General features: G+C 28.4%; 58 protein-coding genes and 2 tRNA genes (1 of these 60 running past the window's edge). 36 read left to right on the plus strand and 24 right to left on the minus strand.

The window, feature by feature from the left end:
* From CQA44_RS05995 to trpA, 11 genes are all read left to right on the plus strand, one after another.
* Positions 1-1,107 (plus strand): type I restriction-modification system subunit M (locus tag CQA44_RS05995; RefSeq protein WP_115546382.1); only part of this gene is annotated, 1,107 nt, incomplete at its 5' end.
* Entirely contained in the window at positions 1,104-2,252 is a 1,149-nt protein-coding gene (locus CQA44_RS06000) for a restriction endonuclease subunit S (protein WP_115546383.1), read from the plus strand. The genes CQA44_RS05995 and CQA44_RS06000, both read left to right, overlap by 4 nt.
* Before the next feature lie 93 nt (positions 2,253-2,345).
* On the plus strand, positions 2,346-2,489 hold the full coding sequence (locus tag CQA44_RS12525) for a hypothetical protein (protein ID WP_181881803.1): 144 nt from the start codon (positions 2,346-2,348) through the stop codon (positions 2,487-2,489).
* 211 nt (positions 2,490-2,700) lie between these two features.
* Entirely contained in the window at positions 2,701-5,730 is a 3,030-nt protein-coding gene (locus tag CQA44_RS06005) for a type I restriction endonuclease subunit R (RefSeq protein WP_115546384.1), read from the plus strand.
* A gap of 169 nt (positions 5,731-5,899) precedes the next feature.
* On the plus strand, positions 5,900-7,360 hold the full coding sequence (locus tag CQA44_RS06010; protein ID WP_115546385.1) for an anthranilate synthase component I family protein: 1,461 nt from the start codon (positions 5,900-5,902) through the stop codon (positions 7,358-7,360).
* Positions 7,357-7,929: an aminodeoxychorismate/anthranilate synthase component II gene (locus tag CQA44_RS06015; RefSeq protein ID WP_115546386.1), complete on the plus strand. Its 573-nt coding sequence runs from the start codon at positions 7,357-7,359 to the stop codon at positions 7,927-7,929. Before CQA44_RS06010 ends, CQA44_RS06015 begins: the two co-directional genes overlap by 4 nt.
* The gene (trpD, locus tag CQA44_RS06020; protein WP_115546387.1) at positions 7,926-8,939 is read left to right on the plus strand and encodes an anthranilate phosphoribosyltransferase; all 1,014 of its coding nucleotides are present in this window, start codon (positions 7,926-7,928) and stop codon (positions 8,937-8,939) included. The genes CQA44_RS06015 and trpD overlap by 4 nt, the downstream gene beginning before the upstream one ends.
* Positions 8,936-9,718, plus strand: coding sequence for an indole-3-glycerol phosphate synthase TrpC (gene trpC, locus CQA44_RS06025; protein WP_115546388.1), 783 nt, complete (start codon positions 8,936-8,938; stop codon positions 9,716-9,718). Before trpD ends, trpC begins: the two co-directional genes overlap by 4 nt.
* On the plus strand, positions 9,715-10,332 hold the full coding sequence (locus tag CQA44_RS06030; RefSeq protein ID WP_115546389.1) for a phosphoribosylanthranilate isomerase: 618 nt from the start codon (positions 9,715-9,717) through the stop codon (positions 10,330-10,332). The genes trpC and CQA44_RS06030 overlap by 4 nt, the downstream gene beginning before the upstream one ends.
* On the plus strand, positions 10,325-11,509 hold the full coding sequence (gene trpB, locus CQA44_RS06035; protein WP_115546390.1) for a tryptophan synthase subunit beta: 1,185 nt from the start codon (positions 10,325-10,327) through the stop codon (positions 11,507-11,509). Before CQA44_RS06030 ends, trpB begins: the two co-directional genes overlap by 8 nt.
* Positions 11,502-12,272: a tryptophan synthase subunit alpha gene (trpA, locus tag CQA44_RS06040; RefSeq protein ID WP_181881804.1), complete on the plus strand. Its 771-nt coding sequence runs from the start codon at positions 11,502-11,504 to the stop codon at positions 12,270-12,272. The genes trpB and trpA overlap by 8 nt, the downstream gene beginning before the upstream one ends.
* Positions 12,273-12,326: 54 nt before the next feature.
* Here trpA and CQA44_RS06045 read toward each other — a convergent pair.
* A tRNA-Ser gene (locus tag CQA44_RS06045) sits at positions 12,327-12,414 on the minus strand.
* A 34-nt stretch (positions 12,415-12,448) separates the two neighbouring features.
* Positions 12,449-12,823, minus strand: coding sequence for a hypothetical protein (locus tag CQA44_RS06050; protein WP_115546392.1), 375 nt, complete (start codon positions 12,821-12,823; stop codon positions 12,449-12,451).
* Positions 12,824-12,921: 98 nt separating this feature from the next.
* Between CQA44_RS06050 and CQA44_RS06055 the strand changes: the two genes are divergently transcribed.
* The 10 genes from CQA44_RS06055 to CQA44_RS06100 are packed head-to-tail and all read left to right on the plus strand — an operon-like array spanning position 12,922 to position 22,145.
* Positions 12,922-13,713, plus strand: a complete 792-nt coding sequence (locus CQA44_RS06055) for a 3'-5' exonuclease (protein ID WP_115546393.1) — start codon at positions 12,922-12,924, stop codon at positions 13,711-13,713.
* On the plus strand, positions 13,713-14,648 hold the full coding sequence (locus CQA44_RS06060; protein ID WP_115546394.1) for a PDC sensor domain-containing protein: 936 nt from the start codon (positions 13,713-13,715) through the stop codon (positions 14,646-14,648). Before CQA44_RS06055 ends, CQA44_RS06060 begins: the two co-directional genes overlap by 1 nt.
* Complete coding sequence (gene hisH / locus CQA44_RS06065; protein WP_115546395.1) at positions 14,638-15,258, plus strand: imidazole glycerol phosphate synthase subunit HisH; 621 nt, start codon at positions 14,638-14,640, stop codon at positions 15,256-15,258. Before CQA44_RS06060 ends, hisH begins: the two co-directional genes overlap by 11 nt.
* The gene (hisA, locus tag CQA44_RS06070; RefSeq protein ID WP_115546396.1) at positions 15,255-15,962 is read left to right on the plus strand and encodes a 1-(5-phosphoribosyl)-5-[(5-phosphoribosylamino)methylideneamino]imidazole-4-carboxamide isomerase; all 708 of its coding nucleotides are present in this window, start codon (positions 15,255-15,257) and stop codon (positions 15,960-15,962) included. Before hisH ends, hisA begins: the two co-directional genes overlap by 4 nt.
* 56 nt (positions 15,963-16,018) lie before the next feature.
* Positions 16,019-16,396 (plus strand): chemotaxis response regulator CheY, encoded by a 378-nt coding sequence (locus tag CQA44_RS06075; RefSeq protein ID WP_115546397.1) that lies wholly within the window; start codon positions 16,019-16,021, stop codon positions 16,394-16,396.
* A gap of 9 nt (positions 16,397-16,405) precedes the next feature.
* Complete coding sequence (locus tag CQA44_RS06080; protein ID WP_181881805.1) at positions 16,406-17,299, plus strand: 50S ribosomal protein L11 methyltransferase; 894 nt, start codon at positions 16,406-16,408, stop codon at positions 17,297-17,299.
* A 9-nt stretch (positions 17,300-17,308) separates the two neighbouring features.
* Complete coding sequence (gene ftsH, locus CQA44_RS06085; RefSeq protein WP_115546399.1) at positions 17,309-19,216, plus strand: ATP-dependent zinc metalloprotease FtsH; 1,908 nt, start codon at positions 17,309-17,311, stop codon at positions 19,214-19,216.
* 18 nt (positions 19,217-19,234) lie between these two features.
* Complete coding sequence (locus tag CQA44_RS06090) at positions 19,235-19,870, plus strand: phosphatidylserine decarboxylase (RefSeq protein ID WP_115546400.1); 636 nt, start codon at positions 19,235-19,237, stop codon at positions 19,868-19,870.
* The gene (gene pssA / locus CQA44_RS06095) at positions 19,867-20,568 is read left to right on the plus strand and encodes a CDP-diacylglycerol--serine O-phosphatidyltransferase (RefSeq protein WP_115546401.1); all 702 of its coding nucleotides are present in this window, start codon (positions 19,867-19,869) and stop codon (positions 20,566-20,568) included. Before CQA44_RS06090 ends, pssA begins: the two co-directional genes overlap by 4 nt.
* A 17-nt stretch (positions 20,569-20,585) precedes the next feature.
* Positions 20,586-22,145 (plus strand): 2-isopropylmalate synthase, encoded by a 1,560-nt coding sequence (locus CQA44_RS06100; RefSeq protein ID WP_115546402.1) that lies wholly within the window; start codon positions 20,586-20,588, stop codon positions 22,143-22,145.
* On the opposite strand, the gene CQA44_RS06105 is transcribed toward CQA44_RS06100, so the two are convergent.
* From CQA44_RS06105 to tatB, 5 genes are read right to left on the minus strand one after another with little or no spacing between them, the layout of a single operon-like run.
* The gene (locus CQA44_RS06105; protein ID WP_115546403.1) at positions 22,146-22,346 is read right to left on the minus strand and encodes a PP0621 family protein; all 201 of its coding nucleotides are present in this window, start codon (positions 22,344-22,346) and stop codon (positions 22,146-22,148) included.
* Between the two features lies 1 nt (position 22,347).
* Positions 22,348-22,881: a 16S rRNA (guanine(527)-N(7))-methyltransferase RsmG gene (gene rsmG, locus CQA44_RS06110; protein ID WP_115546404.1), complete on the minus strand. Its 534-nt coding sequence runs from the start codon at positions 22,879-22,881 to the stop codon at positions 22,348-22,350.
* The gene (queA, locus tag CQA44_RS06115) at positions 22,878-23,897 is read right to left on the minus strand and encodes a tRNA preQ1(34) S-adenosylmethionine ribosyltransferase-isomerase QueA (protein WP_115546405.1); all 1,020 of its coding nucleotides are present in this window, start codon (positions 23,895-23,897) and stop codon (positions 22,878-22,880) included. Before queA ends, rsmG begins: the two co-directional genes overlap by 4 nt.
* Complete coding sequence (tatC, locus tag CQA44_RS06120; protein WP_115546406.1) at positions 23,894-24,616, minus strand: twin-arginine translocase subunit TatC; 723 nt, start codon at positions 24,614-24,616, stop codon at positions 23,894-23,896. Before tatC ends, queA begins: the two co-directional genes overlap by 4 nt.
* Before the next feature lie 14 nt (positions 24,617-24,630).
* Positions 24,631-25,248, minus strand: a complete 618-nt coding sequence (gene tatB, locus CQA44_RS06125) for a Sec-independent protein translocase protein TatB (protein WP_115546407.1) — start codon at positions 25,246-25,248, stop codon at positions 24,631-24,633.
* Positions 25,249-25,374: 126 nt separating this feature from the next.
* On the opposite strand from tatB, the gene serS reads away from it, so the two are divergent.
* Genes serS through CQA44_RS06165 form a run of 8 tightly spaced genes read left to right on the plus strand, consistent with a single transcriptional unit; the run spans position 25,375 to position 34,135 of the window.
* Positions 25,375-26,679: a serine--tRNA ligase gene (serS, locus tag CQA44_RS06130; protein ID WP_115546408.1), complete on the plus strand. Its 1,305-nt coding sequence runs from the start codon at positions 25,375-25,377 to the stop codon at positions 26,677-26,679.
* A gap of 1 nt (position 26,680) precedes the next feature.
* Positions 26,681-29,146: a tetratricopeptide repeat protein gene (locus CQA44_RS06135; protein WP_115546409.1), complete on the plus strand. Its 2,466-nt coding sequence runs from the start codon at positions 26,681-26,683 to the stop codon at positions 29,144-29,146.
* A gap of 14 nt (positions 29,147-29,160) precedes the next feature.
* Positions 29,161-31,203: an ATP-dependent helicase gene (locus tag CQA44_RS06140; RefSeq protein WP_115546410.1), complete on the plus strand. Its 2,043-nt coding sequence runs from the start codon at positions 29,161-29,163 to the stop codon at positions 31,201-31,203.
* 4 nt (positions 31,204-31,207) lie between these two features.
* Entirely contained in the window at positions 31,208-31,897 is a 690-nt protein-coding gene (gene flgA / locus CQA44_RS06145) for a flagellar basal body P-ring formation chaperone FlgA (RefSeq protein ID WP_115546411.1), read from the plus strand.
* Positions 31,898-31,906: 9 nt separating this feature from the next.
* Positions 31,907-32,524, plus strand: coding sequence for a UbiX family flavin prenyltransferase (locus CQA44_RS06150; RefSeq protein ID WP_115546412.1), 618 nt, complete (start codon positions 31,907-31,909; stop codon positions 32,522-32,524).
* Positions 32,521-32,994 (plus strand): pantetheine-phosphate adenylyltransferase, encoded by a 474-nt coding sequence (coaD, locus tag CQA44_RS06155; protein ID WP_115546413.1) that lies wholly within the window; start codon positions 32,521-32,523, stop codon positions 32,992-32,994. Before CQA44_RS06150 ends, coaD begins: the two co-directional genes overlap by 4 nt.
* A 2-nt stretch (positions 32,995-32,996) precedes the next feature.
* Positions 32,997-33,557 carry a dTMP kinase gene (tmk, locus tag CQA44_RS06160; RefSeq protein ID WP_115546414.1) on the plus strand — a complete coding sequence of 187 codons (561 nt, stop codon included), beginning with the start codon at positions 32,997-32,999 and terminating at the stop codon, positions 33,555-33,557.
* 59 nt (positions 33,558-33,616) lie between these two features.
* Positions 33,617-34,135, plus strand: a complete 519-nt coding sequence (locus CQA44_RS06165; RefSeq protein WP_115546415.1) for a ComF family protein — start codon at positions 33,617-33,619, stop codon at positions 34,133-34,135.
* A 1-nt stretch (position 34,136) separates the two neighbouring features.
* Here CQA44_RS06165 and CQA44_RS06170 read toward each other — a convergent pair whose 3' ends face one another.
* The 13 genes from CQA44_RS06170 to CQA44_RS06230 all read right to left on the minus strand — a co-directional run bounded on the left by CQA44_RS06170 (position 34,137) and on the right by CQA44_RS06230 (position 45,493).
* Complete coding sequence (locus tag CQA44_RS06170; RefSeq protein ID WP_115546416.1) at positions 34,137-34,862, minus strand: TerC family protein; 726 nt, start codon at positions 34,860-34,862, stop codon at positions 34,137-34,139.
* Positions 34,863-35,813: a magnesium/cobalt transporter CorA gene (gene corA / locus CQA44_RS06175; protein WP_115546417.1), complete on the minus strand. Its 951-nt coding sequence runs from the start codon at positions 35,811-35,813 to the stop codon at positions 34,863-34,865. It abuts the gene before it with no gap.
* 11 nt (positions 35,814-35,824) lie between these two features.
* The gene (locus tag CQA44_RS06180) at positions 35,825-37,030 is read right to left on the minus strand and encodes a phosphoglycerate kinase (RefSeq protein ID WP_115546418.1); all 1,206 of its coding nucleotides are present in this window, start codon (positions 37,028-37,030) and stop codon (positions 35,825-35,827) included.
* A 153-nt stretch (positions 37,031-37,183) separates the two neighbouring features.
* Entirely contained in the window at positions 37,184-38,641 is a 1,458-nt protein-coding gene (locus tag CQA44_RS06185) for a DASS family sodium-coupled anion symporter (RefSeq protein WP_115546419.1), read from the minus strand.
* A gap of 121 nt (positions 38,642-38,762) precedes the next feature.
* Positions 38,763-39,569 carry an isoprenylcysteine carboxylmethyltransferase family protein gene (locus tag CQA44_RS06190; RefSeq protein WP_115546420.1) on the minus strand — a complete coding sequence of 269 codons (807 nt, stop codon included), beginning with the start codon at positions 39,567-39,569 and terminating at the stop codon, positions 38,763-38,765.
* Between the two features lie 9 nt (positions 39,570-39,578).
* Complete coding sequence (locus CQA44_RS06195; RefSeq protein ID WP_115546421.1) at positions 39,579-40,778, minus strand: Opr family porin; 1,200 nt, start codon at positions 40,776-40,778, stop codon at positions 39,579-39,581.
* Between the two features lie 21 nt (positions 40,779-40,799).
* On the minus strand, positions 40,800-41,624 hold the full coding sequence (gene panC / locus CQA44_RS06200; protein ID WP_115546422.1) for a pantoate--beta-alanine ligase: 825 nt from the start codon (positions 41,622-41,624) through the stop codon (positions 40,800-40,802).
* Entirely contained in the window at positions 41,621-42,352 is a 732-nt protein-coding gene (gene pyrF / locus CQA44_RS06205; protein WP_220272146.1) for an orotidine-5'-phosphate decarboxylase, read from the minus strand. The genes panC and pyrF overlap by 4 nt, the downstream gene beginning before the upstream one ends.
* The gene (nusB, locus tag CQA44_RS06210; protein WP_115546424.1) at positions 42,339-42,764 is read right to left on the minus strand and encodes a transcription antitermination factor NusB; all 426 of its coding nucleotides are present in this window, start codon (positions 42,762-42,764) and stop codon (positions 42,339-42,341) included. The genes pyrF and nusB overlap by 14 nt, the downstream gene beginning before the upstream one ends.
* A complete protein-coding gene (gene ribH / locus CQA44_RS06215) occupies positions 42,764-43,228 on the minus strand; it encodes a 6,7-dimethyl-8-ribityllumazine synthase (protein WP_115546425.1) in 465 nt (154 codons plus the stop codon). The genes nusB and ribH overlap by 1 nt, the downstream gene beginning before the upstream one ends.
* Positions 43,225-44,028, minus strand: coding sequence for a 3-deoxy-8-phosphooctulonate synthase (kdsA, locus tag CQA44_RS06220; RefSeq protein ID WP_115546426.1), 804 nt, complete (start codon positions 44,026-44,028; stop codon positions 43,225-43,227). Before kdsA ends, ribH begins: the two co-directional genes overlap by 4 nt.
* 29 nt (positions 44,029-44,057) lie before the next feature.
* Positions 44,058-44,705, minus strand: coding sequence for a carbonic anhydrase (locus CQA44_RS06225; RefSeq protein WP_115546427.1), 648 nt, complete (start codon positions 44,703-44,705; stop codon positions 44,058-44,060).
* The gene (locus CQA44_RS06230) at positions 44,702-45,493 is read right to left on the minus strand and encodes a flagellar motor protein MotB (RefSeq protein WP_115546428.1); all 792 of its coding nucleotides are present in this window, start codon (positions 45,491-45,493) and stop codon (positions 44,702-44,704) included. The genes CQA44_RS06225 and CQA44_RS06230 overlap by 4 nt, the downstream gene beginning before the upstream one ends.
* 57 nt (positions 45,494-45,550) lie before the next feature.
* On the opposite strand from CQA44_RS06230, the gene CQA44_RS06235 reads away from it, so the two are divergent.
* Entirely contained in the window at positions 45,551-46,210 is a 660-nt protein-coding gene (locus tag CQA44_RS06235) for a DedA family protein (protein WP_115546429.1), read from the plus strand.
* A 508-nt stretch (positions 46,211-46,718) separates the two neighbouring features.
* Positions 46,719-46,794: transfer RNA gene (locus CQA44_RS06240), tRNA-Ala, on the plus strand.
* Positions 46,795-46,816: 22 nt separating this feature from the next.
* On the opposite strand, the gene CQA44_RS06245 is transcribed toward CQA44_RS06240, so the two are convergent.
* Genes CQA44_RS06245 through pheS form a run of 4 tightly spaced genes read right to left on the minus strand, consistent with a single transcriptional unit; the run spans position 46,817 to position 52,337 of the window.
* On the minus strand, positions 46,817-47,641 hold the full coding sequence (locus tag CQA44_RS06245; RefSeq protein ID WP_115546430.1) for a 4-hydroxy-3-methylbut-2-enyl diphosphate reductase: 825 nt from the start codon (positions 47,639-47,641) through the stop codon (positions 46,817-46,819).
* Positions 47,631-49,001: a 3-phosphoshikimate 1-carboxyvinyltransferase gene (gene aroA, locus CQA44_RS06250; RefSeq protein ID WP_115546431.1), complete on the minus strand. Its 1,371-nt coding sequence runs from the start codon at positions 48,999-49,001 to the stop codon at positions 47,631-47,633. Before aroA ends, CQA44_RS06245 begins: the two co-directional genes overlap by 11 nt.
* Complete coding sequence (pheT, locus tag CQA44_RS06255) at positions 48,998-51,337, minus strand: phenylalanine--tRNA ligase subunit beta (protein ID WP_115546432.1); 2,340 nt, start codon at positions 51,335-51,337, stop codon at positions 48,998-49,000. The genes aroA and pheT overlap by 4 nt, the downstream gene beginning before the upstream one ends.
* Position 51,338: 1 nt before the next feature.
* Positions 51,339-52,337, minus strand: coding sequence for a phenylalanine--tRNA ligase subunit alpha (gene pheS / locus CQA44_RS06260; RefSeq protein WP_181881806.1), 999 nt, complete (start codon positions 52,335-52,337; stop codon positions 51,339-51,341).
* A gap of 149 nt (positions 52,338-52,486) precedes the next feature.
* Between pheS and CQA44_RS06265 the strand changes: the two genes are divergently transcribed.
* From CQA44_RS06265 to CQA44_RS06285, 5 genes are all read left to right on the plus strand, one after another.
* Entirely contained in the window at positions 52,487-53,080 is a 594-nt protein-coding gene (locus CQA44_RS06265; RefSeq protein WP_115546433.1) for a hypothetical protein, read from the plus strand.
* A 9-nt stretch (positions 53,081-53,089) separates the two neighbouring features.
* The gene (locus CQA44_RS06270) at positions 53,090-54,589 is read left to right on the plus strand and encodes an outer membrane family protein (RefSeq protein ID WP_115546434.1); all 1,500 of its coding nucleotides are present in this window, start codon (positions 53,090-53,092) and stop codon (positions 54,587-54,589) included.
* A complete protein-coding gene (locus CQA44_RS06275) occupies positions 54,586-55,293 on the plus strand; it encodes a polyphenol oxidase family protein (protein WP_115546435.1) in 708 nt (235 codons plus the stop codon). The genes CQA44_RS06270 and CQA44_RS06275 overlap by 4 nt, the downstream gene beginning before the upstream one ends.
* 162 nt (positions 55,294-55,455) lie before the next feature.
* Positions 55,456-56,643 carry a hypothetical protein gene (locus tag CQA44_RS06280; RefSeq protein WP_115546436.1) on the plus strand — a complete coding sequence of 396 codons (1,188 nt, stop codon included), beginning with the start codon at positions 55,456-55,458 and terminating at the stop codon, positions 56,641-56,643.
* Positions 56,644-56,716: 73 nt separating this feature from the next.
* Positions 56,717-57,671, plus strand: partial view of a glutamate-5-semialdehyde dehydrogenase gene (locus CQA44_RS06285; protein WP_115546437.1) — the 5' portion only. It continues 299 nt past the right edge of the window; the window shows 955 of its 1,254 coding nt (coding positions 1-955); the start codon lies at positions 56,717-56,719; its stop codon lies off the right edge, out of view.

Consider the following 57,671-nt stretch of genomic DNA (forward strand, 5'->3'; position numbering starts at 1 on the left):
CTTAATATTATGAAAAGCATTAGTTCCCTATCTTTAAGCTATGCAAATAATGCGATTGATGCCTTTGGCGATGCCTATGAATTCCTAATGACTATGTATGCTAGTAATGCAGGGAAAAGTGGGGGAGAGTTTTTTACACCCCAAGAAGTAAGCAATCTTCTTGTTAGACTAACCCTTCATAATAATCCTAAGCCAAATAAGGTTTATGACCCCGCTTGTGGCTCTGGCTCACTTCTATTACAATATAAGATTTGCATTCAAAAAGACCCAAGATTAGGCTATTTTGGACAAGAGATTAATCACACTACTTATAATCTAGCAAGAATGAATATGTTTTTACACGATGTGGGCTATGAAAAGTTTGATATTTCACTTGGCGATACCTTGATTAACCCCTGTGAAGAGATTAAGAAAGAAGAGCCCTTTGATGCTATCGTCTCTAATCCGCCCTATTCTAAGAATTGGGAGGGTAGTGATAACCCCCTTTTAATAAATGATGATAGGTTTTCTAAAGCAGGCGTCCTAGCCCCAAAGTCTAAGTCTGATTTTGCTTTTATTATGCACTCTCTTTCTTATTTAAGCCAAAAGGGCTGTGCTGCAATAGTAATATTTCCGGGTATTTTATATAGAAGTGGGGCAGAGAAAAAGATTAGACAATATTTAGTTAATAGCAATGTAATAGATTGTATTATCTCTCTTAGTGATAATCTCTTTTTTGGCACAAATATCTCTACTTGTGTGATGGTTTTAAAGAAAAATAAGCCAAATACTTCAATACTATTTATTGATGCAGTCAATGAGCATATAAAAGTTACTAATAAAAATAAGCTAAGCAAAGATAATGTAAATAGAATCTTAGAGTTATATTTAAAGAGAGATAATATCCCTCATATTAGCCAAAATGCCACTTTAGAGCAAATAAAAGCACAGGATTATAACCTAAGTGTAAGTAGCTATGTAGAGCTAGAAGATAAAAGAGAAAATATAGATATATCAGCCCTAAATAATGAGCTAAAAGATATAGTTAAAAATCAAGCAATACTAAGAGAGCAAATAGATTCTATTATCTTAGAGCTAGAGGGGGAAAATAAGGAGGAGAGTAAATGAATAGCATAGAAAAACTACTTGCTAAATTATGCCCCAATGGAGTAGAGTATAAAGAAATAGGAAAGTTATTTCAAATTGCCCCTAAGTCAAAATTAGGACTAAATAAAATTAAAAATTTAGATTCTGGAGAAATAATATGTTTTACAAGCGGGGAGCAAAATTACTTTGTGAATGATTTTTTAGTTAACGGTGAATATTTATTTATGAATGATGGTGGTAGTGCTGACATAAAATATAACAATGGAAAAGCTTATTATACTGACCATGTTTTTGCATTTACTACAAGAGAGTGTAGTGTCAAATTTTTATATTATTTTTTAAAAAGCAAACAAAATATTATTGAAAAAGTTTATTTTGAAGGTGTAGGTCTAAAAAATCTTCAAAAAATAAAGTTTAAAAATTTTAAAATCCCACTACCGCCAATAGAAATACAAAATGAGATTGTAAGGATTCTAGATACTTTTACAGAGTTAGAGAAAGAGTTAGAGAAAGAGTTAGAGAAAGAGTTAGAGAAACGCAAAAAGCAGTATGAATATTATAGGGAGAGCTTACTTAGCTTTGAAAATCTATCCAAACTAAGTAGGGGGGGGGTAGTTAGAACAATGAGCCTAGGTGAAGTATGTAATACTCTAAAAAAAGCTACTTTAAAAACAGATGAATTGAAACAAAAAGGTAAATATCCTGTGATTAATTCAGGTAGAGATTATTACGGATTTTATGATAACTTTAATAATGAAGCAAATGCTTTTACTATTGCTGCTCGTGGTGAATATGCTGGATTTATAAATTTTATGTCAAGCAAATTTTGGGCTGGTGGGCTTTGCTACCCTTATCGTTCAATAGATGAAAATATTTTAAAAACAAAATTTATTTTTTATTATTTAAAGACATTCCAATCTAAAATTATGGATACTTTAGTGGCAAGAGGCTCAATTCCAGCAATTAATAAAAGTGATATTGATAAAAAAATCAAAATCCCACTACCGCCCTTAGAGGTGCAAAATAAAGTTGTAGAGATTTTAGATAAATTTGATGCTTTAGTTAATGACTTAAGCAGTGGAATTCCCGCAGAAATTAAGGCTAGAAAAAAGCAGTATGAATATTATAGAGAAAGCTTACTTAGCTTTGAAAAATTAGAAAATTAAGGATTATTATGCAAACTATAAAAGAAAATTTATTGATTATTTTTAAATTCATCTTTTTTTCATTAAATTCATCTTTTTTTATTGGGTAGATTTTTGGGTAGGCTTTCCCTTCAAAATAAAATCATCGGCTATGAAAATATTAACTCTAGTAGAATCTCACCCACTTCGTGGTGTGGAAAATCAGAAAAAAAGGAAGCAGCTGCTTCCGCTGATTTGAAGCTAGAAGCGGATAAGTGAGGAGGGGGAGGGTAAACCCTTTTGCTAGAAAAAATATAAATTTTAAATTTGTGTTTTACTCAATGAAGTGCATTTATTTTATACCTAAGGCAAAAACTTAAGAGGTTAAAAATAAGAGAATTAAGAGGATAAAAGTTTAAGGGAATAAGAAAAAAGCTATTTATAAGCCAAAATCCCTCTTAAAAAATATAAAAATAAATTAAGGATTAATATGCAAGAACAACAAGATTTAATAGCATTAAATAAATACAATACTATTGTTGCAAACTTTACCCCTAGAAAGATGCAAAGAAAAGGCTTTCAAAGTGAGGCAGAATTAGAAGATAATCTTATAAAAGACTTAAGAGATATGGGCTATGAGTATTTAGACATTAATTCTACAATAGAGCTAGAATCTAATCTAAAAGATAAATTAGAGAGATTAAATAATATTACTTTTAGTAATAGTGAATGGAGTAGATTTTATAAAGAAATCACAACAAAAACTAAGAGTGATAAGATAGAAATGATACAAGTTGATGGATACTCATCCCTCTTAAGTAGAGATGATGGAAGCATTAAAAATATAAAATTTATAGATAAGGAAAATATTAATAATAATTTTTTGCAAGTTATCTCACAGATAAATAATAAAGAGGGGTCTTATAAAAATCGCTATGATGTTAGTTTGCTAGTTAATGGACTGCCATTAGTGCATATTGAGCTTAAAAAAAGAGGGGTTGATTTAAAAGAGGCTTTTAATCAAATAGCAAGATATAATAAAGAGAGTTTTAGCTCTGGGAATGCTCTTTTTGAATTTGTGCATATTTTTGTTATAAGTAATGGCACACAGACTAAATATTATAGTAATACTTTGCGTGATTTATTAAACAAAACTAGTAATGAAAGTAATCATTTTAGCTTTTGCATTACCTTTAGCGATGCTAATAATAAGGCTATATTGGATTTAGAGGATTTTACTCAAACATTTTTTGCAAAGAGAACTTTGCTTAATATCTTATTTAAATATTGTGTTTTTAAAACAGATAGAGAGCTTTTAGTTATGCGTCCCTATCAAATCGCAGCTTGTGAGAGAATCCTAGATAAAATAATAATATCACATAATTATAAGCTCTATGGCACTAGAGATTCTTGTGGGTATATTTGGCACTCCACAGGTAGCGGCAAAACGCTAACTAGTTTTAAAACATCAATCCTTGCAACAAAATTAGGCTATATAAAAAAAGTATTTTTTGTAGTAGATAGGAAAGATTTAGACCATCAAACAATGAAAGAATATAATAAATATCAAGATAAAGCAGCAAACTCTACAAAAAATACAGAGCAGCTTAAAAAATCAATACAAGATATTAATAGTAAGATTATTATTACAACTATTCAAAAACTCTCAATCTTTATCGATAAAAATCCACAATCAAGCATATATAATGAAGAAGTAGTATTGATATTTGATGAATGCCATCGTAGTCAATTTGGAAAAATGCACCAAAATATAATTAAGAGATTTAAGAAATACTATATTTTTGGCTTCACTGGAACGCCAATTTTTGAAGAAAATGCACAAGCTAATAACTATACTACAATAAAAGTTAAAAATGATCAAGGAATTAATGAGGAGAGAGCAGTTCAAGCAACAACAGAGCGTTTATTTGGTAAAGAATTACACTCATATACTATACTAAATGCGATAATGGATAAAAATGTCTTACCCTTTAATTTAGAATATTACTCTACTATGAAAGAAAAAGAAAATATAACAGATGAGGAAGTAAGGGGCATAGATAAAGAAAGTGCTTTAATGAATGAAAAACGTATTGAAAAGATAGTTAGATATATTTTAGAGCATTTTAATCAAAAGACAAAAAGAAATGTTTCAAATATAGGCTTTAATTCTATATTTGCTACCTCTAGCGTGGAGGCAGCAAAGCTATATTACAAGGAGTTTAAAAAGCAGTTAGAAAAAGAAACTAACCCTTTGAATGCTAGAAAAGTTGGCATTATTTATAGTTATGTTGCTAACGATGATAGAGATGAGATAGATGATGGTGCTGATAGCTTGGATTCTAAGCGATTTTTAGAAGACGCTTTGAGGGATTATAATAAAATGTTTAAGAGTAATTATAGTTTATCAGATTTTGATGCGTATTATAAAAATGTTTCAGAGAGGGTAAAAAATAGAGAGCTTGATATATTAATCGTAGTAAATATGTTTCTTACAGGCTTTGATTCAAAATATATTAATACGCTTTGGGTTGATAAAAATCTTTATTTTCACGGGCTTTTACAAAGCTTTTCAAGAACTAATAGAATCTTAAATGATGTTAAAAAATTTGGCAATATTGTATGTTTTAGAAATCTGCAAGAAGCAACAAATGAGAGTTTAAAGCTCTTTGGTGATAAGGAAGCAAGAAATATTGTCTTACTTAGAACTTTTAGAGAGTATTTAGAGGGTTATAGTGATAGTGATGGCAATTATAATAAAGGCTATAATGAGCTAGTAGAAGAGCTAAAAGATAGATTTGATTTAGCTAAATTCCCACTTAATACAAATAATGATAAAAAAGAATTTATAAGTTTATTTAATGAGATTTTGAAACTAGAAAATATTTTAAATGTATTTGATGAATTTAGTGATAATAATATCTTAGATGAGGCACTAAAGCAAGATTATCAAAGCCATTATATTAGCCTTTATAATGAACTAAGAGGGGATAATGAAAAAACTCCAATTAATGATGATTTAGTATTTGAAATAGAGCTTATTAAGCAAGTAGAAGTCAATGTAGAATATATTTTAATGCTATTAGAAAAATATTACAAAGACCAAAACCAAGAATATAGAAATAAGATTCTAAAAAGCATTGAATCAAGTCTAACTTTGCGTAATAAGATTGATTTATTAAGAGAATTTTTAGAATTAATAGAATCTACAAAGAGTAATGAAGATTTTAATAATTTATTTAAAGATTTTATAAAAGAAAAGTATTATTATGAATTTAATAAAATTATAAAAGAAGAGAATTTATCTAGTGAAACTACTAGCGAATTTATGCAGCACTCTTTTGAAAATAATAAATTCCAAGATAAAGGAGGAGATATAGATAGGATAATCAAACTTCCACTTTTTGCTCAAAATCAATTAGAAATTGAAAATAAAAGACAAAACATTATTTATAGACTTAAGAGTTTTTTTGAGAGATTTATAGACCTTGGAATCTTAAATATCATTAATAATAATTAAAATATTTTTATTTTAAAAAGCTTGACAATAAAATATTTTTGCTGGTATGATTTTGCCTATGAAAACTAAAATTACTCTATCTTATACTATATTTTGGCGTTTCTAACGCCTACTACATAAACTACTAATAATACACAATCAAAATATATTAATTATCAAGGAAAAAATAATGTATCCTAGTATTGAAATAATAAAGAATATGAATCTTAGAGGTTATAAACGTTTTCCTCTAATAAAGGAAATTTATGCAGATTTTATTACGCCAATTGAGGCTATGAGAATACTTAAAATAAATAGCACCCATTGCTTTTTATTAGAGAGTGTGGAGCAAAAAAAACATTGGGGGAGATATACTTTTTTAGGCTTTAATCCAACTCTTCAAATTACTGCAATAAAGGGTAAGGTAAGCATACAAGAGGGTAGTAGCATAAAAGAAAGCAATGATATTAAATTAGCTATAAGAGAAATTTTATCTAAATATAAAACGCCAAAAATACAAGATTTGCCAATTTTTACAGGTGGGTTAGTTGGCTTTTTTTCTTATGATTATATTAGATATAATGAAACTAGGCTTGATTTTGATTTATATGATAGTGATTTTTTAGATGTTGATTTAATGTTATTTAATGATTTAATTGTATTTGATAATTTTAAACAAAAAATAATGCTTATTGCAGGAGTGATACTTGAGGATTTGGAGAATTCATACAAAAATGCAATAGATAAGATTGAGAATATAGAGGCGTTATTAAAAAAACCCTGTGATAAAAATATAGAGCCTTTTTATTTAGATTCTACTCTAAAGTATGATTTTTCTGAAAGCAAATATTTTCAAATGGTTAAACAAGCAAAGCAATATATTTATGAGGGTGATATTTTTCAAGTTGTGTTATCTAATGCTATGAGAGGTAAAGCTAGAGGAAGCCTTTTTGATGTATATAGAGTATTAAGGACTATTAACCCCTCTCCATATATGTTTTATTTCTCAAGTAATAATATTGAAATTGCTGGGGCTTCCCCTGAAACGCTTGTTAGACTTCAAGATTCAAAGCTTTATACATATCCACTAGCGGGAAGTCGTAAAAGAGGACAAAATGCAAAAGAAGATGAATTACTTAAAGAGGAATTATTGAATGATACAAAAGAACTTGCAGAGCATAATATGCTAGTAGATTTAGGTAGAAATGATATTGGTAAGGTTTCAAAAATTGGTAGTGTTGAGGTTGAAAAATATATGAATGTTGAGCAATATTCACATATTATGCACATTAGCTCAACAATTTGTGGAGAAATTAGAGATGATAAAGATGCACTTGATGCGCTTGATGCAATCCTTCCTGCAGGAACTCTCTCTGGTGCTCCTAAAATTAGGGCTTGTGAAATTATTAATGAACTAGAAGGCAATTCTAGAGGTATATATGGAGGGTCAATTGGTTATCTTGATTTTTCAGGAAATATGGATATGTGTATAGCTATAAGATTAGTTTATAAAAAAGATAATAATATTTGTGTGCGTTCAGGGGCTGGTGTCGTCTATGATAGCGAGCCAAAAAGTGAATTTTTAGAATGTAATAATAAAGCAAAAGCTTTGCTAGATGCATTAAATTTAGCACAAGGTGGCTTAGAATGATAATTTTAATTGATAATTATGATAGTTTTTCATATAACCTATATCAGCTTCTTGGGCAATTTAGAAAAGATATTAAAGTTATTCGCAATGATGAATGCACTTTATTAAAGTTAGAATCTTTATCTCCTAGTCTTATTGTTATTTCTCCTGGACCTGGAAAGCCTCAAGATTCTGGAATCTGCATTGAGGCAATTTTACATTTTGCTTCAAAAGTGCCTATTTTTGGAGTATGTCTTGGACATCAAGCTATAAGTGTAGCTTTTGGTGCTAAAGTTACTTACGCTAAAGAATTAATGCATGGCAAAACTTCAATTATTGATGTTGATACTTCATCTTGTATGTTTTTTAATTTTCCAAAGCAAATACAAGTAGCTCGTTATCATTCACTCTGCACTTTGAGAGATAATCTTCCAAAATGTCTAAAAATAACTGCAACTAGCCCTAGTGGAGAGATTATGGCATTAGAGCATACTAAATATCCAATTTATGGGGTGCAATTTCACCCAGAATCCATAATGACGCCTCTTGGAAAAGATATATTGGCAAATATTTTAAAGGTTATAAAATGATTAAAGAGGCAATTTTAAAGCTTGTAAAAAAACAAGACCTTAGTTTTAGTGAGGCAAAAATTGTAATGGATGAGATTATGGAGCAAAAAGCAAGTATTGCACAAATAGCTTCATATCTTACAGCTTTAAGTATTAAAGGAGAGAGTGTAGATGAAATTACAGCTTGTGCTTCTAGCTTGCGTTCTCATTGTGTAGGGCTTGTTTATAATAAAGATATTTTGGAGATTGTTGGCACAGGTGGAGATGGCTCAAATTCTTTTAATATCTCTACAACTGCTTGTATTATTGTTTCAGCAGCTGGTATTCCTATTGCAAAGCACGGAAATAGAGCTTCTTCTTCAAAATGTGGTTCAGCAGATGTGTTAGAGGAGCTAGGAGTAAATATTATGCTATCTAAGGAGCAAAGTCAAAAGTTACTACAAGAAATCAATATTTGCTTTCTTTTTGCACAAAATTATCATATTGCTATGAGGCATGTTGCACCTATTCGTAAAGAATTAGGAATTAAGACTATTTTTAATATTCTTGGACCTTTATCAAACCCAGCAAGTGCAAATATGCAGTTAATGGGTGTATATGAAGAATCTTTAGTTGAACCTCTTGCAAAAGTGTTAAATAACCTTGGTGTAAAATATGGAATGGTTGTATATGGGCTAGATGGCTTAGATGAAATTTCTACAAGTAATAAAACAAAAATATGTGAAATTTTTAATAATACACTTAAAACCTACACTATAAGTCCTAAAGATTTTGGCTATAAAATTTATGATAAAAGAAATTTATTAGGTGGGAGTGCTAGAGATAATGCAAAAATTATAAAAGATATATTATTAGGAGAAGAGAGGGGGGCAAAAAGGCAAGCAGTTTGTCTAAATGCTGGTGCAGCCTTATATATAGCAAGGAAAGTTCCTGATATAAAATCAGGGGTAATTATGGCTGAAAAGATTATTGATAGTAAATTGGCTTTAAAAAAGCTTGAAAGTTTTATAAAAGAGAGTAATAAAATATGAATATATTAGATAGGATAATAGAAACTACAAGAGAGAGAATTAGCAAAGATAAAAAAGCTATTAGTTTAAATCAAATAAGAGAAATTGCAGAATCTAAAAAAGATTCTTCTTTTTTATTTCAAAAAGCCATAAGTAAAAAAGGCTTAAATTTTATTTGTGAGGTAAAGAAAGCTTCTCCTTCTAAAGGTATGATTGTAGATGAGTTTTCTCCAAAAGATATTGCATTAGAGTATCAAAATATAGGAGTAGATGCAATCTCTTGTCTAACAGAGCCACATTATTTTATGGGTAAAGATGAGTATTTAAGAGAAATTAAGGAATGTGTTAATATTCCTATTTTACGAAAAGATTTTATTATTGATGAATATATGATATATCAAGCAAAAGCTTTAAAGGCTAATGCCATTTTGCTTATAGCAGCAATATTGGATAAAAATAAACTAAAAGATTATTTATCCATAGCTAATTCTTTAGGTCTTTGTGTGCTTGTTGAAACTCATAATGAAGCTGAAATTGCTAATGCACTTTTTGCAAATGCTAATATTATAGGTGTAAATAATAGAGATTTAAAAACTTTTAAAGTAGATATACAAACAAGCCTTAGACTTAAAAAAATATTGCCTAATGATATTATCTTTGTGTCTGAAAGTGGTATAACAACAAGAAAAGATATTTTAGAGTTAGAAAAAATCAATACAAATGCAGTGCTAATTGGAGAGTGGCTTATGACACAAAGTGATAGACAAAAAGCATTGCAGATACTTAAAGGTATATTGTGAAAATCAAAGTATGTGGGTTATTTAGGGAACAAGATATAGATTATGTAAATATTCTTAAGCCAAGTTTCATAGGCTTTGTTTTTGCTAAAAGTAAAAGAGAAGTAAAACCTAGTTTTGCTAGAATCCTGAAATCAAAATTAAATGATTCTATTAAAGCCATTGGAGTTTTTGTAAATAGTGATATAGATTTTATATTAAATCTAATAGATTCTAATGTTATTAGTTTAATCCAACTTCATGGAGATGAAAATAATGACTTTATAGAAAACTTAAAATCTAAAAGAAATATTATAATTATTAAGGCTATTAAGGTTAATAGTGTAGAATCTATCCTTAAAAGTAGAGATTCTTTAGCAGATTTTTTGTTATTTGATAATTTAAAAGGTGGAAGTGGAGAAAGCTTTAATTGGGATTATTTGTCGCAGGCACAAAAAAGAGGTTTTAAAAGAGAATATTTTTTAGCAGGTGGGCTTAATGTAGATAATATACAACAAGCATTATCATTAAAGCCTTATTGTGTAGATATTTCTGGTGGATTAGAAACGAATGGAATAAAAGATTTTAATAAAATGAAGTCTTTTATATACAAAGTAAGAGGGATACATAATGAATAAAGGATATTTTGGAAAATATGGTGGTATGTTTATACCAGAAACTCTAATGAGTGCGATATTAGAGCTAGAGAGTGCATTTAATTATTATAAAAATGATGAGAGTTTTAATAAAGAATTACAAAGTTTGTTTAATAATTATGCAAATAGACCCTCACCACTTTACTTTGCCTCACGTATGAGTGATGATTTAAAAGGAGCTAAGATTTATCTTAAAAGAGAAGATTTAAATCATACAGGTTCGCATAAGATTAATAATGTATTAGGTCAGGTTTTACTTGCTAAAAAAATGGGTAAAACTAGAATTATAGCAGAGACAGGGGCTGGACAACACGGAGTAGCTACGGCAACAGCAGCAACACTTCTAAATATGGAGTGTGAAATTTTTATGGGTAAAGAAGATATAAATAGACAGGCTTTAAATGTTTATAAAATGAAATTGTTAGGTGCAAAAGTGCATTGTGTAGATAGTGGAACAGCTACGCTTAAAGATGCCGTATCACAGACATTAAGGGAGTGGAGTGTAAGGATTGATGATACCCACTATGTTATAGGTTCGGTTATGGGTCCTCATCCTTTCCCTATGATTGTTAGGGATTTTCAATCTATTATTTCAAGAGAAATTAAACAACAAATATTAGATATTGAAAATAAACTTCCAAATTTTGTTATAGCCTGTGTTGGGGGAGGTTCAAATGCAATTGGTGCATTCTACCATTTTATACAAGATAAAGAAGTTGAATTAATTGGTTGTGAGGCTGGTGGAAGAGGTGTTGATACACTAGATACGGCAGCAAGTATTACAATAGGAAAAGTAGGTATTTTTCACGGAATGAAATCATATTTTTGTCAAAATGAATATGGACAAATAGCACCTGTTTATTCTATATCAGCGGGGCTTGATTATCCTGGTGTTGGACCAGAGCACGCATATTTAAATGATATAAAAAGAGCAAAATATATTCCTATATGTGATAATGAAGCAGTATTTGCATTTGAATATTTATCAAAAATGGAGGGAATAATCCCTGCTATTGAGAGTGCTCACGCAATAGCTTATGCTATAAAAATAGCACCAAAATTATCTAAAGATAAAATTATAATTATTAATCTTTCAGGTAGAGGAGATAAGGATTGTGCTGCAATAGCAAAATATAATGGAGAAAATATTAATGAGTAATATATACAAAGCATTTAGTAATGGAAAAGCTTTTATACCATTTATAACTTGTGGAGACCCTACTTTAGAGGTAACAGAAAAAATAATTTATGAAATGGTAGAAAATGGTGCAGATTTAATAGAGCTAGGAATTCCGTTTTCTGACCCCATTGCAGAGGGGATTGTTATACAAAGTGCAAATAAAAGAGCTTTAGAAAATGGTGTAACTACTGATAAAATATTTTGTATGCTTGAGAGCGTAAGAAAAAAAACTTCTATTCCAATAGTATTTATGACTTATGCAAATGTAATTTTTTCTTATGGTAGGGAAGATTTTATGAAAAACGCAAACAGCCTCTTAATTGATGGCATAATCTTACCTGATGTGCCATATGAAGAAAAAAATGAATTTGAGTCATTTTGTAAAAAATATAATATGGATATTATCTCATTTATTGCTCCTACCTCTAAAAACCGCATACATACTATTGCACAGAATGCAAGTGGATTCTTATATTGTGTTTCATCTCTTGGTGTAACAGGAATAAGAGATAATATAAGCACAAATATTTTAGACATAATAAATGTTGCTAAAAGATCGACAAAAATTCCAATAGCAGTAGGATTTGGGATTAAAACACCACTTCAAGCAAAGCAAGTATCTAAATATGCTGATGGTGTGATTGTTGGGAGTGCTATTGTAAAACTTTGTGAAAAATATGGCAATGATTGTATAAAGCATATAGGTTTATATATAAGAGAGATGAAATCTGCAATCATTTAGTTTATAAATTTTTAAAATATAAGTGAGAATTTAAGTTTTGTGTTTAAAAAGATATGGCAGAGAGGAAGGGATTCGAACCCTCGAAAGCTTTCACTTTACACGCGTTCCAGGCGTGCTCCTTCAACCACTCGGACACCTCTCTAAAATTATAATAATAACAGATAATAATTTAAAATCTAGTTTAAAACAGATTCAAATATTACACCATCAAAGCCTAGCATAGCAGCATTTTCAATACTGCTTTCATCATTTATAATATATAGAATCTTACTATCAAAAAAATAATCATTAGCAATCTTTTGGCTATTTTCTGCAATATTTTTTTCTCTTACTAAAATATATTTTGCATCTAAATTTGAATATATTATTAAATCAGTTATATTTGATATTTTCACTGCATACTTTATCTCATTATCTTTACAATAATTTGCTATTTTATAATCAGATTCAAAATATACTATTTCATTTGCATTTGTATTATTAATATCTTCTATATTTTTTATATTTTTAAATATTGGGTGTTTTATAGCCTTATGACCAATTATTATCATTAATATCCTTTCCTTGATTATGGTTATTAATTTAGTATTGGATTCTAGCAATTATTTTATTAGAATCTAGCAATATTTTAATTTAAAGAGGTTTTTTAATGCTTTGTGTTTTTGATTGCGAGAGTGTGCCAGATGTTGAGCTTTTAAGAGAGATTTATAATTATAGCGGAAGTGATATTGAAGTTTGTAATAAAGCTTTAGGAGTAGATGATAATGTGGGTTATAGCACATTTCTTCCATTGCCATTTCATAAGATTATTTCTATTTCATGTTTAATTTGTGATGATTTTGGACGCTTTATAAAAATAGGTAATTATGCTCTAGATTCTAAAGATGAAAAGAAGATTTTGAGTGAATTTTTAAAATATTTAAATAATAAAAATCCAAAGTTAATTAGCTTTAATGGCAGAAGTTTTGATTTACCACTTATAATGCTTAGAGCAATGAAATATAATCTTAATGCTAGTGCGTATTTTGAACAAGATAATATAAAGTTTAATAAAAATAAATGGGATAATTATAGGACTAGGTATAGTGAGAATTTTCATATTGATTTATTAGATTCTCTTGGTTCCTTTGGTATGGCTAAGAATATGAAGCTTGATGTATTATGTAAGATGTTAAAAATACCCGGTAAATTTGATGTAAGCGGAGATGATGTATTTAGGCTTTATTATGAAGAAAAATATCATATCATAGATGAGTATTGCCAAAGCGATGTGTTAAATACTTATTGGTTATTTTTAAAATACCAACTTTTACAGGGTAAGATTTGCATTGATGAGTATATGGAGTTACTTAATATATTTTTAGATAAGATTCCAAAAGATAAAAATTATAGCAATGTTTTTATAGCTTCATTAAAAGAAAGCTTAGAAAGGCTAAATTAATGTTTTTAAGAGATATAGATAGATACTCAAAGCTAAGATATGAGATTAGGGCTTATGTATGTTTTATATTTGAGCAAAATATAAAAAACTACATGCCAAATGTGTCAATTAATAATACTAAAAATGCACTAGATAGAATTAGTAAAGAAATTAAAATTTTTGATTCTCTTTATATTATTAGCTCTGATGGAATATTGTTAGAAAATATTAAATCAAAATATGTAGATTCTAAAGAAAATATCCAAAATATAGATTTATCAAATAGGGTATATTATTATGAGAGTTTAAGGGAAAAGAGAAGTATTATAACTGACCCATATCCATCAAGATTTGGTGGGCACTTGGTAGTAACTGCTACATATCCTATCTATAAAAATAATGGCGAATTAGTTTGTATTGCTTGTATTGATATTCCTCTAAAAGAGGCTCTAAATTTAACCTCCCCTGCATCTATTTATAATTTTTTTTCAATTATTAGCACAATAATATATAGTATTTTATCTATTGCCTTATCTTTTATAGCAATACTCCTTATAGCAAAAGGAGTAAGCAGCCTTTTTAGTGCATTAGAACATTTTAATAATTTAAATATTGAAGAGATATTTGAATCTACAATTCTTTTAACATTATCTTTAGCTATTTTTGACTTAGTAAAGGCAATATTTGAAGAGGAGGTTTTAGGAAAGAGTACCAATGATAGCAATAAAACTATACATAAAACTATGATGAGATTTCTAGGTTCTATAATTATTGCTATTGCCATTGAGGCTTTAATGCTTGTGTTTAAATTTACAATTACAGAGCCAAGCAAGCTTCTTTATGCAGTTTATTTAATGGGCGGAGTATTCTTATTATTGATAGGACTTTCAATTTATATTAAATTTGCATATACTGCTTTATATTATAAAAAACAAGTGAAAGAAAATGAAGGTTAATAAACCTAAAGTTGCTATATTAAATTACAATATAGGTAATCTCTCAAGTATAAAAAATGCTTTATTGTCTTTAGACATATCAGCAGATATTATATATAATGCAGAAGATGTTAATAAATTTGATAGGCTTATTTTACCGGGCGTTGGTGCATTTGGTAGTGCAATAGAACATTTAAATAAAAGTGGAATGAGTGAAGCAATAATAGAGGCTACTAAAAATGGTAAATATATACTTGGAATTTGCCTTGGAATGCAGCTTTTATTTGATAAAAGTTTTGAATTTGGAATTCATAAGGGATTAGGTCTTATTTCAGGCGAAGTTATAAGATTTGACAATAACCTAAAAATTCCACATATCGGTTGGAATGCTATTGAGATTATACAATCTAGTCCGATTTTAGAGGGTCTTAATAGCGGAGATTTTTTATATTTTGTGCATAGCTTTTATGTTAAGCCTAATATTAGGGATAATATTCTTGCAGTGTGTGATTATGGAGATGAATTTAGTGCAATGGTTTGTAAAGATAATATTTTTGGTATTCAGCCTCATCCAGAAAAAAGCTCAAAATTAGGATTGATGATATTAAAAAATTTTGTGGAGTTAAGATGACAATAATACCAGCAATAGATTTAAAAGATGGACAAGTAGTTAGACTTACAAAGGGAGATATTAATAGCTCCAAAGTATATGGAGAGGCACTTTTTTTTGCAAAAGAGTTTGAAAAAATGGGTGCAGAATGGATACATATAGTTGATTTAAATGGAGCTTTTATTGGAGAACCAAAGAATTTAGATGAGATTATTAAGATTCGCAAATCCTGTAATTTAAAAATAGAATTGGGTGGTGGAATAAGAGATGAAGATACTATAAAAAAATATATTGATATAGGAATAAATAGAGTAATTTTAGGTTCGGTTGCAATTAAAAATCTTGATTTTACTTTTAAAATGATAGATAAATATCCAATAGTTTTAGGCATTGATGCTAAGAATGGAAAGGTTAGCACAGATGGTTGGGCAAATATAAGTCAAGTTGATGCAGTATCTTTTGCAAGGCAATTTAGAGGTAGCAAACTTGAGGCAATAATTTGCACAGATATCTTGCACGATGGTATGCTAGATGGTATAAATATTAATTTTAGTGAAAGTATAGCAAAAGAGAGTGGAATTAATACTATTGCAAGTGGTGGATTTAGCTCTATAATTGAAATAGATAAAGTTTTTAAAAATAGTATAATTAATGGTATTATAGTTGGTAAGGCGTTTTATGAAGGCAAAGTTAATTTAGAAGAAATTTTTAAAAAATACACTTAACTTAAAAGAATATTATGATATTATTTTGTGTTTTATTTGTATAAAAGGAGAATAGATTGAAATTGCTTGTTGTTGATGATAGTTCCACAATGAGAAGGATTATTAAAAATACACTCCAAAGACTTGGCTATGATGATATTTTAGAGGCAGAACACGGGCTTCAAGCATGGGAATTGATTGACACAATTGAGGGAATTAAAGTTTTAATTACTGATTGGAATATGCCAGAGATGAATGGGCTTGATTTAGTCAAAAAAGTTCGTTCTGATAGTAGATTTACAGATATACCAATTATTATGGTGACCACAGAGGGTGGTAAAGCAGAGGTAATTACAGCATTAAAGGCGGGTGTTAATAATTACATAGTTAAGCCATTTACTCCACAAGTTTTGAAAGAAAAATTAGAAGTAGTTTTAGGTGTTAATGACATTTAAAATATTATGATGGGATTTTATTTTGAAGTTTGTATTACTCCAAATTATTTTAGTGATATATTTGCGAGTGAAATTATAGATTTTACAAAAGAGGCAATAGAACAGATAAATAACAATTCTTCTACAACTATTATTATTCGTGCAGATATCTCACTTTCAAAAATAAATCTATTATTAAATAGACTCCAAGATTTAAGTAATAAATTAAGTGTTATAAACAATATTGATGTAAATTTTACACATACAATTATAAAAAAGCAAAATAAAGATTGGGTTGATGAATATAAAAATTCTATCACTCCTATACAGTGTTGTAGATTTTATATACGCCCTCCTTGGGGAGATATATTAGAATCTACTAATATTTCTTTTAAAAATAATAAAACAGATAATATAATTGAAATTATTTTAGAGCCATCTTTAGCCTTTGGTTCAGGTCATCATAGCAGCACTTCTATGTGTATAGAGGCTTTAGAAAGTTGTAAATATAGTGAAAATACTACATTATTAGATGTTGGTTGTGGAAGTGGAATCTTGGCTCTATGTGCAAATAAGCTTGGTGCTAGTGTTTATTTATGTGATATTGATGAGTTAGCAGTTAATGAGGCAAAGAAAAATTTTTTAAACAATAATGCTATAATTAGTGCAATTTGGCACGGAAGCATAAACACTAATGCAAACAATAAAGATAAATATGATATAGTTACGGCTAATATAATTGCATCTGTTTTAATAGAACATAGTTTAGAATTAATTGCTTCTTTAAAAGATAACGGAATTTTAATTTTATCTGGAATCTTAGATATATATGAAGATTCTGTATTAGAATGTTTTAGAGAATTAAAATTAATAGATAGGAAATATGATAAAGAATGGATTTGTCTAAAATTACAAAAATATTAAGGAATAATTATGAAACAAAATAATCAAAATAACAAGCCAAACGCTCCATTTGGTGGGAATCCAATAGTAGTATTTGCTATTTTCACAATTATTGCTATTTTGCTTTTTAAGGTTTTTTCGCCAAGTGAAGGTGATTCAATTATAAGTGGTGCTTCTACACAAACTATAAGTTATTATGATTTAAAAAAGAAAATTGAAAACAAAGAAATTACCCAAGTAAGCATTGGACAAACAATAATAAAAGCTCAAGGGATGCAAAATGATCAAAAAGTAATTTATAATGTAAGAAAAGTTAGTGATAGCTCCTTAGTTCCTCTTTTGGAAGAAAAAAACATTCCATATGGTGGTTTTAGTGAGACAAATTGGTTTACAGATATGCTAGGTTGGCTTATTCCTGTATTTATTATTATTGCTATTTGGATGTTTATCGCTAGTAGAATGCAGAAAAATATGGGAAATGGAATTTTTGGTATGGGAAATTCAAAGAAGTTAGTCAATGTTGAAAAGCCAAAAGTTAGATTTGATGATATGGCAGGAAATAAAGAAGCAAAAGAGGAAGTGGTAGAAATTGTTGATTTCCTAAAATATCCAGATAGATATGCAAATATTGGAGCAAAGATTCCTAGAGGAGTGTTGTTAGTAGGACCTCCGGGAACAGGTAAGACACTTCTTGCTAAGGCTGTTGCAGGTGAGGCTAGTGTGCCATTTTTTTCAATGAGTGGTAGCAGTTTTATTGAAATGTTTGTAGGTCTTGGTGCTAGTCGTGTTAGAGATTTATTTGATATGGCAAAGAAAGAAGCACCTAGTATTATTTTTATTGATGAAATTGATGCTATTGGTAAATCTCGTGCAGCAGGTGGAATGATTAGCGGTAATGATGAGAGAGAACAAACATTAAATCAATTATTAGCTGAGATGGATGGTTTTAATTCTGATACATCTCCTGTCATAGTGTTAGCAGCTACTAATCGCCCTGAAGTTCTTGATCCAGCACTTCTTAGACCAGGTAGGTTTGATAGACAAGTTTTGGTAGATAAGCCGGATTTTAATGGTAGAGTAGAGATACTAAAGGTCCATATTAAGTCTGTTAAATTAAGTAGAGATGTTGACTTGCAAGAAATTGCTAGACTTACTGCGGGGCTTGCAGGAGCTGATTTAGCTAATATTATTAATGAGGCAGCACTTTTAGCAGGTCGTGCCAATAAAAAGGAAGTAAGCCAACAGGATTTTAGGGAAGCAGTTGAGCGAAGTATAGCTGGTTTAGAGAAGAAATCTCGTAGAATCTCTCCAAAAGAAAAGAAAATTGTAGCTTATCACGAAAGTGGGCACGCTGTTATTGCTGAAATGACAGAAGGTGCTAGTAGGGTAAATAAAGTTTCAATTATTCCTCGTGGTATGGCTGCACTTGGATATACATTACATACTCCAGAAGAGAATAGATATTTAATGCAAAAACATGAGCTAATAGCTGAAGTAGATGTTCTTTTGAGCGGTAGAGCAGCAGAAGATGTGTTTTTAGGTGAGATTTCAACAGGTGCTAGTAATGATTTAGAACGAGCAACAGATATAATAAAATCTATGGTTAGTTATTATGGAATGACTGATGTAAGCGGCCTTATGGTATTAGAGAAACCTAGAAATAATTTTTTAGGTGGAGGTTTAGGCTCTCAAAGAGAGTTTAGTGAAAAAACTGCCGAAGAAATGGATTTATTTATAAAAAACACTCTAGACTCTCGCTATAAATTTGTAAAACAAACATTAAGTGATTACAAAGAAGCTATTGAGATTATGGTAAAAGAGCTTTTTGAAAAAGAAGTAATTGAAGGAAGTAGAGTTAGAGATATTATATCTGATTTTGAATGTAAGCATAATATACCAACTAGATTAGTAAAAAGAAAAAATATAGATGAAGATTGAAGCTTAAAGAGTAAGTAAGTGAATAAACCTAAAAATAGACAAACGACTAATCAAATTATTGCAAAAGAAGGTTTTAAACCTACTTTGTTATGTTTAGTTTTAATACTTTTTTTTATTTTGCTAGATTTATATTTTTTTACATTACTTGCTTTAGCACTGCTTGTTTTTGTGATTATTTCATTTAGAAACACTGAAAGGATTCCAGAATCTAGAAACCAAAATGCAATTATATCACCTTGTGATGGGGTAATTAAAGATGTTTTTATTAATAATGATAAAACTTCATTATTAATAAAAATCAATATTTTTGATAATGGAATTTTTAGAATTCCAATGTATATTGATAGAATAGAATCTATATTTAAGTTTGGATTATTTATTAAAGATAATAATAAAGAATTAAAGGAAATTCTAAATACAAAACATAGCATTAAGGGTATTAAAAATAATAATATTGTTTTTGAGATAACGCTTTTACCAGAGTTTTGGAATAAAGTTAGCATTTATGAGGTAGATTCTGCATTCATAGGGGATAGATTAGGTTTTATAAAATATGGATATTTATCACTATGTATCAATAAGCCATCAAAATTAAAAATAAGTAGGGGTGATAATGTATTTGCAGGAGAAACATTGTTAGGAAGATTGTTATGAAAATTAATCCTCTTTATATCATTCCAAATCTTTTTACAGCTATGAGTGCTTTTTTAGGAATATCAAGTATTATTTATGCTTCAAATGGAAAGATAGAATTTGCTTGTTGGTTGGTTATTGTTTCAATGATATTGGATGGACTTGATGGTAGAGTTGCAAGAATTACAAATACATCTTCTAAGTTCGGGGTTGAATTTGACTCGCTTTGTGATATGGTAGCATTTGGATGTGCTCCTTCTATACTCTTATACTTATCAATAGGTAATCAATATGGTCGTTTAGGGCTTGTAGTAAGCTCATTATTTGTGGTTTTTGGTGCTATTAGACTAGCTAGGTTTAATATAATAATAACCAATGAAACTAGCAATTATTTTATAGGACTTCCTATTCCGTCTGCTGCTATTTTTGTAGTAACTATGTTAATTCTAAAAGATAGATATAATATATTTTTGGAATATGAATTTATACTTTTGGCTTTTAGTTTTATTGTTGGAATTTTAATGGTTAGCAATATACGCTATCCTAATTTTAAACATATAAAATGGAATTTAAGCAAGATGATAATATTAATTATCTTGCTTTCTGTGATTTTTATTCATCCAATAGAAAGTATTTTTATTCTCATTACTTTATATATTATATTTGGAATAATTAGATATATTTATATCTTAATTTCTAAAGTAATTTTTAGAAAATAATAATTTTAGGATAAACAATGAAAGAAATAATAAAAATTTTTGATACAACATTAAGAGATGGAGAGCAAAGTCCGGGTGCTTCTATGAATATAGAAGAAAAAGTTAGACTTGCAGTTCAATTAGAAAAATTGGGAGTTGATATTATTGAGGCAGGTTTTGCTGCATCAAGTCCTGGAGATTTTGAGGCTATTAGGGAGATTTCTAAAGTTTTATCAAAATCTTGTGTTTGTTCGCTTGCTCGTGCAATGGAAAAGGATATAGAAGCAGCTGCTAATGCTACACAAGGTGCTAAGTTTAGGAGAATCCATACTTTTATAGCAACAAGCCCAATTCATATGAAATATAAGCTTAAATTAAGTCCAAATGATGTTGTTAAGAAAGCTGTAGATTCTGTTAAATATGCTAAAACTTTGGTAGATGATGTTGAGTTTTCCTGTGAAGATGCATGTAGAAGTGATATAGGATTTTTAAAAGAGATTTTATCTAGTGTTATTGAGGCTGGAGCAACTACATTAAATATTCCTGACACTGTTGGATATAGGCTTCCAAATGAGATTGCAAATACTATAAAAGAACTTCATGACTTTATTGGCAATCGTGCAATTTTATCAATTCATTGTCATAATGACTTAGGTTTAGCAGTGGCTAACTCATTAGAGGCTATTAAAAATGGCGCTAGACAAATTGAATGTACCATTAATGGGCTAGGGGAGAGGGCTGGGAATAGTGCTTTAGAAGAGATTGTTATGATTTTAAAAACAAGAAATGATTTATTTAATAATTTTGAAGTAAATATTAATACGAAAGAAATATACTCTACAAGCAAACTTGTAAGCGATATTACAGGTATTCGCCCACAGCCAAATAAAGCAATTGTTGGAAAGAATGCTTTTGCTCACGAGAGTGGAATTCACCAAGATGGTATGTTAAAGCACAGAGAAACATATGAAATTATTTCTCCTATTGATATTGGTATAGAATTAGATTCTACACTTGTTTTAGGTAAACATTCAGGGAGGGCAGCATTTAAAGATAAAGCTGTTAGCTTGGGATTTGTGTTAAATGATAATGAGATAAATAACGCATTTGATAAATTTAAAGCTTTGTGTGATAGCAAAAAAGAAATTTTTGATGATGATTTGCGTGAAATACTTGGCGAGGAAGTTACTCATATACCGCAAGTATTTAGCTTAGATGTTATACAAGTTAGTATTTGTTCTAGCGGAAAATTCTGTGCTGCAATTAGTATTATAAAAGATGGTGTAGAGTATAGCGATAGTGCATTAGGAAATGGTGCTGTTGATTGCATTTTAAAAAGTATAGATAGAATTAGCGGAATAAAGGGATTACTAAAGGATTATAAAGTAGAAGCAGTTACTAGTGGTAGAGATGCTCTTGCAAAAGTTGTTGTAAAAGTGGAATTTGAGCCAAATAAGCCAGCATTAATTGGACACGGACTTGATATAGATACGATGAGTGCTACTGCTAAGGCATATATTGGAGCATTAAACAGCTATTTAAGTATGAAGGATTTAATAACTTCTAAAGAAGGCACAATGCTTTTAGAAAGAATCTAGCTATGATTCTAGGCATTTAGGTGAGCAATAGTATTTAGAATCTTTTATTATTGCTTCAGTTTTTACTACATAAGTTTTGCATTTAGCACATTCTATTAGCTCAAATGAATCCTTGTTTTCTCCATCTGGTTTTATTTTCTTTCTAAAAAATATAAGATAAATCAATAAAACAGTTCCTATAAATATTAATGCTTTTCCCATTTTAACACTCCAATTTTTGTTTATAAAAATAAAATACCTTTTTATCTTTCATTTTTTCTTTAAACTCATTACTTCCTTTATAGAACAAAAAATATCCATCATCACTTAATAAATGACTTGAGAGGAATATTAGATTCTGTGTTTTATCAAATGCCCTTGAAGTTATCAAATCACACTTGTTTTCTAAAATAATATTTTGTATTCTATCTTTTATTATTATGATATTTTTTAATCCTAGTTTTAGAGATATTGTTGTTAAAAAACTAACTCTTTTATTATTTGGCTCTACTAATATAAATTTACTATTATGTTTTATTACTGCTAAGCAAATACTAGGGAAGCCACAGCCACTGCCAATGTCAAGTGCTATTTTAAAATCTTTAATAAAATCTAATGGAGTAATAGAATCTATTATATTAGATTCTAAATCATCTTTATTTGCGTATCCTGTGATATTATGTGTTTTGTTCCATTTTAATAATTCATTACAAAATAGGTTAAAACTCTCTTTGTGTTTTAAAAATAATTCATTCATATTATTAGCATTCCATCACCATAGGAATAAAATCTATATTGATTTTCTTTTGCAATTTCATATATACTTTTTGTTTTGCTTAATCCTATGAAGCTAGACACAAGCATTAAGAGTGTAGATTTTGGTAAATGAAAATTAGTAAGAAGATATTTTGTTTTTAATGGAGGATTTAGAGGATGTATGAAAATATCACATTCTCCATTTAGAATTTTTGTTTTTGTATAGTATTCCACACATCTAGTAGCAGTAGTTCCAATACATAAAATTTTTTTTGCATTATCTATTTTTTCTTTAGCAATATCGCTTATGAAATAATCTTCTTTATGTATTTTATGTTTTGTAATATCATCTGCTTCCACATTAAAGAATGTTCCAGCACCAATGTGTAGTGTGATAAAACAATGATTTAGTTTTTTAATTTTATTAATATCATTTTTACTAAAATGCAATGAAGCAGTAGGAGCAGCAATAGAGCCTAAATTTTTTGCAAAAACACTCTGATAATTAAGCCTATCATTTATATCATCTTTTCGTTTTATATATGGTGGAAGAGGCGTATGTCCAATAGATTCTAGAATTTTAAACAAATTTATAGAATCTAATAATTTATTATTTTTGTAAAATTCTACAATTCTAAGACCATTATCTTTTAACTCTAAAATATTGCAAATTAAATTATCATCAAACTCTAAAATATCATTAACTTTAACTTTGCCTTTTATTTGCACTAAAAATTTATTTTTTTTTATTGTTTTATGATAAAGTAGCTCTATTTTTGCTCCACTTTGTTTTTTCCCATATATTCTTGCAGGGAGGACTTTTGTATCATTTAATACTATTAAGCAATCTTTAGGGATAAAGTCAAAAAAATATTTAAAGCTTGTATGGATAACTTTATCTTCATTTTTTTTATAAACTAAAAGTTTTGCTTTACTTTTTGGGTAGATAGGATTTTTCGCTATTAGTTTTTGTGGAAGGTTATAGTTGTAGGCTTCAAGGTTAGTTTCTATCTTCATACTAAATCTTTTTCTGGATTTACAAATTTAACAATAATTATTGAAACTCCATAAAGAATAATTAAGGGTATTGCCATTAAAAATTGTGTGCTAACATCTGGTGGCGTTAAAAATGCTGCTAATATAAATATTAAAACAATTGCAATTCTAAAAAATTTAATTAATGTTTGATCTGTGATTAGCCCGAGTTTTGCTAGAAAATAAGATATTACAGGTAGCTCAAATGAAATACCAAATCCAATCATAGTCTTAGCAAAGAAACCTGCATAATATCCAATACTAGGCATAGCACTGAATTGCTTTGAATCTCCAAAATTAATCAAATAATCAAGCCCAAATGGAAACACTATGTAATATGCAAATGCAGCTCCTGTTACAAACATTAATGTCCCAAAAAAAACAAATGGAAGGATTAATTTTTTTTCATTTGAATATAATCCAGGAGCGATAAAAAGCCAAATTTGCCAAAAAATAATAGGTGAAGAAATTACAAATCCCGCAAAAAATGATACTTTGACTGCAGTAATAAATCCCTCTCCAACTTGTAAAAATACAGGCTTTACATTATTAGGAAGCACTTTTATTAATGGCTCAAGCATCCAACTTAAAATATATTCATTAAAATTAAAGCATATAAAAAACATCACAATAAGGCAACTAACAGATATTATAAGTCTTTTTCTTAAATCTATTAAATGTGGTTTTAGCTCTTCAAGCATTTTTAGTCTCCAAATTACTTTTTCTTTTTATCTTTAGAATCTTTTTTCTTATTTTTTTTATTTTTAGATGATTTCTTTTTAGATTTTTTTTCTTTAATTATGTTATCTTCTTGTATAGAATCTGCATAGTTTTTTGTAGGAAATTCTTCTATTTTTTTAATTTTTGGTTTTAGATTTTTATAGGTATTATAAGTTTTATTTTGTATATCCTTACCTTTAACTGATAACTCATCTAATGAGATTGATTTTGATTCTATGTTATTTGATATATTGGAATCTAGAGGTTCATTTAGTGCATTAGTAGTTTTTATTGTATTTACCTCTTCTTTTATTTCTTGTAAATTTTGATTTAATTCTTCTTCTATTTCTTTGATATTTGTATCTTTTAGTATATTATTTTTTAAATTTATTGCATTTTCTTCAAAATTTTTTTTGTATTCTAAGGCATTTTCTTTTATTTCGCTTAAGTGTATTTCTCTATCTAGGGTGTCTTTTGCATCATTTATGGTTTTTTTAATTGCTTTTAAGAATTTTGCTATTTTTACAAAAGCTTGTGGAAGTTTATCTGGACCTAGAAAAATAACTGCTATAATAGCAATAACTAATATTTCGCCAAATGAAAAATCAAGCATATAAACCCTTAATTTCTAGAGATAAGAATTAATAAAAATGTATTGTATCGCATTTTTTAAATGTAAGATTGATATAATATATAAATAATTTAATTTATTTTTATTACAAAAAAAGCAGGAGAAAAGATGATAGATTTGAAAATTTTACTTTCTGATTTTGATAATGTAAAAACTCTTCTTTTAAGTAAAAAGGTAGAATCTCAAAAACTATCTTTAGCATATAATTTAATTACTAAATATAAAGATTTAATAAAAGAGCTAGAAAATTTGCGTTCAAATCAAAATGTAAAATCAAAGCTTTTTTTTGAGCATAAAAAGCAAAATAAAGATATTAAAGAATTACAATATGAATTGTTAGAGTTAAAAAATAATATTACATCAATGGAGAGTGAGCTTAATGAAGTTAGCAATGAAATGAATGAGCTTTTATTAGCTATTCCAAACCTTCCAGATTCTAAAACACCCAAAGGAGATAGTGAGAATGATAATGTAGTAATAGATACAATTCTTACTCCAAAAAAATTTGATTTTGAGCCTAAAGAGCATTGGGAATTAGCAGAGGGGAATAAGTGGATTGATTTTGACTGTGGTGTAAGGCTTGCAAAAAGTCGTTTTAGTATTCTTCGTGGTGGTGGTGCAAAATTAAATCGTGCATTGATAAATTTTATGTTAGATCATAATTCTAGTTATGGGTTTGAAGAGATTAATACCCCTGTAATTGCAAATAAAGATTCTTTGCTATGCACCGCTCAACTACCAAAGTTTGAAGAGGATATGTTTAAAATATCAAGCTTTATTGATACTAGCACAGAATATAAAACCCAAGAAAAAGGTTATAAGGAAAAGGGGCACGAGCTTTATTTAATATCAACTGCAGAGATTTCACTGACAAATATGTATAGAGATACTATTATTCCTTTAGAAGATTTACCAATTAAATTATGTGCTTATACGCCTTGCTTTAGAAAAGAAGCAGGAAGTGCAGGCAAAGATACAAGAGGCATCATTCGACAACATCAATTTGATAAAGTAGAATTAGTGGCTATTACTACTCAAGATTCTAGTGATAGTATGCAGGATTTAATGATAGAAGTTGCAAGTGGAATTTTAAAAAAACTAAATTTACCCCATAGGCTTGTGCAATTATGCAGTGGAGATTTAGGATTTAGTGCAAGCAATACTATTGATATTGAAGTTTGGCTTCCTGGTCAGAATTGTTATAGAGAGATTAGCTCTATTTCAAATATAAAGGATTTTCAAGCAAGGAGGGGTAAAATCCGCTATAAGAATAATAAGAAAAATATTCTAGCCCATACATTAAATGGCTCATCTCTTGCAGTAGGAAGAACACTTGTAGCAATAATGGAAAATTATCAGCTTAGTAATGGGGATATTGAGATACCAGAGATATTGAGAAAATATTTGGTGTAATATGGCAGACAAAGATGTAATTAATTTAGATGAAGCTAATAGCAATATTCCAAAGAAAAATAAATTTAAAGGAATTTTTGTAAAAATTCCTGCTTTTTTAAATAAGGTTAAACCTAAATTTAGCTCTATATTTGGAGGTGCCTTTAGTAAAGCAAGAAAAATATTTCATATATTTTTTTCTAAATTACCAATCTTAAAAGAAAAGCTTAGGAATAAAAAAATACTATATTTTGCATTAGCAGTTATTGGAATCTTATTTATAGCATGGATTATCTTTTTATTAACAAATAAAGATGAATCATTAGAAGAAATTTATAAGCCAAAAGAAGTAACTATAACTTCACAATCTAATATTACAAATGTTACAAAGATTAAGCCTATACAAAAGCAGGAATTACAAGATTTAATCACAAAAGCAGCAATACTTTATAATAGTGGTCAAATATTAGGAGCATTAGATATCTATACTAATATTTCAATTTTTTCTAGCAGTATTGCTAATTTTAATTTGGGTGTTGCTAAGTTAAATACTAATTATTACAAAGATTCTATTATTGCATTTAATGATACTATAAATTCAGGTGAAAATGTAGCAGCAGCAGCCATTAACGCGGCAGTTGCCGCATATAAGCTAAATGATATTAAAATGTATGATTATTATATAAATTTAGCTAGTGGAACTATGATAGATTGGTATAATAGCCCACTTTATTCTTATCTTTATTCATTGGTAAATTATTATTCTATGAATTACTTTAATATGCTCTCATCGTTAAAAAATACCACTTCAAATTATTATGAAAAAGAAAATGCAAATCTTCTCTCAAAAATCTATCTAAACTTTAATGATGATTATAATGCCCTAAAAACTCTTCTTGATGTGCAGGATGTTAATAATAGCTTTACTATTGGCTTATTACAAGCTAGAATGGGTGAATATGACTTAGCATACGATAGAATAGATAATTATTTAAGAAATACAACCCTTGATAATCCTCAAGCTCAAATGGCGCTTGCATTAATAGAATTGAAACGTTCAAATTTTATTCAAAGTGCAAATATTTATGATAGTTTAATGCAAAAATATGATATGAAAGATTTAAATAAAATCTATCCAATAAAAATAAAATTACAAGATTCTTTATTTGATGTTAATATAATACAAAAGAATTTTTGGAATCGCTCGACTACACAAAATCTAATGTTTAGCTATAAAATTTTATTTTATTTTGCACCTTTTAGGGTGTTTGATGTTGAAGAGACTATCTCCTCCATTAGAGATGGTGGCTTAAAACTTAAAATGAATAATATAGAAGAAGCAAATAATACTTTGCTTAGTAGTGTTATGCTATCTCGTATTAACTCAAATATTACACAAGGATTAAAAGAAATATTAAATTATGATATTAATGGAGCATTAAGGATAATGAAACAAGCATCTCTTTCATATCCTAATCACCAGGTTTTGCAATATAATCTAGGCTTAATATATGCACAGCTTAATGATTTTGATAATGCAAGGAAGCACTTTTTAAAAGCATATCATTTAGATGAAAATGATATTTTAAGTGGCATATTCGCTTTAATGTGTTCAGATTTAACAAATATAGATAGGGGTAGAATCCTAAATGATATTACAAGTAGTTTTGAGTATATTAATTTTTCTTCTGATACTCAAAAGGAGTTCTATCGCTCATTGCTTAATTTTGTAAATGGAAATATATTAGATGATATGCTTTGGTTTAGTCAAAATGATAAGCAAAATGTAATTACAAATCCTATGATGAGTGCTTTAAATGCACTTTATTCTGTGGGGACTAGAGATAAATCTACCATTGTTAATGCCTTTAATGGCTTAAATAAAGCATCAAATTATGATATGGTAGCAATGATTTTAAGTAAAATAGCAAATCATTATAATGAAGATATAAAATCATTTTCATTAAACTTGTTTGATTTTTTTAAAAATGATTTAAAAAAACTAGATTTAGTTTATACAGGTCCATCTTTAGCTAGGCAGATTTATGTCTATATGGCATTTTTAGTTGGTGCAAATAGTTATGTAGATGAAATTTTGACTAATAAATTGTTAAATTCACAAGGTGATGTAAGTGGAATTTTACAGGCTTTAGCATTAAATAGTATTTATTTAAATGATTTTGAGAGAGCATTTGTTTATTATAATAGTTTGATTGATGATTATAAGCTAACTACTTCAGAGAATTATTTTTTAGCTGCGGTGTCTGCCATTGGCTCTAATCATTATGATAATGCAGTAGCACTTATTCAGCTCTCAAGAATGAACTCTAATACAAATTTAGAAGCAAGATATGCACTAGGATTGCTTCATCAAACTATTGGAAATCTAAACCTAGCTTCACTACAATTTCATCAAATCCACAAAGAAGGATTTAAATCTGATTTTTTTGATTTTGAGATTGATACTAGTAAGATTTTAGAAGAGTGAGTAATTAAGAAAAGATGAGTGATATATTAAAGGGATTAAATGATGAGCAAAGAGAAGCCGTATTACACTTGGATGGTGCATTATTAATTTTAGCAGGTGCAGGAAGTGGTAAGACAAAGACATTAACTACAAGATTAGCATATTTAATTGATGAAATTGGGATTCCTCCTAGCTCTACATTAACATTAACATTTACTAATAAGGCTGCATCAGAAATGCGTTATCGAGCATTAAGCTTAATTAAAAATAATAGCTCATTACTTCCTCTTTTATGCACTTTTCATAAATTTGGACTTTTATTTTTAAAATTTAATATGAGTTATTTAAATAGAAGCACAAATTTTATCTTACTTGATAATGATGATAAGAAAAGAATTTTAAAATTATTTAATAAAAATATTCCTATAAGTATGCTATCAAGCGAGATTTCAAGAATGAAAAATTGGCTAATCACACCAGATGAAGCATATATTAAAGCACAGGATAATATTTATAAAAATATAGCAAAGATATATGCTTCTTATAATAAGTATTTATTAGAAAAAAATATGGTTGATTTTGATGACCTACTTCTTCTTAGTTATGAGATTTTAGATAAGAATTTAAGTCTTTGTAAAGAGGTTAGTGCTAAATATAGTTATATTATGGTTGATGAATATCAAGATACAAATGAGCTTCAATATAAGATTCTTAAAAAATTGACACTAGAACATAGCAATATTTGTGTAGTTGGTGATGATGACCAAAGTATTTATGGCTGGAGAGGTGCTAATATTAATAATATTTTAGATTTTGAGGATAATTTTGTAGATTCTAAAATTATTAAATTAGAGAAAAATTATCGCTCAACAAGCCAGATTTTAGATGTAGCAAATAAGCTTATTAATTTTAATATAAGACGATTAGGTAAAGAACTTAAAAGTATAAAAGGTAATGGTAAAGATGTAGAATTATTAGAATTTTTAGATGAAAGAATTGAGGCTATTAATATAGCAAATAGAATTAGAAAATTATTAGATAATGGAGTTAGTGCTAGTAAAATAGCTATTCTATTTAGATTAAATGCTCTAAGTAGAAGTATTGAAGATGGGTTAAATAAGGCAAATATACCATATAGATTAATTGGTGCTATGAGATTTTATGAGAGGGCAGAGATTAAAGATATTTTAAGTTATTTTAGACTTGTAGTAAATCCAAATGATGATTTTTCTTTCTTAAGGATTGTAAATCGCCCAAAAAGAGGCATAGGAAAAGTTACACAAGATAAATTAGAACAATTTATACAAGAAAAACAAATCTCAATTTATAAAGCTATAAATGAATACAAAAATGAGATTCCACTACAAGCAAAGCATATATCTATCATAACTAGTATTTTTGATATGATAAATGAATTAAGAGAAACTTTAGAAGATTCTACAATTGGGTTTTTGGATTTATTTAAAGATAGTATTAATATTTTAGATACTTTTGAAAATATACAAGATGAGATTGATAGAGAAGCAAATATTGATGAATTTTATGGCTTTTTTAGGGATTATATAATCCAAAATCCAACAGCTAGTTTGGAGGATTTTTTAAATGATATTTCACTTAATAGCGATGATGAAAATGATATTAATAATTTAATTTCTTGCATGAGTATTCATTCTAGTAAGGGGTTAGAGTTTGATTATTTATTTGTAATTGGATTAGAAGATGGATTCTGTCCAATAATAAGTGATAATACAGATATCGAAGAAGAAAGAAGACTTGGATATGTTGCATTTACTAGGGCAAAAAATGAGCTTGTATTATCTTATGTAAAATCAAGATATTATAAAGGCAAAAGGACACAACTTCAACCCTCAAAGTTCTTGAGCGAGTGTGGGTTAATAGGCAGAAGTATAAATTTAGATAAAACAAAAGGGTTTAAGAATAATGATCTTGTTATTCATAAAGTTTTTGGTGCAGGTAGGGTTATTAGCGTTAGTGATAGTGGTAGAGATAGTAAGCTTAGAATAAACTTTGGTGGCGTAGTTAGGGATATTCTATCATCTTTTGTGATAAAGGCTTAATATTATGAAAAAAATTATTTTGTTATTTTTATTTGTTTTTACATTTGGGGAGGATGCCACATCTCTAAATTCTATTACCACTGAAGTTAAAAAATTAGTAGAAAATAAATTTTTAAAATATTATAAAAATTATAATATTCAAATAAATTATCTTGAAGTAAGCCCTGTAATGGATAATAATTTAGATAAATATAGCATTGATAAAGTTATTTTTGATGATAGGGATTTAAGAAAAGATAGCGGTAATTTTGAAGTATATTTATATCATAATGAAAAGAAAAAAAAAGTTTTTTTTAATTTTAGCATTAATGCAATTATTGATTCTCTAACAGCAACAAATAGCATTAAGAGTGGCGAGGTAATAAATTCTAATAATACTACTATTTCACAAATTCCAATTACTAGAAATATGATTTTACCTGTAAGTAAGGATATATTAGATAAATATTCTGCAAAAAGCTTTATTAGCTCTGGAAGTAGTATAATTAGCTCAAAAATTACTCCTAAAATTATAGTCTCAAAAGGTGATATTGTAGAGGTTACTTATAATATAGGAAATATTAATATTTTATTTAATGCAAAAGCCCTAGAAGATGGCTCAATGGGGCAGAGCATAAAAGCTCAAAATACTCAAAGTGGAAAGAATATAAATATTATAATATTAGGTCCTAAGAATGCTAAAATCAATCAGTAAGAAATCCTAATGAAAATAAATAAATTAGTAATTGCAATATCTGGTGCAAGTGGAGTAAGTCTTGGATTAAAATTTATAGAAAAATTATTAAAATATGCTATAAATACTGAAGTTTTTATAGTGGTCAGTAATGGTGCAAAGGTGGTTTTGCAAAAAGAAATGAATATAGAGCTAAATACAGAATCTCTAAAATCTATACTAAAAATTAAAGGAAATAATTTAGATTCTATGGAATCTAGAATTATTTTTTGTGATAATAATAGGCTTGATTCTTCAATTTCATCTGGGTCTTTTGGTGTGGATTCTATGGCTATTATTCCTTGTAGTATGAATACTCTAGCAAAAATTTCTTGTGGAATTAGTGATACATTGATTTTAAGATGTGCTGCTGTTTGTTTAAAAGAAAGCAAGTTGCTTCTCTTAGCACCTAGAGAAATGCCTTTTAGTAGCATAGCTTTAAATAATATGCTTGCATTATCAAAACTAGGAGTGATTATATCTCCACCAATTTTAGGATATTATTCTAATGTTTCAAGCTTAGAGGAAATGGAGAATTTTTTATTTGGTAAATGGCTAGATAGCTTGAAGATAGATAATGATTTATATAAGCGTTGGAGGGGATTATGAAAGCAATATATCCAGGGACGTTTGATCCTATTACAAACGGGCATTTAGATATAATTAAGAGGTCGTTAAAAATTTTTGATACTTTAATTATTGCAGTGGCTTACTCAAGTGATAAAAATCCTATGTTTAGCCTACAAGATAGAGTAGAGATGATAAAATTAAGTATAGAAGATTATAAAAACATACAAGTAGAGCCTTTTTCTAACTTATTAGTTGATTTTGCACTAGAGAAAGATTCTATGATATTTATACGAGGTCTTAGGGCTGTGAGTGATTTTGAATATGAATTTCAAATGGGCTATGCTAACTCTTCTTTAAATCAAAATATAGAAACTATATATTTAATGCCATCACTTAAAAATACTTTTATTAGTTCAAGTGTAGTTAGAAGTATATTAAAGCATAATGGAAGAATTTCACATTTAGTTCCTAATGGGGTGGTTTCATTCTTAGAAGATAAAGAGAAATAATAATGTATGTAGTTTTAGAGGGAGTAGATACTACAGGTAAAAGCACACAAATTGAGTTATTAAAGGGTGTTTATAAACAATCTATCTTTACAAAAGAGCCAAGTGATAGTGTCTTTGGTAAAAATATTAGAGAATTAGCTTTATATGGAGGGCTTTGTAATAAAACTCAAACTATGCTATTTCTTGCAGATAGGGCAAAGCACGCACAAGATATTCTTTATCCTAATTTAAATAAATTAATAATTAGCGATAGAAGTCTTATCAGTGGAATTGCCTATTCATCACTCAATTTTGATCTATTAGTTAAGATAAATTTAGAACTTTCTCCATTGCCTAATTTAGCAATAATATTAAAGACGAATGAAAAAATCTTGCAATCTCGTTTAAGTAAAAAAGAAAATGATAATATTGAACAAAATGGCATTACCTATTTATTGAATATACAAGATAGGCTAATAGAGACTGTAAAAAAACTAGGTATTGATTTTTTATGTTTGTCTTGCGATTTGGATAGAATTGAGATTTTAAACTTAATTTGCCAAAAAATAAATTCTAAGCTTTAATTATGAAATGTTTGATTTGTGAAAAATTTAGCTTAAAATTATTTTGTAAAGGATGTAGTTTGGGACTTAAATTATCTCCTCAAAAAAGAATCTTAAATGATGGATTTATCATATATAGCTTTTATGAATATCAAAATATAGAATTTCTACTAAAAACTAAATACTACCTTATTGGAAATAAGATATATAAATTTTTATCAAACAAAGCAGTGAAGTATTTTAGAGATAATATAAATGGAGATTTTAGTAAAATTTATTCTATAGGCATTGATGATAGGGTAGATTCATTTTATTCTCACTCTGGGGTTATTGTAAGAGAATTCTCTGAGATTTTTAAACCACTTTTTGGTGTCTTAAAAGCAACTAATAATATTCATTATGCTGGTAAAAATTTGCAATATAGAAAAGACAATAAAAAAGGTTTTATTTATAATTGGAGAAATAATATAGATGTAATTCTTATAGATGATGTAATTACTACAGGTTGTAGTATAATAGAAGCTAGAGAGTGTCTTTTGAATCATAATGTAAGGGCGTTGTTTGCCATAACATTAAGTGATGCAAGGGTAAATCTTTAATCTATTTATTTTTTTTACTAATATATATATTAATGCTCTCTACTATAAGAGAAAATGTCATAGCAAAATAAATATAAGCCTTTGATATATGAAAATTAACTCCTTCTGCAATAAGTGTAACACCAACAAGTATTAAAAATGCTAATGCAAGAATTTTTATTGTAGGATTCTCATCTACAAATTTTGCAATATATTTTGATGCAAACAGCATAATTAATATAGCTATTATAACGGCTAATATCATTACCATCAAGTGTTCTGCCATACCAACTGCAGTTATAACCGAATCTAGTGAAAATACAATATCTAAAATTGAGATTTGAATTAAGATTCCAAAAAAATTAGCATTTTTATTTTTATTAAGCATTACCTCCTCTTTATTTTGCATTTGAGAATGAATTTCTTTTACACTTTTCCAAATAAGAAATAATCCTCCCCCAATAAGTATTAAATCTTTTCCTGAAATTTCTTCCCCAAAAATACTAAATAAAGGTTCTACTAATCTCATAATCCAAAAAATTGATATTAAAAGTAGGATTCTGCTAAACATAGCTAAAGTAAGCCCTATGATTCTAGCCTTATCCCTTTGAGATTGTGGAAGATTGGTTACTAAAATGGCAATAAATATTATATTATCAATGCCTAATATAATTTCTAATAAGGTTAGTGTAATTAGAGCAATCCAAGCGTTTGGTTCCGCTAACCAACTGAAATTAAAAAGTTCCACTTACAACCAACCCTTTTTCTTAAAATATACAATTGGGATAATTGTTGAGATTATCATTACAAGTAGCACAATAGGATAGCTATATGTAAAATCTAATTCAGGCATATGTGTAAAATTCATACCATAAATTGTCCCAATAAGTGTTGGCGGCATCATAGCTACTGTTACAACGGTAAAAATTTTTATAATTTTATTTTGTTCAATATTAATTTGTGATGCAAATAATGCGTGTATATTATCTAGAGCATTCATATTTGCTACACAAAAGTCAATAAGAGAATTCAAGTCTTTTACAATGGTAGTAATACTGCTTTTAACATCAAAGTCAAGCTTATTGCTACTTAATAAAGCAGTTAAAGCTCTTCTTTTATCAAATAAAGAATCTCTAAGCCTTGTATTTACATCCTGTAAATTTGAAAGATAACCTAAAACCTCATTATAATCATAGATATTTTCAAACACCCCTTTTCTGAGTTCTCTAATGTCTCTAGTAAAATTTTCAATTATATCTGCATCTTTCTCAACTCTAACTTCAAATATTTTGCTAATTAAATCAAATCCATCTTCAAAGTATCTAGGGCTTGCAAGCACTCTTTGCTGAATTTCATCAAATATCTTAAATTCACTATATCTAATGGTAAAAAGCATATTTTTACAAAGCAAAAATGTGATAGTTTCATCTTTTAGGCTTTCTTCTCCTAGTTTTATTAAAAATCTAGTATTTATTGTTATGCTATCTTTATCTTCCCAATATCTTGCACTACTTTCGATCTCTTCTCTTTCTTCTTTGTTTGGAATTTCTATATCATATATTTTTGATATATGAGCTATTTCATCTATTGTTGGGTTTAATAAATCAAGCCAAAGTATAGACTTAGAGGCTATATCTTCACCTTCATTGTAAGTTTGCTTTATTACTAATGAATTTTGTTTTGCAAATATACTCACCATTTTATTATTACCTACTTTTTATCTAAAACTTCAAATGCGGGTAAAATTTTCCCCTCCAATAATTCTAAAGATGCTCCACCACCTGTTGAGATAAAGCTCATATTATCAATTTCTCCAGCTTTTTCTACTGCATCTGCCGTATCTCCTCCACCAATTAAGCTAAATGCGTATGTATCAGCAATATAATGTGCTAAGTTATATGTTCCGCGCGAGAATTGCCCTATTTCATAGATTCCAATAGGTCCATTCCAAATAATAGTTTGACTATCGCGAATTACCTCTCCAAAAAGTTTAATACTAGCAGGCCCAGAATCCACAGCCATATATCCTTCATGTATATCTTGTGAAGGAGTTATTTTAATGTTTTTATGCTCTTTAATATCATCAGTGGATACAACATCTACAGGGAGATAAATTTTTACTCCCTTTTCCTTAGCATGGCGTAGGATTCTCCTAGCTTCTTCAAGTAAATCATCTTCTGTTATTGATTTTTGCATATCATAACCTATGGCTTTTAAGAAAGTATTACTCATAGCACCGCCAATAATTATTTTATCAACTACATCTAATATATTGTCTAATAGAGCTAGTTTCGAAGAAACCTTAGAGCCACCCACTATTAAAAGAACGGGTTTTATAGGGCTGGTTAGAGCTTTTGAAAAAGAATCTATTTCTTTTTTCAATAAAAGCCCAGCAACTTTTTGTTTTGCAAATTTTGCTATTCCATAAGTTGATGAGTGTTTTCTATGACTTGTTCCAAAAGCATCATTTATAAATATATCACATATCCCAGCAAGTTGTTTAGATAAGAATTCATCATTTTTTTCTTCTCCTTCATAATATCGAATATTTTCTAAAAGAATTACAGATTTAGTCTCCATAGTGGCAATAATGCTAGGAACACTATCAACTCTTTCAGTAAAAACAACAGATTTATCAAGTAATCTTTCTAGTCTTTTTACAATATGTTTTAGTGAATATTTAGAATCTTTTCCTTTTGGACGCCCTAAATGACTAACTAAAATAATATGTTTTGCTCCATTATCAATACAATAGTTAATTGTAGGAATGGCTTCTCTTATCCTCTTATCATCAGAAATATTAAAATCAGAATCCATAGGCACATTAAAATCTACCCTAATTAATATCCTTTTGTCTTTAATATCAATATCTCTAACACTTTTTACATTTTGCATAAATTCTATACTTTTTGCCATTAGCTCTCCTTGCACATATTAAGTTTAGATTCTACTAAAACTTATCTTTTATAATTCTAAGGTTTAAAATATTATATTTATCTTGTTTTATAATACTTGTTATGAAAGATAATAAGAGGTATATTTTCAAGCTTAAAAGCTTGAAAATATAAATTAATGAAATGAGAGATAAGGGAAAATGAATTTAATCCAAGGGATTCCAACTAACATATATATTACCATATATATAAAAGCAAAAATTCCACCTAATAAGAAAAATTGAGGACCTTTAATATAATTACTACCAAACCATAAAGGTGAACAGCCTGTTCCATAAGGAGTAATAACCCCCATAAATCCCATAGGTAAAGCAAGAATTAACATAATTTCGGCAGGATTTGCTCCTTTAATTGAACTAGCAAGACTTACAAAGATAGCTATAATAGCAGTTACATAAGCTGTACCCGAAGCAAAAAAGTATCTTAACCAAGAGAAAAGCAAAAGCAGTAAAATCATTGCTATAAAAGGAGTGTATCCAGAAAGCTTTGATCCTAGCGAATTAGCTAAAAAATCTAAGAAACCTACATTTTTTAACCCTCCTGCCATAGTAACTAGAGTTGCAAACCAAACAAGAGTATTCCAAGCAGCTTTATTTCCTAAAAAATCCTGCCAAGTAATAACTTTACAAGCTATCATTAAAACTATCATAATTAAGGCTGTTGTTGTAGCATTAATTTTAAAAAAACTTGCTCCTATCCAAAGTATTAGACCGATTAATGCAATAATAACCATAAAAATCTGGCTTTTTGGCATTGCCCCTAATGCTTTGTATTTTTCCTTTGCCCAAATAGCTATTTCTTTTGAACCACGAATTTCTGGTGGATAGATAAAGTATCCAAGTAATGGAGTTATTATAAAAAGTATAATTCCTACTGGTAAAAACGCCAAAAACCAGCTAAGCCAATCTACTACTTGAACCCCTCCCTTATTAATAAGGGATAATGCAAGAGGGTTTGGGGCTTGTCCTGTTAGAAAAATTGAGCTTGAAACACAAGCACTAGCTAATCCTATCCAAATCAAATAAGCACCAATTTTTCTAGGATTTTTATCTGCATAGCTTTCAAACATTGGTGCAACACTTGTTACAACAGGATATACAGTTCCACCACTTCTAGCAGCGTTGCTAGGTATAAATGGAGCTAATATTAAATCTACAATTGCAATAGCATACCCTAAGCCAAGTGTAGATTTTCCAAGTTTAGATACAAGATAAAGGGCAATTCTTTCTCCTAATCCTGTTTTTGAAAAACCAAGCCCTATTGTAAAAGCTGCAAAAATCAGCCACACAACAGAATCTGAAAAGCCGGCTAGTCCCCACTTAATAGCTTCTGCATCTTTAATTATAGTCTCAATATTTCCAGATCCCGTAGGTCCTACTTTAAAAATAACTGCTATGGTAATAGCAATAACTCCGATTAACGCAGGTGGTATAGGTTCTAAAATAAGCCCTATTATAAGCCCAATAAAAATACTTAAATAAAGCCAAGTATTATTGCTTAAGCCTTCTGGAGTTGGAATAATATACAATGCTAACGCAAATACAATGGGTGCCAATAGTTTGACATAGAACATAATTTCCTCCTAATAATTGATTGTTTTAAAACCACTTTAAAATTTTTACTTTTGTTTTCTTTTGTTACCTCCTTATTGCTAGATTTAATATTTTTTAAGTTTTTAAATTGTTTTTAATATTTTATCTATTTTCTACAAATAATATATTTGTTTTTTTGCTTAAAAATAAACATATTATATAAATGATTAAACATACTATAAAAAAGCCACATAGTATATAACTAGGTTGTAACATTTTAAAATCAAACATTATTATAATAATTATATAATTTACTAAGATAAGTGAGCTAGCAAGACCAAAGAGTGAGTGATATTCCCTTTTTAGCATTGATTTAAATGAGAATGTTGAATTTGAATGTGAATAGTTTTTAAATGATGGAATAAAACAAGGAGTATTGTTTGCCCAAATTATATATTCATCTTTAAATTTTTCGCTTAAAAAAGCTTCTTCTGCATAAATTATTCTCTCATAATAAAGCCAAAATATCACTATAAAAAATAATACAAAAATCCAATTCCCAACCAAAATTACAGGGCTAAGCATCATTAAAAAATTTCCTAAATATAGTGGATTTCTGCAAGTAGAATATAAGCCTTTTGTATTTAAGACAGATGCTTTTTGTTCTTTTGTATTGCGTCCAGAAGTATCTTTAGGGACAAATCCAGCAACTAATATTCTAATGCTTTGTCCCAAAAGCCCAACAAAGATAGCAAAGATAATTAAGGCATTATTGTAATATCCAATATTTGAATTATTAATTATGTCTTTTATAGATACATTTACATAACTAACTATTTCTATTTTATATAGAGGTGAGCCAAAGCTAAAAATAACAAACATAAAGATAGGAATTAATATTAATGGTAAATAGCTTCTATTTCTAAATAAAAAATCGCCATCTTTTTTAAATCTATCGCAAAGTCTCATAAACTCTCCTTATAAATTGATTTTAAACATAATACTCGCTTGAGTTATATTTGGTATAGCTTCTTTCCCTTTATGTGTATTTAAGACATGTATAATTATGTTTGTTATTGGTGTGATACTCCAATCAAAATAAAGATTTACTTCACCTTGAGAAAATCTTTTATTATCATTTCTTAAAATCTTAAAATTATTATATCCATATACCAAATATATATCTAAGAAGCTTGCACTATAGCCAATTTTCCCCCATACTAAATTTAGTGCTCTGTTATAATTTAGGGCATCACCACTCCAATAGAAAAAAGGATTAAAGCTATTTCCACTAATTTGCAAACTTCCTATACCAGAATTTTTGGAGGTATTTATATAGCCTATATTTCCATAGAATCTACCATATTGTGAATCAAAATTTAGACCAATATCTGCATGGGCTAAGTAACTATTGTTATTAAACTTGCTATATTGATGTTCAAATCCATTAATAAAACCAGCTGAAGCATTAAAGTAATCTAAATCAATTAGTATTTTTGCTGCAACAAAGCTATAAATTTTTGGAGAAGTTAGTCCATAGGCTTTAAGTTTAAGCCATTTAAATACTTCAAAAGTAAGCCCTATATAATAAGCACCACCATATTTGCTATTCCCTATTATATTTCCTAAATTATCATACCTCTTAATTTTTTCAAATCCACTTAAGTCTCTATCCAGCACTTTTCCATATTGATTCATATATATTGCATCAATTAATAAATAACCTAAGCTTTTATTGCTAATCCACACACCATCAAAATGATTTAAGAGCATATCAGTGCTATTTTCTATCCTTCCTGCTTTTATGCTAGTATCACCATCAAAATATTCTAAATAGCTTCTTGCAATCATAGCTTTATTGTTATCCCAAAAATCTCTAGCTGTAGTCCCTTTTCCCCCTATATAAATAGCATTTTTCTTTTGTTCCCATAGAGGCAATGCACCACGAAATCCAATGTGAATTCTGAAATATTCATAAAAAGCACTTTTGTAATAAAGTCCAAATGTAGTAGCTAGGTATCCTCCTGTTTGATATTTATTATTTTTGTTTGGCTTTGAGCTAGTGTAGTCAAAAAGTAAGTTTATATCACCCTCTTTGTTTCCATTTTTAAGTGCCTCTATAAAACTATTAGCATATATATTTGCAATGAATAAAAATATTAATAGAAAAAATTTCAAATACTCCCCCTCTTTTGAAAATTAAAACCATATATTATCTAGTAATCTAACATTATTAATCCTAACTGCAAGTAATAATAAAGAAGAATCTTTTTGTATCTTTTGAATTGGCTCTAAATTATAATTTACAACATTGCAATAATCAACATCAAAATCTAGTAGATTTTTTTTTATAATATTTTCTAATACATTAGATTCTACTTCACCTTTTTTTATAGCTTCTTTTACTAGATTTATAGATTGTGGGATTTTTAATGCTAGATTATAAGAAGCGGAATCTAGGTAGGTATTTCTAGAACTTAGAGCAAGATTATTGCAATCTCTTATAATAGGACAACCAATTATATTAATATCTAGGAATAAATCATTCACCATTTTTTTAATAATCAATAATTGTTGTGCGTCTTTTTTCCCAAAATACGCATTATTTGGCTTGATAAGATGAAAGAGTTTTATTATAATCCTTAATACTCCACTAAAATGTCCATTTCTAATTGAGCCTTCAAATACATTAGCTAAATTTATAGGAGGAATTAAATTTGTTTCATCACTATGTGGATACATTTCATTTACACTAGGAATAAAGATAGCATCAACCCCAGCATTTTTGCATAATTCTATATCTTTTTCTTCATTTCTAGGATATTTATTTAAATCCTCATTAATGCTAAATTGTGTAGGATTGACAAATATAGACACAATGCTTTTATTGTTATGTTTTTTTGATTGCTCTATTAATGATAAATGCCCATTATGTAAAGCCCCCATTGTAGGAGTAAAGCCTATGTTATTATCTTGAGATTCTCTCCATTGTTTTAGCTCTTTAATACTTCTTAAAATTATCATTTGGCTTCCTTTAATTTAGAGATAATATATTTTGTTATTAAAATTGGATCTTTACTATTATAAATAGGCCTGCCAATGACAATAAAATCACTTTTTTGTTTCAATGCAGCATTAATTGATGAGATTCTTTTTTGGTCGTCTTTGAAATCATCCATAATTATTCTATTATTAAAATCACTGCTAATAGGGCGTATTCCTGGTGTTAGAGTTAGGATATTATTGATATTATTTTTTATAAATCCACTCTCAAGAGGAGAGCATACAATGCCATTAATACCACATTCACTTGCAATAGTAGAAAAATTTAATATCGCCTTATTAATTTCATCATTATAAATTTCTTTAAATTCTTCTTTACTAAAGCTAGTTAAAGCACTGACAGCAAATACTAATGAAGAGCTATTATCTTTTAGATAGTTTGCAATATCACTCATTGCTCTCCTACCGCTACTAGCGTGTATCGTAATCATAGATACATTTAATTTTATAATCTCTTTTATAGAATCTAGCATTGTGTTTGGTATATCATAAAGCTTTAAATCTAAAAAGACTTTAAATCCAAGATCCTGTAATTCTTTTATGAAAGTAACTCCATCTCTAATAAAGCTCCTAAGTCCAACTTTAAGGTATAAATCATTTAAATTATTTTTAGCTAGATTCTTACATAATGATAAATTTTGTTCTCTAGTCTCTAAATCAAGAGCTATGATTAGCTTAGTTTTGCTCATTTTTATCTTTATTAGAAGCATTTTTATTTACAGCATCTAATACACCATTTATAAATTTTGGAGTATTATCATCACCTAGAATCTTAGAAATTTCTATTGCTTCATTTATTATTATAGGGGTATCGGTGTTGCTATATAAAATTTCATAAACTCCTAGTCTAAGTATGCACTTATCAATAATTCCTAATCTATCAAAATCCCAACTTTTTAGTGTGCTTTTAATTGCTTTATCAATAGTGCTTAGATTTTCTATAACACCATTAAATAGTCCTTTTGCAAAGTCAGCTTGAGCATTTCTTATTTTTCTATTTTTCATTAATTCATCTACAAATTTAAAAATATTATCATTGCCTAAAGAATAAGCATATAAAAGTTCAATTACCATCTCTCTTGCGTGAGTTCTAGTAGCCATTAAATTTTCTTGTATAAATTGATTAATTCAATTAATGAAGTCATAGCTTCAAAACCTTTATTTCCAACTTTACTTCCAGCTCTCTCAATAGCTTGTTCTATGCTATCAGTAGTTAGAAGTCCAAAGCTAACACAAGCATTGTGTTTTATTGTAGTATTTGCAATACCCTTTGTAGCTTCAGCACTTACATAATCAAAATGTGGTGTTGCTCCTCTAATTACTGCACCAATACAACAAATTCCATCAAAATTACCTTTTGTTAAAATATTATTTAAAACAAAAGGAATTTCATATGCACCGGGAACTAAGAATAAAGCTAAATTCTCCTCTTTACCTCCGTGTCTAATAAAGCTATCTCTTGCTCCTTCAGTTAATCTATCAGTTATTATGTGATTAAACCTTGAAGCAATGATAGCTATTTTTTCATTTCCACTTAATTTTAATTCACCTTCTATTATTTTCATACTAACTCCTTAATTTTGATTAATGTATCTAATAAACTATCTATATCCTTTGAAGCTATCATATTGCTTCCATCACTAAGTGCGTTTTTAGGGTCATTATGGGTTTCAATGAAATATCCATCTACACCAACGGCAGCAGCCGCCCTAGCTAGTATTGGGGCAAATGAGCTATCCCCAGAGCTTTTTCCTCCACCCATACCGGGCATTTGCACACTATGCGTTGCATCAAAAATTACAGGAGCAAATTTTCTCATTATAATTAAACTTCTCATATCAACAACTAAATTTCCATATCCAAAGCTACTCCCCCTCTCTGTTAGCCATACATTTAATCTTTTTGATGTTTCATAATCTGCATTCTCGCCACCTCTGGTTTTTATAGCTTTTAATATTGCATATTGCATATCAATAGGGTTCATAAATTGCCCCTTTTTTATATTTATTATTTTATCTGTTTTAGAAGATTCTACTATCAAATCAGTTTGACGACAAAGAAGTGCAGGAATTTGTAATATATCAGCAACTTCAGCGGCTAATTCTACTTGATAACACTCATGAATATCAGTAATTATTTTATAGCCAAATTCTTTTTTTATTTCATTTAAAACTTTTAGTCCCTCTTTTATCCCAATACCACGAAAATTTTCCAAGCTAGTTCTATTTGCTTTATCAAAACTAGCTTTGAAATAGAAATCAATTTTTGGATTATTAGCAATAGTTTTTAAGTCTTTTGCAATAATTTTTATTTTATCTAAACCTTCTACTACACAAGGTCCTGCCATTAAAATTAACTTTGTCATATCTTAATCCTTAAAAAATTAATTAATTTTTATTTTTGATATTTATTTTGTATTGGTCTAAATTCTCTTTTTATCATATTATAGTTTAAAATCTCCCCTGTCTCAATAATATAATACCATCCATAAATATTAAGCTCACCAGAATCAAACTTTTCTTCTACAAATGGATATGTTATTAGGTTCTCCAATTGATATTCAATATTAATTTGTTCTGTTAGCCATACTCTTTTTGATATAGAATTTGGTTTTAACTCTTCTACACGTTGTTTTACAGGGTTTAGTAGCTCAAGCCATTTTTGCACATAGGGAGTAGAGGAGAGTTGTTGCTTACTTTCATAAATAGCAGAGCAAGCACCACAATTACTATGACCACATATAATAATATTTTTTATATTTAATATAATTAGTGCATATTCAATAGCAGAGGTAGTCGCTAAATATCCACTTCTAATATTAGAATCTTCTTTGTATGGAGGGACTATATTGCCTACATTTCTTATAACAAATAAGTCTCCAGGAAGTGTATTTGTAATTAAATTTGGTACAACCCTTGAATCTACACAAGAAATAAATAATGTATGAGGATTTTGCTCTTGTTTTAGATTCTCATATAATTCTTTATGATTTAAATAATCTTCTTCTTTAAATTTGACAGCACCCTCAAAGAGTTCCCTCATTTATTTTCCTCATTTTGTATTTTATTAATTATTTCTTTTGCTTTTATTTCTCTATCTTTTATATCACCAACAAAACTAAAATTAATATCAACTCTACGATTTTTTGCCCTACCTTCCGAATTATTATTATCAGCTATTGGATTAAAGTAACTATCTCCACCAACTTGCATTATATTTGATGGCACTCCTAATGATAGTAGATATTGTGCCACACTTAAAGCCCTTTTATTTGATAAATCCCAATTATCGATAGGACTTCCTTCTTTGTATTGTAAGTTATCAGTATTTCCTATAATTCTTAAATTTAAAATATCTTTGTAATGTTCTATTTCCATTGATAGACGTTGTAGAAATAATTTACCACTATTATTTGAAATAGCCGCACTAGAAATATTAAATAGTAAGTCATCAGGGATTCTAATAATAAATCCATCTTCGGATTCTTCTAAGCCAATACCTGGACCATTAGAAATCTCAGTCATTTCTGAATATTCAGCCATTAGAGAAGCAAATATATTCATAACATCTACTTTTGGGCTATCAGTAGTTATTGGTGAGGCTTGAATATCACTTGGTTTTGTTATTTCTGTTTCTACACCATTTTCTAATATTGATAATGCACCTTGTAATGAACCAACAGCTTGTCTAACCTTTTCTTTATCAAATGTTGCCATAGATAAAAGCAAGATAAAAAATGTTAAAAGCAAACTCATTAAATCGCCAAAAGTCCCTAACCATAATGGAAGACCATCTGGTTTTTTCTTTGGTTCTAGTTTTTTTCTAGCCATTTTTACCCTTGAATTTTTGATACAATTATAACAATATTTTAACTTGAAAGTTTTTAAATGGCAGATATAATCAGTTTTATAACACAAACAGTAGGAAGCTTAGGATATATAGGCATTTTTTTTATGATGTTTTTAGAATCTAGCTTTTTTCCATTTCCTTCAGAAGTAGTTATGATTCCTGCTGGGTATTTGGTATATAAAGGCGAGATGAATGTATATATAGCTGTTTTAATGGGAATATTAGGCTCTTTAGTGGGGGCTTTATTTAATTATTTTTTAGCATTAAAATTTGGAAGAATCTTTGTTCTTAAATTTGGAAAATATTTCTTTTTCGATGAGAATACTATGTATAAAATGGAGAATTTTTTTGTAAAACACGGAGAAGTTAGCACTTTTGTTGGTAGGCTAATTCCTGTGATTAGGCAGTATATATCTTTACCTGCAGGACTTGCAAAGATGAATTTAGCAAAATTTAGCTTTTATACTAGCTTTGGTGCAGGTATTTGGGTTATTATATTAACAATATTAGGATATTATGTTGGTGCAATTTTTAGTGCCCAAATGAATGTTGGTGATATTATACATACATTTATTTCTAGCAATCTTACACAAGAAGAAGAGCAGATTAAATCCTATGTAACACAAGCTGTAATTTTTAGTTTAGCTAGTGTTGCTTTAATTGTTAGTGTTTATGTTTTTTATAGCAAAAAGAAATAAATTACATTAAATTTTTTGTAATCAAAATCTAAGAATTTATAGTTTTTGCTATATATAATTAAAAACTATGATATATAAAGTAATTAATACAAGTATAAAGAGATATTATATATTTAACATTTATTATTTAAGCTAGTAAATAGCAATTATTGTTACTTTTATTATATAGAAAAATCTTGTTGCTAATGCTTTTTTTGAGTAAGTAAAAGATAAATGAACTTACATAAGCATTTTAAAACTAACATTCAAAAAGCAGAATCATTATTTATACAAATGATATACAACCTTGATATAATTTTAAAGAAAGCTATAAGATAGCAAGATGTTAAGCATTTTAAAAATATTGCTTATAAAAAACCTTAATATATTTACTTAAATGATGGCAGAAAACCAAATTGCTTTAGTAATAGAAGCTAAATATTATTTATAAAAGTATATAAAAATTATTAAAAACTATATAAAAGATTAAAATTATTAGGCATAATTAGCAATAATTTTTTTATTTAAAGGGGTGTTAGCTCAGCTGGGAGAGCACAACGCTGGCAGCGTTGAGGTCAGGGGTTCAATCCCCCTACACTCCACCATAATAATTTTTAAAATAAAAGTTTAGAATTCTCTTATTTTAGATTCTACCTTATCAATTATCCAATCAGGCGTAGAAGCTCCTGCTGTTATGCCACATACTTTTTTACCATCAAACCATTTTTTTTGTAGTTCTGTTTCATCTTCTATACAATAGCTATCTTTACAATATTGAAGTGATATATTTAAAAGTTGTTTTGTGTTTGAGCTATTTTTACCCCCAACAACGATTAAAATATCTACTTCTTGAGCAAGTATTTTAGCTGCTTCTTGATTTTCAAAAGTAGCATTACAAATTGTATTAAAAACTCTTACTTCAGGACAAATAGTTATTAAGTGATTTGCTACTTCTAAGAAATGATGAATATTTTTTGTAGTTTGAGAAATTAGAGCTATTTTTGAATTGTTATTAATATTTTTAATATCTTTTTTATTTAATATTACTTGAAAAGGCGTTGTGCAGTAGCTTGCTACTCCCTTTACTTCTGGATGATTTTCATCACCAAATATTATTATTTCATACCCTTCTTTGCTCATTTCTTCACAAATTTGTTGTGGTTTTTTTACAAAAGGGCAGGTTGCATCAACTATATTGATATTTGAGTTTTTTAGTTTTTTAAAATCATCTTTTTGAATTCCGTGTGTGCGTATAATAACACTAGTATTATTGTCAATATTATTAATATCTGTTTTCACATTTACACCAAAGTTGAATTTTAATCTATCAATTTCTTTTTGATTGTGGATTAGTGGTCCTATGCTAATTGCATTTTTATTTTGTTCTGCTAGTCTTATAGCCCTCTTTACCCCAAAACAAAATCCATATTTAGCTGCTCTTTTAATTTCCATTAATATTTTCCATATACATAAAATTTTTAATAATATCTAAGAAGTTTGGAAAAGATATATCAATACAAGAGGAATCTAGTATTTCAACCTCACATAATGCCCCAATTACTGCAAAACTCATAGCAATCCTATGGTCTCCATAGCTATTAATTTGTATCCTTTTGCTTGGTATTTTAAATCCACCATTAATAATAAAGCCATCGTCTTTTTCTTTACAATCTACACCAAATTTAATTAAATTCGAAATTGTAGCTTTTATTCTATCACTTTCTTTTACTCTTAATTCACTAGCATTTTTAATTTCACTTTTTCCATTGGCAAATGCAAATATAATAGCAAGAGCAGGTATTTCATCAATTAACCACGATATATTTTGAGATATACTTACACCCTTTAGAGTAGATTTTTTTGATATGCTAATATCGCCTATATCTTCATACTGTGAGCTAATTTTTGTTATCTCTATTTTTGCCCCCATTTTTTCTAGCACTCTAAAGGCTTCTATACGAGTTTTATTTAATAGCATATTTTTTATTGTAATCTTAGAATCTTTTACTATCAAAGCTAGAATGGCAAAATAAAATGCACTTGAAGGATCTGCTGGAATATCAATATCAAGTGGATTAAGAGAGTTTTTTATAGGATAAATTATAAGTTTATTATCATTTATCTCTATTTTTGCCCCCATTCCAAGTAACATTCTTTCACTATGGTCTCTACTTAATGATATTTCACTGAAGTAACTTTCTTTTTTAGCAAATAGTGCAGATAAAATCATAGCACTTTTTACTTGAGCAGATGATATATTGCTGTGGTAATTAAAAGATTCTATGTTTTTTCCAATTATAGTGATAGGGGCTAGAGAATTATTCTTTCTTGCAGTTATATTTGCACCTATGTTATTTAAAGGTTCAATTATTCTACTCATAGGGCGAGAGCGAAGATATTTATCTCCACTTAGCACAAAATAACCTTTTTGAGTAGCAAGTAATCCTATATAAAGTCTAATGGCAGTCCCAGCATTTCCACAATCTAATAAGTCATTGGGCTCTATAATAATATTTTTATCTCTAAGCAAAGTTATTTCTTTAATATTGCTATTTTTGTTAATGTTATCAATGCTGTTTATAATTTTAGATTCTATTCCATTATTTATTTCTACTTGCATTCCTAATTTCATTGCTATTTTTAATGTATTTAGCGTATCTTCTCCAAGCAAAAAATTTCTAACTTTATTTTTTTTTGCACTTAAGAAAGAAAAAATTATACTTCTATGTGATATTGATTTATCACTTGCAATATTATCGATTACTGCATTAATCGGTGATGTTATTGTTGGTTTTAATATTGTATTTCTCATCTAAGTATAGCCTTAAATTCTTGCTTTAAAAATTCTATTATTTCATTATTTTGTATTTCTTCTGTTTTTAGGGTGGAATCTTTAGATTGAAATATTATTTTGAAACTAAGACTGATTTTATCGCCAAACCTATCATTTGTATAAATATCAAGAGGAATGATTGATTGAATATAGCTAAAATTTCGTCTAAAAATAGCCTCTTTAATCTGACCAAAACTAATATTTTTATCAATTAGAATACTAAATTCTCTGCTTAAACTTTGATATTTAGAAAATTCTTTAAATTTTGGCGGTTGTAATACTTTTAATAAATATTCAAGCTTAATTTCACAAATAAAACAATTGCTATTTATTTCTAGCTTATTTGCTATGTATGGATTTAATTTACCGATAAAACCAATTTCAACACCATTTTTATTAATACAAGAGCATATCCCTTTATGGTAGAGATTATTTGCATTTATTGTGTTTTTTAGGCTAAACTCACCTATAATATCACTTATTTGTGATGTAAATGAGTAAAAATCCCAAAATTCTCCTTTTGTTTTAGGGTATTGTGGTATATCTTTATATTCACTTACTACAAAAGCTAAACTTTGAGATTCATTTCTTAATTCATCATAAATACTTCCTATTTCAAATAATGCGATTCTTTCATAACCATAATTTATATTTCTTACAGCAGAATCTAACATTGCAGGTATTAGAGAACTCCTAAGAGTGTTTAATTCATTTGTAATTGGATTTTTAATATCTAGTTTATCTTCTAACACAGGTAGATTGTAGGATTTAAGAATATCTTTTTGATAGAATACATAATGTATGCACTCAAAGAATCTATTTGCTATTGCCTTTTGTGCAATATTTCTCTTAATCTTATATATTTTATAGTTTATATCAATATTAGTTGAATGATTAAAATTTTGTGGAATAGAAGCTATTGAATTAATCCCCTTAATCCTTAATATTTCTTCAGCAATATCTTGAATACTAGTTATATCCTGCCTTTGTAAAGGAGGTATAGCAGAAATAAAACTATCATCTGCTGCAGAATTTATAGTGAAGTTCATTTTCTTTAAAATAGAAGCTATATCTTCATTCTTGATTGTATTGCCAATTATTGTATTTATATCATTAAATTTAAAAGAAATTCTTTGTTGTGGATATTTTTGAAGTAATTGTTGTGTAGATGAATAAATAATGCTATTTGACATTGATGAAATCTCATAAGATAAGAATACTATACCATCTTCTAATAATGGAGAACTGCCTCTTTTGCTAATATATGAGATATATTCATCAGTTTTTAGATTATTATTAAATATTGCTTCGGATATATAGTTAGAGGGAATAAAGCTTGCTTCGAATACAACTAAGCTTGAATTTTCATTCGCACTATATTTAGAATTTGCAAAAGCACCTATACTAGATAGTTTATTATCTTTAAAATATACGCTCTCAATTCCATTTTCATCTCTTTTTATATTCAAAATAATCTTATCATCTATATCTTGGTAAGTGTCAAACTTATAAGCATTTATTATTACCCCTGTCATATATGTAGTAAATCTTATAATATTATGCAATAAATCATTAGTTAAAATATCACAAAATGCTAGATTTAGCTTTAGGCTCGCAGTATTTATTAGCCCTTGCAGTTTTACTACTTTGTAACATACTGATGAATTTAAATTATTTTCAAATTGTATATTTAAGATTCTACCAATTCCAGGAGCTATTTCATTTTTCTTTTCTTTTTCTTTAAATATTTTTAAATTTAGATTAAAAACTACGGATAAATCCATAGCAATTCCAATCAAACTTAAGCAATCACCTCTATTTGGTGTTATGTTTATTTCAAAAATACTATCATTAAATATTTCATATTCACAAAGTTCTTTTCCTAGCACTATCTCACCAATACTAGAATCTAATACAAAAATACCATCATCTATTTTAGGTAATCCAAGCTCTGTGCTAGAACATATCATTCCACAGCTCTCAATATCTCTAATTATGCTTTTTTTAATTACTAATTTATCTAATCTTGTATCGATAGTTGCAACAGGGACAAATTGGCTTTTTTCTACATTCGATGCACCACATACTATTTGTAAAACTTCATTTCCAATATCAACTTTACAGACATTTAATTTATCTGCATTTGGGTGCTTTGTCTTTTCTAGTATTTTTCCTATAACTACACCTTTTGGGATAGTTAAGTTAAGCTTAGATTCTACTTCTAGACCAATATCATTTAATGTATTATAAAGCTTATCATCATCAATCTTGGATATATCAATAAGTTTTGATAGTAAATTTCTACTAAATTTCATTTTAAAATTGCTCCAATAATCTTAAATCTGTTTCAAAAAATGATCTTAAATCATTAACTTCATATAATAACATTGCAAATCTTTCTACTCCTAATCCAAATGCGTATCCGCTAACATCTTTTAGACCAACAGCATTAAATACATTATTATTAACTACCCCACATCCTAGAACTTCTAACCAACCTGTATTTTTACATACCCTACATCCTTTGCCTTTACAAAAAATACAGCTAATATCAACTTCTGCACTAGGCTCTGTAAATGGAAAGAAGCTAGAGCGAAACCTAATTTTTATATCGCCAAACATATATTTTAAGAAATCTTCTAATATATGTTTTAAATTTGCAAAACTAATTCCATTTCCATTATCTACAACCAATCCCTCTACTTGATGAAACATTGGTGAGTGAGTTATATCATAATCTCTTCTAAATACTGCACCTGGACTTATTATCTTAATTGGTAGATTTTTATTCTCCATTGTTCTAATTTGCACAGGCGAAGTATGCGGACGAAGTAACATTCCATCATTAAAATAAAATGTATCTTGCATATCCCTTGCAGGGTGAAACTTAGGTAGATTTAATGCTTCAAAACTATGAAAATCATCTTCTACTAAAGGTCCATAAGAAATTGTAAAATTTGCCCCAATAAAATAATCAATAATCTTATCAAAAGTGATATTTATTGGGTGTCCATAAGTTTGTGATAAATTACCTTTAAATAATGATGTATCAATTTTTTCATTATTCATTTTTTGTTCTAATTCTAAATTTGTTAATTTTTCTTTAGCTTCTAATAATGCAGATTCTAGCATTTGCTTTGATGTATTGATTTGTTTTGCTCTCTCTTTTTTACTCTCACCATCTAGCTCTTTGAGTTTAATAAACTCATTTGTTATTAAACCTTTTTTGCCAAAAATACTTAATCTAATATCTTCTAATGATACTAAAGTTTTAGTATCTTTAATATTTTGTATAGTGTTTTCTACCCATTTCACGGAAATAACCTTATAAAACTTGAAATTAAATTAGAAATTGTATTAAAAAGATTTTTTAATTTATATAAATTTTATAAATTCATAATTTTGGCACAAAGATTGCTATAATTATTTACAAAATAATTTGAATAATTAATTGAGGTAAAATAATGCTTAGGTTTCTTTTGTGTTTATTGTTTTTAAATTTATCGGTTTTTGGTCTTAATTTCGACTTTGTAGATGCTAGAAAGAAGGGTTATAGTGATAAAGAAATACTAGATTATGTATCTAAGAATTTAAATGGATATGATGTTGCAGCAGTGCGTTCTTCTGGACTTAGCGATAAAGAAATAGTTGATTTTTTTATACAAAGAGATTCTGTAAATAGTCAGCTCTTAGAGCTTAAGAAAAATACTTTTAAAGATATAGAACCTAGTAAAATTAGGGTTTATCCAGAGGAAGTATCATCAAGGCTTGCACTTGGGTGTATGATTTATATAGGAAAAGTAAAACAACAAAATGATGGTTGGTCTTATATTTCAAAACTTACAGATTTTGCTATTGCTACTTATACAACAGCATATTTAACACAAGCAAGTTATTTTGATATACAAAAAGCACAAAGCGTTAGTCTAAAAGATATTTGTGCAACTTGGCTTGATAAATTAAAAACTAAAGAGGAAATAAATAAGCTATATGCGTTATCTTTAGTAAAAGAAATTAATAATTTAGTAAAGCAAAAAAAGTCTCTTATACTTGATTAGGTAATAGTGATGAGGTATCTAGTTATTTTTGTAATATTACTAGTTTTAAATGCAGATGAAGAAGCTAATAATATACACATAGAATCTAGCACACCATTAGAAGAAAAACTAAAAGACAGCGAATTAATGAGATTTATAGATGAGGGAATCTTAAGCGAAGATAAATCAAAAGAATTTAGGCAAAGCAAAGTTGATGATGAAGAATATGACAATAAACCTCTAGTTAGCATATATAAAAAAATTATGTTAGCTAATTCTAATGTAGGTAATATTAATAGCGTAGATTCTACACAGGATTCTGTAAAAAAGTTAGATTTAACCTCTAATTCCACCTCATATAACACTTCTAGTAGTGAGGATAATGATGTCCCTTCATTACTAGAAAATGTTTATGGTCACATTGGATTTTTTGGTAAAACAAATGTTTTAAATCATAGTGTTTTTAATAGTTATGGAGTTTTTAGCGGTTCTGTTGGGCTAGTTTATGATTTTAAAAAGATAGTATTTGTTGATATTGGATTATATGGAATGCTACCTATATCTGGAAATAATCATAGCAATATCCTTAGAGATTCCAATCTTTCACATTCTGCCTTTACAACATATCGTGCAAATGTAAAATATGTAGCTACCGATAGTTACTATAATGAATTTTTTGATATTACAATAGGTAGGTTTCAAGAAAGACGCGATTGGATTAGAAATTACGCACAGGGTGTTCAGTTAAATGCAAATTATGGTTGGGTAAAAGTTTGGCTTGATTGGCTTGATGAGCAAGCCTATGTAAATAGAGAGTATGTTACCGACTTTAATGTTTTCAAAAAAGTTTATAATGATGAGTGGCTTATTGCAGGTGGATTAGGTCTTAGTGTATTTGGTGTAGATGTGCTTCCATATTATTATTATATGAATAATAATTTTTGGGCAGCAGGCGGTAAGTTAGGTATAGATATTGAGTTTAACAATAAGACTTGGAGGAATATTGCAATATTGCATTATGTTTATCTTAACAATAAAAGAAATTTTAGAGAAAATGAGAGCAAAAAAAGCCAGATTCTATGGTTAGAAGAAATGCTAAGATATAAGATTGATGATAAATCTGTTAGTTTTGGGCTTGGGTATGTTCAAATTTTTGGGTCATATTTTGAGCTTGCAAATATAGGTAATATTTCACGATTTGATACTTATAATACACAGGGATATGGAATTATGTCTCCGGGTGGAATTGATAATGGTGGTAATTCTACCAATATGTTTTTTTCAGATACTAGGAGTATTTATGGATTCTTAGGGTTTAGGATAGGAAATTTTTCTATGATGTTTCTTGGTAGAAATTCTAATAATAACTCAAAACCTTTGATAGAAAATAGAATAAATCAACACCAATACTCACTTGGTGCAAGATATAGAATAATAGAGGGCTTATATTTAGGAGGGGTTGGTGTATTTATGCTAGAAAATAGATTGAATAAGAGCTATGCAAAAGGTTATATTGAATTTAGGATATGATAGCTTATAGCAGTAAAGATTCTATACTATTTAAAGATAAACCTATAAATTTTTACCTTACAGATAGATTTGATAATAAAAATGGGATATTAAATCTTAATATAAATGATATAAGTTTTTCTAAAAATTTCCTTTGTTTAAATACTTTCTTAAAAACTGACAAAATTCATTATCTAAAGCAAATACATAGTAATAAAATTATTTCTCTTAATACAAATTCTCCTATTTTATTAGGTGAGGGTGATGCTATATTTTGCTCTCAACCAAATCTTTATGCAATGGTTTTTGTAGCTGACTGCAACCCCATATTATTATATACAAAGCATAAGTTTATTTTACTTCATGCAGGTAGAGCAGGGCTAGAGCAAAATATTATTTCTAAAGCATTCCTATACTTAAAGCAGAAAAATAATTTTTTAGAAAGTGAAATTATTGCTTTTGTTGGTGCTAGTATTAGAAGTTGTTGTTATGAGATTAATGGAGAGTTATTACAAATATATAAGCAAAAATATAATAAATATTTATCATTTAGGAATAATAGATATTATTTAAATATGATTGATTTTATAGAAGATGAATTTAGATTAAATGGAATAACTAATTTTGAAATTTACCCAAAATGCACTTGTTGCGATGATAGCTTTTTTTCATATAGGAGAGATAGATTTTGTGGGAGATTTTGTCTTATTGCAAGTTTAAAATGATATTTATATTTTTAAACTTCTTAAAAAATTTGTTAATAATTTATTAACAATATTTCATAAATTCTTTATAAACTCTTAATCTTTTATTGATAAATTGTATTTTTTATGCTTTAATTGACTTGTTCTTAAAATTTTTATTTGCTTAAAGGAGGTATAAGAACAATGAAAAAGATTTTAATTAGTGCGGTAGCGGCTAGTGCAATGATGAGCTCTTTATCTGCGATAGAAGTATATAAAGATGGAAATAATTCAGTAGAAGTATATGGGACTTTAAGAAATGTGCTTGGATATGGGCATTCATTTAACTCTCGGGCAGAAAAAAATAATGGAGTTTCTACCTCCTCTAGAGAAATTACAGGTAGTGATATATTATTTGGAATACAGGGTAACTCAAGAGTTGGTATGAATTTTAAGTATAATGGTTTTATTGGTGGAGCTCTAATAGCTTTAAATGAAAAAACTTTTCAAAATTCTACAAGTGGCACTCCGGGATTTCGTCAATTATATGGTGGATATGACTTTGGAAGTGCTGGTAAATTAATAATAGGTAAAATTGAGACATTAACTACTATGAATTTCTCAAGTGATATATTTGATGGAGATAGCGGTATGAATGGCTTTGGTGGAACTACTACATCTACTAGAAGATTCCAAGTGCAGTATTCTTTACCTATAGGATTATCATTTGCAGTAAGTGAGAGTGAGCTTACAAAACAAAATACTACTGAACTAAAAGTTCCTATTGTTAGAAAATCTATTCCTAGAGTAAGCTTATCTTATGATTATAAGTCTGAAAGTTTATTGGCTAAAGTAGCAGCTACTTATACACACGGAGAAACATATCAAAATAAATCAAAAGATGCATTCTTAGTAACTGCAGGGGTAAAGCCTAGCTTTGGTGCGGCATATATTTCTACATTGCTAACTTATGGCTTAAATGCTGATTTAATGGGTGAGATGAAAACACCAATACCCGGAGGATTTAGTGGAAGAATAGGGACATTAACTATGACAACAAGTATTCCTGATGATGTTCCTAATTTTATTGCAAATGATGTGAGTAGATATGCTGGATTATTTGAATTTGGCTACTCTATTACAGAGAATTTTAAAACAATAATTGGTGCTGGTTATCAACTAACTACCACTGTATTTCAAAGCAAAAGATATAATTTACACTCTTATGCTGCATTTTTGCAATTACCATATAGTGTGAGTAAAAACTTTACTCTTATCCCTCAAGTAGGATATGCAGGATTAACTTATAAAAATGCACTTAGTAATAAAAATGTTAGTTATACCAATGCTGGTGGAATGTATGCGTTAATGCAAGCTAGATTTAACTTCTAATTTTACTTAAAAGGCTAAAATATAGCCTTTTAACACTAAAAATACTAATCTAAAATTTATCAAGGCAAATATAATGAGCAAAGATACATTAATAGAAATGCTATATAAAGCAAATGAGGCAAAAGCAATTATTGCAAAATTAAGTGATAATTTTAGAAATGAAGTTTTAAGAGCTATGGCAGAAGAGATCAACAATAAAAAAGAGTTAATTTTAAATGCAAATGAGCTAGATATTAACAATGCAAATCTCTCTTCTTCTATGATGGATAGATTAAGATTAGATGATACTAAAATAAAATTAATATCGAAAGCTATATGTGAAATATCTCAATTAAAAAGCCCCATAGGAAGAGTAATAGAGGGTTGGGAGAATTACAGGGGGTTAAAAATACAAAAAGTTAGCACTCCTATTGGTGTTATTGCAATGATTTATGAGGCAAGAGCAAATGTTACAAGTGATAGTGCTGCTTTGTGTTTTAAAAGTGGAAATGTCTGCATACTTAAAGGCGGAAAAGAAGCATTGCATTCAAATAAAGCTATATTGGAAGCATTACATTGTGTATTAGATAAGTTTGATTTACCAAAATCAGCAATTACTTTTATAGATAGTAGAGAGGATACAGAAGCATTGCTAAAGGAAGACAAATATATTGACTTAGTTATTCCAAGAGGAGGAGAGGGATTAATAAGATTTGTAACACAAAATAGCACCATTCCTGTAATAAAGCACGATAAGGGTGTTTGCCACTTATACCTGCATAAAGATTGTAATAAAGATATGGCTCTTAAAATTGCATTAAATGCAAAGATACAAAAGCCCTCTGTTTGCAATAGCATAGAGTGTATTTTAATTCATAGAGAATGTAAGATTTTAGAGGATTTAATTGAAACTTTAAGTGAGAATAATGTAAAGATTCTAGCTTTTGTAGAAAATAAAGATATAAAACTTAGTAATTTAGTAAAAAAATTTAATTTAGAACTTGCAAAAGAAAGTGATTTTTATAATGAGTATGGAGATAATACTCTAA

This window comes from Helicobacter sp. MIT 14-3879, assembly GCF_003364125.1.

Bases quoted from the DNA above. Each gene is read 5' to 3' on its own strand.
- trpA (WP_181881804.1), top strand. From the start codon at position 11,502: ATGAGTAATATATACAAAGCATTTAGTAATGGAAAAGCTTTTATACCA.
- tmk (WP_115546414.1), top strand. From the start codon at position 32,997: ATGTATGTAGTTTTAGAGGGAGTAGATACTACAGGTAAAAGCACACAA.
- queA (WP_115546405.1), bottom strand. From the start codon at position 23,897: ATGAAGATAGAAACTAACCTTGAAGCCTACAACTATAACCTTCCACAA.
- panC (WP_115546422.1), bottom strand. From the start codon at position 41,624: ATGATAATTTTAAGAAGTATTAAAGAGCTAAAACAATGGAGAGAATCT.
- ribH (WP_115546425.1), bottom strand. From the start codon at position 43,228: ATGAAAATAATAGAAGGTGAATTAAAATTAAGTGGAAATGAAAAAATA.
- kdsA (WP_115546426.1), bottom strand. From the start codon at position 44,028: ATGACAAAGTTAATTTTAATGGCAGGACCTTGTGTAGTAGAAGGTTTA.
- tatB (WP_115546407.1), bottom strand. From the start codon at position 25,248: ATGCTTGATTTTTCATTTGGCGAAATATTAGTTATTGCTATTATAGCA.
- CQA44_RS06190 (WP_115546420.1), bottom strand. From the start codon at position 39,569: ATGAGACTTTGCGATAGATTTAAAAAAGATGGCGATTTTTTATTTAGA.
- CQA44_RS06265 (WP_115546433.1), top strand. From the start codon at position 52,487: ATGCTTAGGTTTCTTTTGTGTTTATTGTTTTTAAATTTATCGGTTTTT.
- hisH (WP_115546395.1), top strand. From the start codon at position 14,638: ATGAAGGTTAATAAACCTAAAGTTGCTATATTAAATTACAATATAGGT.
- CQA44_RS06140 (WP_115546410.1), top strand. From the start codon at position 29,161: ATGAGTGATATATTAAAGGGATTAAATGATGAGCAAAGAGAAGCCGTA.
- CQA44_RS06230 (WP_115546428.1), bottom strand. From the start codon at position 45,493: ATGGCTAGAAAAAAACTAGAACCAAAGAAAAAACCAGATGGTCTTCCA.
- aroA (WP_115546431.1), bottom strand. From the start codon at position 49,001: ATGAGAAATACAATATTAAAACCAACAATAACATCACCGATTAATGCA.
- CQA44_RS06275 (WP_115546435.1), top strand. From the start codon at position 54,586: ATGATAGCTTATAGCAGTAAAGATTCTATACTATTTAAAGATAAACCT.
- CQA44_RS06105 (WP_115546403.1), bottom strand. From the start codon at position 22,346: ATGGGAAAAGCATTAATATTTATAGGAACTGTTTTATTGATTTATCTT.
- flgA (WP_115546411.1), top strand. From the start codon at position 31,208: ATGAAAAAAATTATTTTGTTATTTTTATTTGTTTTTACATTTGGGGAG.
- trpC (WP_115546388.1), top strand. From the start codon at position 8,936: ATGAATATATTAGATAGGATAATAGAAACTACAAGAGAGAGAATTAGC.
- CQA44_RS06185 (WP_115546419.1), bottom strand. From the start codon at position 38,641: ATGTTCTATGTCAAACTATTGGCACCCATTGTATTTGCGTTAGCATTG.
- CQA44_RS06100 (WP_115546402.1), top strand. From the start codon at position 20,586: ATGAAAGAAATAATAAAAATTTTTGATACAACATTAAGAGATGGAGAG.
- CQA44_RS06235 (WP_115546429.1), top strand. From the start codon at position 45,551: ATGGCAGATATAATCAGTTTTATAACACAAACAGTAGGAAGCTTAGGA.
- CQA44_RS06280 (WP_115546436.1), top strand. From the start codon at position 55,456: ATGAAAAAGATTTTAATTAGTGCGGTAGCGGCTAGTGCAATGATGAGC.
- CQA44_RS06005 (WP_115546384.1), top strand. From the start codon at position 2,701: ATGCAAGAACAACAAGATTTAATAGCATTAAATAAATACAATACTATT.
- CQA44_RS06015 (WP_115546386.1), top strand. From the start codon at position 7,357: ATGATAATTTTAATTGATAATTATGATAGTTTTTCATATAACCTATAT.
- trpB (WP_115546390.1), top strand. From the start codon at position 10,325: ATGAATAAAGGATATTTTGGAAAATATGGTGGTATGTTTATACCAGAA.
- CQA44_RS06225 (WP_115546427.1), bottom strand. From the start codon at position 44,705: ATGAGGGAACTCTTTGAGGGTGCTGTCAAATTTAAAGAAGAAGATTAT.
- CQA44_RS06135 (WP_115546409.1), top strand. From the start codon at position 26,681: ATGGCAGACAAAGATGTAATTAATTTAGATGAAGCTAATAGCAATATT.
- CQA44_RS06150 (WP_115546412.1), top strand. From the start codon at position 31,907: ATGAAAATAAATAAATTAGTAATTGCAATATCTGGTGCAAGTGGAGTA.
- tatC (WP_115546406.1), bottom strand. From the start codon at position 24,616: ATGCTTGAAGAGCTAAAACCACATTTAATAGATTTAAGAAAAAGACTT.
- CQA44_RS06050 (WP_115546392.1), bottom strand. From the start codon at position 12,823: ATGATAATAATTGGTCATAAGGCTATAAAACACCCAATATTTAAAAAT.
- pyrF (WP_220272146.1), bottom strand. From the start codon at position 42,352: ATGAGCAAAACTAAGCTAATCATAGCTCTTGATTTAGAGACTAGAGAA.
- CQA44_RS06180 (WP_115546418.1), bottom strand. From the start codon at position 37,030: ATGGCAAAAAGTATAGAATTTATGCAAAATGTAAAAAGTGTTAGAGAT.
- CQA44_RS06245 (WP_115546430.1), bottom strand. From the start codon at position 47,641: ATGGAAATTAAAAGAGCAGCTAAATATGGATTTTGTTTTGGGGTAAAG.
- CQA44_RS06055 (WP_115546393.1), top strand. From the start codon at position 12,922: ATGCTTTGTGTTTTTGATTGCGAGAGTGTGCCAGATGTTGAGCTTTTA.
- coaD (WP_115546413.1), top strand. From the start codon at position 32,521: ATGAAAGCAATATATCCAGGGACGTTTGATCCTATTACAAACGGGCAT.
- nusB (WP_115546424.1), bottom strand. From the start codon at position 42,764: ATGGCTACTAGAACTCACGCAAGAGAGATGGTAATTGAACTTTTATAT.
- CQA44_RS06080 (WP_181881805.1), top strand. From the start codon at position 16,406: ATGGGATTTTATTTTGAAGTTTGTATTACTCCAAATTATTTTAGTGAT.
- ftsH (WP_115546399.1), top strand. From the start codon at position 17,309: ATGAAACAAAATAATCAAAATAACAAGCCAAACGCTCCATTTGGTGGG.
- CQA44_RS06060 (WP_115546394.1), top strand. From the start codon at position 13,713: ATGTTTTTAAGAGATATAGATAGATACTCAAAGCTAAGATATGAGATT.
- corA (WP_115546417.1), bottom strand. From the start codon at position 35,813: ATGGTGAGTATATTTGCAAAACAAAATTCATTAGTAATAAAGCAAACT.
- serS (WP_115546408.1), top strand. From the start codon at position 25,375: ATGATAGATTTGAAAATTTTACTTTCTGATTTTGATAATGTAAAAACT.
- CQA44_RS06000 (WP_115546383.1), top strand. From the start codon at position 1,104: ATGAATAGCATAGAAAAACTACTTGCTAAATTATGCCCCAATGGAGTA.
- rsmG (WP_115546404.1), bottom strand. From the start codon at position 22,881: ATGAATGAATTATTTTTAAAACACAAAGAGAGTTTTAACCTATTTTGT.
- CQA44_RS06270 (WP_115546434.1), top strand. From the start codon at position 53,090: ATGAGGTATCTAGTTATTTTTGTAATATTACTAGTTTTAAATGCAGAT.
- pssA (WP_115546401.1), top strand. From the start codon at position 19,867: ATGAAAATTAATCCTCTTTATATCATTCCAAATCTTTTTACAGCTATG.
- hisA (WP_115546396.1), top strand. From the start codon at position 15,255: ATGACAATAATACCAGCAATAGATTTAAAAGATGGACAAGTAGTTAGA.
- pheT (WP_115546432.1), bottom strand. From the start codon at position 51,337: ATGAAATTTAGTAGAAATTTACTATCAAAACTTATTGATATATCCAAG.
- trpD (WP_115546387.1), top strand. From the start codon at position 7,926: ATGATTAAAGAGGCAATTTTAAAGCTTGTAAAAAAACAAGACCTTAGT.
- CQA44_RS06010 (WP_115546385.1), top strand. From the start codon at position 5,900: ATGTATCCTAGTATTGAAATAATAAAGAATATGAATCTTAGAGGTTAT.